Source organism: Mycobacterium sp. E3339 (genome assembly GCF_001666915.1).
GTDB lineage: Bacteria > Actinomycetota > Actinomycetes > Mycobacteriales > Mycobacteriaceae > Mycobacterium.
The window spans coordinates 1-57,229 of record NZ_LZIZ01000189.1; the positions used below are offsets into that span (position 1 = coordinate 1).

At 69.0% G+C, this 57,229-nt stretch carries 57 protein-coding genes and 1 pseudogene (1 of these 58 cut by a window edge); 39 read left to right on the plus strand and 19 right to left on the minus strand.

What is annotated here, in order from left to right:
- Positions 1–42: 42 nt before the first annotated feature.
- Genes mmsB through A5702_RS17250 form a run of 3 tightly spaced genes read right to left on the minus strand, consistent with a single transcriptional unit; the run spans position 43 to position 3,626 of the window.
- Positions 43–927: a 3-hydroxyisobutyrate dehydrogenase gene (gene mmsB / locus A5702_RS17240; protein WP_068222161.1), complete on the minus strand. Its 885-nt coding sequence runs from the start codon at positions 925–927 to the stop codon at positions 43–45.
- A gap of 12 nt (positions 928–939) precedes the next feature.
- A complete protein-coding gene (locus A5702_RS17245) occupies positions 940–2,100 on the minus strand; it encodes an isobutyryl-CoA dehydrogenase (protein ID WP_055405467.1) in 1,161 nt (386 codons plus the stop codon).
- Positions 2,101–2,105: 5 nt separating this feature from the next.
- Complete coding sequence (locus tag A5702_RS17250; protein WP_067820094.1) at positions 2,106–3,626, minus strand: CoA-acylating methylmalonate-semialdehyde dehydrogenase; 1,521 nt, start codon at positions 3,624–3,626, stop codon at positions 2,106–2,108.
- Positions 3,627–3,737: 111 nt separating this feature from the next.
- Here A5702_RS17250 and A5702_RS17255 point away from each other — a divergent pair, with 111 nt between their 5' ends.
- The 6 genes from A5702_RS17255 to A5702_RS17280 are packed head-to-tail and all read left to right on the plus strand — an operon-like array spanning position 3,738 to position 8,179.
- On the plus strand, positions 3,738–5,150 hold the full coding sequence (locus tag A5702_RS17255) for an FAD/NAD(P)-binding protein (protein WP_067820092.1): 1,413 nt from the start codon (positions 3,738–3,740) through the stop codon (positions 5,148–5,150).
- Between the two features lie 44 nt (positions 5,151–5,194).
- Positions 5,195–5,743, plus strand: coding sequence for an RNA polymerase sigma factor (locus A5702_RS17260; protein ID WP_055405464.1), 549 nt, complete (start codon positions 5,195–5,197; stop codon positions 5,741–5,743).
- A complete protein-coding gene (locus A5702_RS17265; RefSeq protein WP_055405463.1) occupies positions 5,740–6,441 on the plus strand; it encodes a Rieske (2Fe-2S) protein in 702 nt (233 codons plus the stop codon). Before A5702_RS17260 ends, A5702_RS17265 begins: the two co-directional genes overlap by 4 nt.
- A gap of 30 nt (positions 6,442–6,471) precedes the next feature.
- A complete protein-coding gene (locus tag A5702_RS17270) occupies positions 6,472–6,864 on the plus strand; it encodes a cupredoxin family copper-binding protein (RefSeq protein ID WP_082956100.1) in 393 nt (130 codons plus the stop codon).
- A complete protein-coding gene (locus A5702_RS17275; protein ID WP_055405461.1) occupies positions 6,861–7,781 on the plus strand; it encodes a metallophosphoesterase in 921 nt (306 codons plus the stop codon). The genes A5702_RS17270 and A5702_RS17275 overlap by 4 nt, the downstream gene beginning before the upstream one ends.
- A complete protein-coding gene (locus tag A5702_RS17280) occupies positions 7,778–8,179 on the plus strand; it encodes a hypothetical protein (RefSeq protein ID WP_055405765.1) in 402 nt (133 codons plus the stop codon). The genes A5702_RS17275 and A5702_RS17280 overlap by 4 nt, the downstream gene beginning before the upstream one ends.
- On the opposite strand, the gene A5702_RS17285 is transcribed toward A5702_RS17280, so the two are convergent.
- The 8 genes and pseudogenes from A5702_RS17285 to A5702_RS17320 form a co-directional block, all read right to left on the minus strand.
- On the minus strand, positions 8,139–9,278 hold the full coding sequence (locus A5702_RS17285) for an acyltransferase (protein ID WP_055403397.1): 1,140 nt from the start codon (positions 9,276–9,278) through the stop codon (positions 8,139–8,141). The genes A5702_RS17280 and A5702_RS17285 overlap by 41 nt on opposite strands.
- Before the next feature lie 90 nt (positions 9,279–9,368).
- Positions 9,369–10,495 (minus strand): annotated as a pseudogene (locus A5702_RS17290) (acyltransferase family protein).
- A gap of 156 nt (positions 10,496–10,651) precedes the next feature.
- Positions 10,652–11,272 (minus strand): dTDP-4-dehydrorhamnose 3,5-epimerase, encoded by a 621-nt coding sequence (rfbC, locus tag A5702_RS17295; RefSeq protein ID WP_055403420.1) that lies wholly within the window; start codon positions 11,270–11,272, stop codon positions 10,652–10,654.
- 1 nt (position 11,273) lies between these two features.
- The gene (gene rfbB, locus A5702_RS17300) at positions 11,274–12,269 is read right to left on the minus strand and encodes a dTDP-glucose 4,6-dehydratase (protein ID WP_055403398.1); all 996 of its coding nucleotides are present in this window, start codon (positions 12,267–12,269) and stop codon (positions 11,274–11,276) included.
- A 27-nt stretch (positions 12,270–12,296) separates the two neighbouring features.
- Positions 12,297–13,163, minus strand: a complete 867-nt coding sequence (locus A5702_RS17305; protein ID WP_055403399.1) for an LLM class F420-dependent oxidoreductase — start codon at positions 13,161–13,163, stop codon at positions 12,297–12,299.
- 11 nt (positions 13,164–13,174) lie between these two features.
- The gene (locus tag A5702_RS17310) at positions 13,175–14,020 is read right to left on the minus strand and encodes an LLM class F420-dependent oxidoreductase (RefSeq protein WP_046182367.1); all 846 of its coding nucleotides are present in this window, start codon (positions 14,018–14,020) and stop codon (positions 13,175–13,177) included.
- Positions 14,021–14,049: 29 nt separating this feature from the next.
- Positions 14,050–15,525, minus strand: coding sequence for an ATP-binding protein (locus A5702_RS17315; protein WP_055403400.1), 1,476 nt, complete (start codon positions 15,523–15,525; stop codon positions 14,050–14,052).
- Complete coding sequence (locus tag A5702_RS17320) at positions 15,522–17,207, minus strand: FAD-dependent oxidoreductase (protein ID WP_055403421.1); 1,686 nt, start codon at positions 17,205–17,207, stop codon at positions 15,522–15,524. The genes A5702_RS17315 and A5702_RS17320 overlap by 4 nt, the downstream gene beginning before the upstream one ends.
- Positions 17,208–17,479: 272 nt before the next feature.
- On the opposite strand from A5702_RS17320, the gene infA reads away from it, so the two are divergent.
- The 8 genes from infA (at position 17,480) to truA (ending at position 22,199) form a co-directional block, all read left to right on the plus strand.
- Positions 17,480–17,701 carry a translation initiation factor IF-1 gene (gene infA, locus A5702_RS17325; RefSeq protein ID WP_003418601.1) on the plus strand — a complete coding sequence of 74 codons (222 nt, stop codon included), beginning with the start codon at positions 17,480–17,482 and terminating at the stop codon, positions 17,699–17,701.
- A 38-nt stretch (positions 17,702–17,739) separates the two neighbouring features.
- Positions 17,740–17,853, plus strand: coding sequence for a 50S ribosomal protein L36 (rpmJ, locus tag A5702_RS25830; protein WP_003879483.1), 114 nt, complete (start codon positions 17,740–17,742; stop codon positions 17,851–17,853).
- A gap of 160 nt (positions 17,854–18,013) precedes the next feature.
- Positions 18,014–18,388 (plus strand): 30S ribosomal protein S13, encoded by a 375-nt coding sequence (gene rpsM / locus A5702_RS17330; RefSeq protein WP_007167900.1) that lies wholly within the window; start codon positions 18,014–18,016, stop codon positions 18,386–18,388.
- A 6-nt stretch (positions 18,389–18,394) separates the two neighbouring features.
- Complete coding sequence (rpsK, locus tag A5702_RS17335; RefSeq protein WP_046182344.1) at positions 18,395–18,811, plus strand: 30S ribosomal protein S11; 417 nt, start codon at positions 18,395–18,397, stop codon at positions 18,809–18,811.
- Between the two features lie 11 nt (positions 18,812–18,822).
- Positions 18,823–19,428: a 30S ribosomal protein S4 gene (gene rpsD / locus A5702_RS17340; RefSeq protein ID WP_055403401.1), complete on the plus strand. Its 606-nt coding sequence runs from the start codon at positions 18,823–18,825 to the stop codon at positions 19,426–19,428.
- Between the two features lie 130 nt (positions 19,429–19,558).
- Positions 19,559–20,602: a DNA-directed RNA polymerase subunit alpha gene (locus A5702_RS17345; RefSeq protein WP_055403402.1), complete on the plus strand. Its 1,044-nt coding sequence runs from the start codon at positions 19,559–19,561 to the stop codon at positions 20,600–20,602.
- 114 nt (positions 20,603–20,716) lie between these two features.
- A complete protein-coding gene (gene rplQ, locus A5702_RS17350) occupies positions 20,717–21,364 on the plus strand; it encodes a 50S ribosomal protein L17 (RefSeq protein WP_055403403.1) in 648 nt (215 codons plus the stop codon).
- Positions 21,351–22,199, plus strand: a complete 849-nt coding sequence (truA, locus tag A5702_RS17355; protein ID WP_197281252.1) for a tRNA pseudouridine(38-40) synthase TruA — start codon at positions 21,351–21,353, stop codon at positions 22,197–22,199. Before rplQ ends, truA begins: the two co-directional genes overlap by 14 nt.
- On the opposite strand, the gene A5702_RS17360 is transcribed toward truA, so the two are convergent.
- Together A5702_RS17360 and A5702_RS17365 are read right to left on the minus strand one after the other, a co-directional pair.
- Positions 22,196–22,816, minus strand: a complete 621-nt coding sequence (locus A5702_RS17360) for a cutinase family protein (protein ID WP_055403405.1) — start codon at positions 22,814–22,816, stop codon at positions 22,196–22,198. The two genes, truA and A5702_RS17360, sit on opposite strands and share 4 nt — an antisense overlap.
- Positions 22,817–22,873: 57 nt before the next feature.
- Entirely contained in the window at positions 22,874–23,713 is an 840-nt protein-coding gene (locus A5702_RS17365) for a cutinase family protein (RefSeq protein WP_068222167.1), read from the minus strand.
- Positions 23,714–23,832: 119 nt separating this feature from the next.
- On the opposite strand from A5702_RS17365, the gene eccB reads away from it, so the two are divergent.
- The 3 genes from eccB (at position 23,833) to A5702_RS17375 (ending at position 26,601) form a co-directional block, all read left to right on the plus strand.
- Positions 23,833–25,203 (plus strand): type VII secretion protein EccB, encoded by a 1,371-nt coding sequence (gene eccB, locus A5702_RS17370; protein ID WP_068222170.1) that lies wholly within the window; start codon positions 23,833–23,835, stop codon positions 25,201–25,203.
- Between the two features lie 221 nt (positions 25,204–25,424).
- Positions 25,425–25,721 (plus strand): hypothetical protein, encoded by a 297-nt coding sequence (locus A5702_RS26425; protein WP_156349556.1) that lies wholly within the window; start codon positions 25,425–25,427, stop codon positions 25,719–25,721.
- A 268-nt stretch (positions 25,722–25,989) separates the two neighbouring features.
- The gene (locus tag A5702_RS17375; RefSeq protein ID WP_156349557.1) at positions 25,990–26,601 is read left to right on the plus strand and encodes a hypothetical protein; all 612 of its coding nucleotides are present in this window, start codon (positions 25,990–25,992) and stop codon (positions 26,599–26,601) included.
- 107 nt (positions 26,602–26,708) lie between these two features.
- Here the strand turns inward: A5702_RS17375 and mycP are convergent, their stop codons facing one another.
- Together mycP and eccD are read right to left on the minus strand one after the other, a co-directional pair.
- Positions 26,709–27,995, minus strand: coding sequence for a type VII secretion-associated serine protease mycosin (gene mycP / locus A5702_RS17380; protein WP_055403409.1), 1,287 nt, complete (start codon positions 27,993–27,995; stop codon positions 26,709–26,711).
- Entirely contained in the window at positions 27,992–29,362 is a 1,371-nt protein-coding gene (gene eccD / locus A5702_RS17385; RefSeq protein WP_068222173.1) for a type VII secretion integral membrane protein EccD, read from the minus strand. Before eccD ends, mycP begins: the two co-directional genes overlap by 4 nt.
- A 126-nt stretch (positions 29,363–29,488) precedes the next feature.
- Between eccD and eccCa the strand changes: the two genes are divergently transcribed.
- From eccCa to A5702_RS17440, 11 genes are all read left to right on the plus strand, one after another.
- The gene (gene eccCa / locus A5702_RS17390) at positions 29,489–33,166 is read left to right on the plus strand and encodes a type VII secretion protein EccCa (protein WP_068222175.1); all 3,678 of its coding nucleotides are present in this window, start codon (positions 29,489–29,491) and stop codon (positions 33,164–33,166) included.
- Positions 33,163–34,377, plus strand: coding sequence for a type VII secretion-associated protein (locus A5702_RS17395; RefSeq protein WP_068222177.1), 1,215 nt, complete (start codon positions 33,163–33,165; stop codon positions 34,375–34,377). Before eccCa ends, A5702_RS17395 begins: the two co-directional genes overlap by 4 nt.
- Positions 34,378–34,426: 49 nt before the next feature.
- The gene (locus tag A5702_RS17400) at positions 34,427–34,744 is read left to right on the plus strand and encodes a WXG100 family type VII secretion target (protein WP_055403413.1); all 318 of its coding nucleotides are present in this window, start codon (positions 34,427–34,429) and stop codon (positions 34,742–34,744) included.
- A gap of 15 nt (positions 34,745–34,759) precedes the next feature.
- A complete protein-coding gene (locus A5702_RS17405) occupies positions 34,760–35,056 on the plus strand; it encodes a WXG100 family type VII secretion target (protein WP_055403414.1) in 297 nt (98 codons plus the stop codon).
- A 220-nt stretch (positions 35,057–35,276) separates the two neighbouring features.
- A complete protein-coding gene (gene rplM / locus A5702_RS17410; RefSeq protein ID WP_007172542.1) occupies positions 35,277–35,720 on the plus strand; it encodes a 50S ribosomal protein L13 in 444 nt (147 codons plus the stop codon).
- 56 nt (positions 35,721–35,776) lie between these two features.
- Positions 35,777–36,214, plus strand: a complete 438-nt coding sequence (gene rpsI / locus A5702_RS17415; protein WP_156349558.1) for a 30S ribosomal protein S9 — start codon at positions 35,777–35,779, stop codon at positions 36,212–36,214.
- 149 nt (positions 36,215–36,363) lie between these two features.
- Positions 36,364–37,701: a phosphoglucosamine mutase gene (gene glmM, locus A5702_RS17420; protein WP_055403416.1), complete on the plus strand. Its 1,338-nt coding sequence runs from the start codon at positions 36,364–36,366 to the stop codon at positions 37,699–37,701.
- Between the two features lie 111 nt (positions 37,702–37,812).
- Positions 37,813–40,161: a hypothetical protein gene (locus tag A5702_RS17425; protein ID WP_231633817.1), complete on the plus strand. Its 2,349-nt coding sequence runs from the start codon at positions 37,813–37,815 to the stop codon at positions 40,159–40,161.
- 29 nt (positions 40,162–40,190) lie between these two features.
- The gene (locus tag A5702_RS17430; RefSeq protein ID WP_231633818.1) at positions 40,191–40,988 is read left to right on the plus strand and encodes a hypothetical protein; all 798 of its coding nucleotides are present in this window, start codon (positions 40,191–40,193) and stop codon (positions 40,986–40,988) included.
- Positions 40,989–41,096: 108 nt separating this feature from the next.
- A complete protein-coding gene (locus tag A5702_RS17435) occupies positions 41,097–41,426 on the plus strand; it encodes a type VII secretion target (RefSeq protein ID WP_055403418.1) in 330 nt (109 codons plus the stop codon).
- Positions 41,427–41,428: 2 nt separating this feature from the next.
- Positions 41,429–42,772 (plus strand): hypothetical protein, encoded by a 1,344-nt coding sequence (locus A5702_RS17440; protein WP_068222180.1) that lies wholly within the window; start codon positions 41,429–41,431, stop codon positions 42,770–42,772.
- 4 nt (positions 42,773–42,776) lie between these two features.
- Here A5702_RS17440 and A5702_RS17445 read toward each other — a convergent pair whose 3' ends face one another.
- From A5702_RS17445 to A5702_RS17460, 4 genes are all read right to left on the minus strand, one after another.
- The gene (locus A5702_RS17445) at positions 42,777–43,820 is read right to left on the minus strand and encodes an LLM class F420-dependent oxidoreductase (protein WP_055404795.1); all 1,044 of its coding nucleotides are present in this window, start codon (positions 43,818–43,820) and stop codon (positions 42,777–42,779) included.
- 94 nt (positions 43,821–43,914) lie between these two features.
- Positions 43,915–44,754 carry a dienelactone hydrolase family protein gene (locus A5702_RS17450; protein WP_068222183.1) on the minus strand — a complete coding sequence of 280 codons (840 nt, stop codon included), beginning with the start codon at positions 44,752–44,754 and terminating at the stop codon, positions 43,915–43,917.
- A gap of 23 nt (positions 44,755–44,777) precedes the next feature.
- A complete protein-coding gene (locus A5702_RS17455) occupies positions 44,778–44,999 on the minus strand; it encodes an Rv1535 family protein (RefSeq protein ID WP_055404785.1) in 222 nt (73 codons plus the stop codon).
- 408 nt (positions 45,000–45,407) lie between these two features.
- The gene (locus A5702_RS17460; protein ID WP_369817929.1) at positions 45,408–45,848 is read right to left on the minus strand and encodes a DUF2510 domain-containing protein; all 441 of its coding nucleotides are present in this window, start codon (positions 45,846–45,848) and stop codon (positions 45,408–45,410) included.
- A 65-nt stretch (positions 45,849–45,913) separates the two neighbouring features.
- Between A5702_RS17460 and glmS the strand changes: the two genes are divergently transcribed.
- The 11 genes from glmS to tsaB all read left to right on the plus strand — a co-directional run.
- On the plus strand, positions 45,914–47,779 hold the full coding sequence (gene glmS / locus A5702_RS17465; RefSeq protein WP_068222188.1) for a glutamine--fructose-6-phosphate transaminase (isomerizing): 1,866 nt from the start codon (positions 45,914–45,916) through the stop codon (positions 47,777–47,779).
- Positions 47,780–47,935: 156 nt separating this feature from the next.
- Positions 47,936–48,826: a DUF4436 domain-containing protein gene (locus A5702_RS17470; protein ID WP_055404796.1), complete on the plus strand. Its 891-nt coding sequence runs from the start codon at positions 47,936–47,938 to the stop codon at positions 48,824–48,826.
- A gap of 46 nt (positions 48,827–48,872) precedes the next feature.
- The gene (locus A5702_RS17475) at positions 48,873–49,712 is read left to right on the plus strand and encodes a DUF4436 domain-containing protein (RefSeq protein ID WP_068222217.1); all 840 of its coding nucleotides are present in this window, start codon (positions 48,873–48,875) and stop codon (positions 49,710–49,712) included.
- Positions 49,709–50,554 carry a DUF4436 domain-containing protein gene (locus A5702_RS17480; protein WP_068222191.1) on the plus strand — a complete coding sequence of 282 codons (846 nt, stop codon included), beginning with the start codon at positions 49,709–49,711 and terminating at the stop codon, positions 50,552–50,554. The genes A5702_RS17475 and A5702_RS17480 overlap by 4 nt, the downstream gene beginning before the upstream one ends.
- 89 nt (positions 50,555–50,643) lie before the next feature.
- Entirely contained in the window at positions 50,644–51,321 is a 678-nt protein-coding gene (locus tag A5702_RS17485; RefSeq protein WP_068222194.1) for a rhomboid-like protein, read from the plus strand.
- A gap of 33 nt (positions 51,322–51,354) precedes the next feature.
- A complete protein-coding gene (locus tag A5702_RS17490; RefSeq protein ID WP_068222220.1) occupies positions 51,355–52,776 on the plus strand; it encodes a bifunctional ADP-dependent NAD(P)H-hydrate dehydratase/NAD(P)H-hydrate epimerase in 1,422 nt (473 codons plus the stop codon).
- A 14-nt stretch (positions 52,777–52,790) separates the two neighbouring features.
- Positions 52,791–54,173, plus strand: coding sequence for a glutamate decarboxylase (locus A5702_RS17495; protein WP_068222198.1), 1,383 nt, complete (start codon positions 52,791–52,793; stop codon positions 54,171–54,173).
- A gap of 101 nt (positions 54,174–54,274) precedes the next feature.
- On the plus strand, positions 54,275–55,441 hold the full coding sequence (alr, locus tag A5702_RS17500) for an alanine racemase (RefSeq protein WP_156669661.1): 1,167 nt from the start codon (positions 54,275–54,277) through the stop codon (positions 55,439–55,441).
- Positions 55,442–55,490: 49 nt separating this feature from the next.
- Positions 55,491–56,543, plus strand: a complete 1,053-nt coding sequence (locus A5702_RS17505) for an alpha/beta fold hydrolase (RefSeq protein ID WP_197506598.1) — start codon at positions 55,491–55,493, stop codon at positions 56,541–56,543.
- Complete coding sequence (gene tsaE, locus A5702_RS17510; RefSeq protein ID WP_068222204.1) at positions 56,536–57,000, plus strand: tRNA (adenosine(37)-N6)-threonylcarbamoyltransferase complex ATPase subunit type 1 TsaE; 465 nt, start codon at positions 56,536–56,538, stop codon at positions 56,998–57,000. The genes A5702_RS17505 and tsaE overlap by 8 nt, the downstream gene beginning before the upstream one ends.
- Positions 56,997–57,229, plus strand: the 5' end (the start) of a protein-coding gene (tsaB, locus tag A5702_RS17515) for a tRNA (adenosine(37)-N6)-threonylcarbamoyltransferase complex dimerization subunit type 1 TsaB (protein WP_068222226.1). Its footprint extends 391 nt past the window's final position; 233 of the gene's 624 nt are visible here — the first part of the coding sequence; it begins with the start codon at positions 56,997–56,999; its stop codon lies off the right edge, out of view. Before tsaE ends, tsaB begins: the two co-directional genes overlap by 4 nt.

Sequence of the window (57,229 nt, forward strand, 5' to 3'; positions counted from 1 at the left end):
GTGCGATTTTCCGCCGTCAGTTCACGCTCGGCGCGCTGAGTTTCAGCCTTCGCGCAGCATCTCGATGACCGCGCTGAAGTCCTTGTCGGCGTGGTCCGCCGCGAACTCGGCGTAGATCTCGGCGGCGTGGCGGCCCAGCGGCGCCGAGGAGCCCGTCGAGCTCACGGCGTCCATGGCCAGGCCCAGGTCCTTGTTCATCAGCGCGGTCGCGAAACCCGGCTTGAAGTCGTTGTTGGCCGGCGAGGTCGGCACCGGACCGGGCACCGGGCAGTTGGTGTGCACGGCCCAGCAGTTGCCGGTCGCGCCGGTGATGACGTCAAACAAAGACTGCGCGGACAGCCCGAGCTTCTCGGCCAGGACGAACGCCTCGCCGATTGCGATCTGCTGCACCGCCAGCACCATGTTGTTGCACACCTTGGCGGCCTGCCCGGCGCCGGCGGCGCCGCAGTGAATCACCTTGCCCGCCATGGGTTCCAGCACCGGCCGGGCGCGCTCCAGGGCCTCCGCATCGCCGCCCACCATGAACGCCAGCGTGCCGGCGACCGCGCCCTTCACCCCGCCGGAGACGGGCGCGTCCAGCTGCGCCATGGCGTGCCCGGTGGCCAGCGCGTGCACCTCGCGGGCGTCGTTGACCGAGATCGTCGAGCTGTCGATGAACAGCGCGCCCGCCCGCGCGGCGGGCAGCACCTCGGCGTAGCAGCGCTTGACGATGTCGCCGCTGGGCAGCATGGTGATCACCACGTCGGCGTCGGCCACCGCGTCGGCGGCGGTGTCGAATCCGGTGACGCCGGTCTCGACCGCCGCGGACAACGCCGCCGGAACGGGGTCGTACCCGCGCACCGCATGCTTGACCGCGACCAGGTTCGTCGCCATCGGGCCGCCCATGTGGCCCAGGCCCAGGAAGGCCACCGTCAGGTGCTCGGTCATCTGACCGCCTTTCTACGCGCTCGCGCGCACTCGCGAGGCCTCGGCGCGGCCGATGACCACCCGCATGATCTCGTTGGTCCCTTCCAGGATGCGGTGCACCCGCAGATCGCGAACGATCTTCTCGAGACCGTACTCGCGCAGGTAGCCGTAGCCGCCGTGCAGCTGCAGGGCCTTGTCGGCCACCTCGAAGCAGGTGTCGGTGACGTAGCGCTTGGCCATCGCGCACAGCTCGACCTTGTCCGGATCGTCGTTGTCCAGCGCATCCGCGGCCCGCCACAACATCATTCGCGACGTCTGAAGCCCGGTGGCCATGTCGGCCAGGGTGAACCGGACGGTGGGCTCGTCGAGCAGGGACTTGCCGAACGCCGCGCGTTCACGCACGTAGGCGCCCGCCTTGTCGAAGGCGGATTGCGCGCCGCCCAGCGAGCACGCCGCGATGTTGAGCCGGCCGCCGTTGAGGCCGTTCATCGCGATGCCGAAGCCGGCGCCCTCGCCGTCGGCGCCGCCCAGCATGGCCTCGGCCGGCACCCGCACCCCCTCGAGGATCACCTGCGCGGTCGGCTGGGCGTGCCAGCCCATCTTCTCCTCGAGCGCGCCGAAACTCAGCCCCTTGGCGCCCTTTTCGATGACGAAGGCCGAGATGCCGCGCGGGCCGTCACCGCCCGTCCTGGCCATCACCACGTAGACGTCCGATGCCCCGGCGCCGGAGATGAACTGCTTGACGCCGTCGAGGACGTAGTCGCCGCCCTCGCGGACGGCGCGGGTGCTCAACGCGCTGGCATCCGACCCGGCGCCCGGCTCGGTGAGGCAGTAGCTGGCGATGGCGTCCATCGCGGCCAGCCGCGGCACCCAGGCCTTGCGCTGTTCGGCGGTGCCGAAGCTGTCGATCATCCACGCGCACATGTTGTGGATGGACAGGAAGGCGGCGGTGACCGGGTCGGCGATGGCCAGCTGCTCGAAGATGCGGACGCCGTCGAGCCGGCGCAGCCCGCTGCCGCCGACGTCCTCGCGGCAATAGATGGCGGCCATGCCGAGCTCGGCGGACTCGCGCAGCACGTCGGTCGGAAAGTGCTTGGTCGCGTCCCAATCCAGCGCGTGCGGGGCGATTCGTTTGGCGGCGAACGCGGCAGCCGTCTCGGTGATGACCCGCTCGTCGTCGTTCAGGGTGAACATGGCGCCTAATCCATTGTCGGGATCACGAATTCGGCGCCGTCCTTGATGCCGGACGGCCACCGCGACGTGACGGTCTTGACCTTGGTGTAGAACTGGATCGACGCCGGGCCGTGCTGGTTGAGGTCGCCGAAACCGGAGCGCTTCCAGCCGCCGAAGGTGTGGTAGGCCACCGGAACCGGGATCGGGACGTTCACGCCGACCATGCCCACCTGCACCCGGGACACGAAGTCGCGGGCGGCGTCGCCGTCGCGGGTGAACACCGCCACGCCGTTGCCGTACTCGTGCTCCGACGGCAGTCGCAGCGCCTCTTCGTAATCGTGGGCGCGCACGATGCACAGCACCGGGCCGAAGATCTCGTCGGTGTAGATCGACATGTCGGGGGTGACGTGGTCGAAAAGCGTTGGGCCGATGAAGAATCCACCCTCGAGGCTGGCGTCCCCGTACGCGAGGTCGTCACTGGACCGCTCGCGGCCGTCGATCACCAGCTCGGCGCCCGCCTCCACGCCCTGGCCGATGTAGTCGCGCACCCGCGCCAGCGCGGCATCGGTGACCAGCGGGCCGTAGTCGGCCTTCGGGTCCAGGCTGTGGCCGACGCGCAGGTTGTTGATCCGGTCGATCAGCCTGGCGCGCAGCCGGTTCGCGGTCTGCTCGCCGACCGGCACCGCCACGCTGATCGCCATGCAGCGTTCGCCGGCGCTGCCATAACCGGCGCCGATCAGCGCGTCGACGGCCTGGTCGAGGTCCGCGTCGGGCATCACGATCATGTGGTTCTTGGCGCCGCCGAAACACTGCGCGCGCTTGCCGGTCGCCGCAGCGGTCGAATAGATGTACTGGGCGATGTCGGAGCTGCCGACGAAACCCACCGCCTGGATGTTGCGGTGGTGCAGGATGGCGTCGACGGCCTCCTTGTCGCCGTGGACGACCTGGAAGACGCCGGGCGGCAGGCCGGCCTCCAGGAACAGCTCGGCCAGCCGCACCGGGACCGACGGGTCGCGCTCGCTGGGCTTGAGCACGAACGCGTTGCCACAGGCCAGCGCCGGTCCGGCCTTCCACAGCGGGATCATGGCCGGGAAGTTGAACGGGGTGATGCCCGCGACCACCCCCAGCGGCTGGCGCAGCGAGTAGACGTCGATCCCGGGACCCGCGCCTTCGGTGTACTCGCCCTTGAGCAGGTGCGGGATGCCGATGGCGAACTCGATGACCTCGATCCCGCGCTGGATGTCGCCGCGCGCGTCGGCCAGCGTCTTGCCGTGCTCGAGGGACAGCATTTCGGCGAGCTCGTCCATGTGGTCGTTGACCAGCTCGATGAAGCGCATCATCACCCGGGCGCGGCGCTGCGGATTCCATGCCGCCCAACCTTTTTGGGCCTCGACGGCCGAGGCCACCGCGGCGTCGACGTCGGCTTGGCCGGCCATCGGCACCTGCGCCTGCACCTCCCCGGTGCTGGGGTTGAAGACGTCGGCGGTGCGGGCGGACTGGCCGGGGGTGCGCTGCCCGTCGATGAAGTGGGGGATCTGTGTGGTCATGGTGTCCTCGGGTTCGTGCGCGCAGGAGAGGCGGATACTTGGATATCCTAGTAACTGCCGCCGGGCGTCGCAAGAACGGGTGGCCAGGGGGCGCGCGTAGCCTTCAGGCGTATGCACACCATCGAGGCGGATTACCTGGTGGTCGGCGCGGGCGCCATGGGCATGGCGTTCGTCGACACCCTGGTGACCGAGACGGACGCCCGCGTGGTGTTGGTCGACCGCCACCACCAGCCGGGCGGCCACTGGACCATGGCCTACCCCTTCGTCCGGCTGCACCAGCCCTCGGCGTTCTACGGCGTCAACTCGCTGCCGCTGGGCGGCGACTCGATCGACCAAATCGGCTGGAACCAAGGGCTTTACGAGCTGGCGACGGCCGGCGAGGTGTGCGCCTACTACGACCACGTGCTGCGCCAGCAGCTGCTGCCCAGCGGGCGGCTCAGCTACTTCCCGATGAGCGAATACCTCGGAGCCGGCCGCTTCACCACGCTCGCCGGTGCCGAGTACACGGTCGACGCGCGCCGCACCGTCGACGCCACCTACATGCGGGTGACGGTGCCCGCCATGCGCCCGCCGCCGTATGAGGTGGCCGACGGCGTCACCTGCGTGTCGCCCAACGAGCTGCCCAGGCTGGGCCCGCATCGGCGCTACGTGATCGTCGGGGCCGGCAAGACCGGCATCGACACCTGCCTGTGGCTGCTCGGCCAGGGCGTCGCGCCGGACCGGCTGACCTGGATCATGCCCCGCGACTCGTGGCTGCTGGACCGCGCCGCCATGCAGCCCGGGGCGTTGTTCGCCGACCAAATCAAGGCCAGCTTCATCGCGCAGCTGCGCGCCATCAGCGACGCCGTGTCGGTCGACGACCTGTTCTCGCGCCTCGAGGAATCCGGCGGCCTGTTGCGGCTAGATCCCGCGGTCCGGCCGACCATGTATCGCTGCGCCACCGTCACCCGGCTCGAGCTCGAGCAACTGCAGCGCATTCGCGACGTGGTGCGGATGGGCCACCTGCTGCGCGTCGAGGCGGACCGGATGGTGCTCGACGGCGGCGTCCTGGCCCGCGACGGACGCGCGCTGTACATCGACTGCACCGCCGACGGCGCCGAAAAGCGGCCCGCCACGCCCATTTTCGATGCCGGCCGGATCACGCTGCAAAGCGTGCGCGGATGCCAACAGATCTTCAGCGCCGCGCTGACCGCCCACGTCGAGGCCGCCTACGCCGACGACGAGGTGAAAAACGAGCTGTGCGTGCCGTTGCCGCATCCCGACACCGACACCGACTACCTGCGACTGGCGCAGGCCGACTACGCCAACCAGCTGCGCTGGCTCGACGACCCGGACTTGACCGCCTGGATGTCCGGGGCGCGCCTGGACCTGTTCGGCCACCTGATCGGCCACCTGCTGCCGCCTGCGTCGGCCAAGCCGCGGGTGCGTGAGCGCCTCCTGGGCATCGCCAAGTCGGTGTTCGCGGCGACCGCCAGCAAACTCGACGAACTGCTGAGTGAACAAACCTCACTGGCCGCACCGTGATTCCGGTGTAACCCGGCTCGATATTCATCGGGTGGAGGAGGCACGTGGCGGCACAAAGCGAACCCGTCAAACGGCCGCTGCGGGCGGTGCCCGACAGCGGATTTGACGCCGGCTATCCCGACTGGGAGGCCGTTTACACCGACAACGCGTCCTGGGTGTACCGCACGCTGTACGCCCGGGTGGGCAACCGGGCCGACGCCGAGGACCTCACCGCGGAGGTCTTCCTGGCCGCGCTGCGGCCGCTGCGGCTGACCGCGAGCGTCGGCGAGGTGCGTGCGTACCTGCGCGTCACCGCGCGCACGGTGCTGGCCGCGCATTGGCGGGAGACCCTGGGTCGGGAGATAACCTCGATCGACGACATCGAGCAACCACCGGACAGCGAGGAGGCGATCAGCACGGCGCCGCAGCGTGTCGCCCAGGTTCTGGACAACCTGCCGGACCGGTACCGGCAGATCCTGGAACTGCGCTTCCTGCAAGGTCATTCGATCAAGGACTCCGCCGCGCGCCTGGGCGTCAGCGTCGCCAACGCCAAGGTGCTCCAGCACCGCGCTCTGCGCCTGGCGGCGCAGGTCAACGATGGGGGCCCGTCATGAACGCGCGAGGACTGCGCCGGTACGTCGACGACCTGCTGCGGGGCCGGCGGCCCAGGCCGTTCGCCCCCGACGATTTCGAGGCGGCGCAGCTGCGCACGGCGATCGAATTGCGCGCGGCCGGGCGCCGCGGCGAGACCCCGCGCCCGGAATTCCTCGACGACCTGCATCGCCGCCTCGCCGAGCAGCTGTCCGACGCCCCGCCGGAAGCGGCGCGCACGCACAGCAGCACGCGCCGGCAGGTCATCGTCGGCACCTCGGCCGCCGCGGCCGCCGCGGTCACCGCGGTGTCCATAGACCGGGCCGTGCTCGCCGGTGAGCCCACCGCGGTCCCCGCCGCCGACAACGCGCCGCTCACGCCCAACGCCGGAACCTGGCAGCGGGTGGCGGCCAGCTCGCAGGTGCCCGACGGGGTCATGCACCCCTTCGACCTCGGGTCGGTCAGCGGGTTCGTCCGCCGCGTCGACGGCAAGCCGCAGGCCGTGTCCGGGGTGTGCACCCACCAGGGCTGCCGGCTGTGGTTCGACGCGCCCGACGACACGTTGCGCTGCCCCTGTCATTCGACATCCTTCGCTCCCAGCGGGCAGGTGCTCACCCATCAGCTACCGATCGCCCCAAAGCCGTTGCCCCCCTTGCTGGTCCGCGAGGTCGACGGCAACATCGAGGTGTTCGCGCCCGCCCGGCCCGACCAGCCCGCCTGAGCGGTGTAACCCGCCGCCCTATTCCTGGGCATGACGCTTGCAAAACATTCGGCGGTCGCGCTGGCCGCCGAGGCGCTGCTGGCGGGTTGCTCGGCCGCGCGGCCCGCCACCGGCTCCAGCCCCACCATGTCCATGGGTTCGATGTCGGCGTCCGCGCCGGCCGCCCCGGTGAGCGGCAACCAGGTCAACATCGACGGCTTCGCGTTCGCGCCCACCACGCTGACCGTCCCGGTGGGCACCACCGTCACGTGGACCAACCGCGACGAAGAGCCGCACACGGTGGCCGCCAGCGACGGGTCGTTCCACTCGCCGGGGATGGGGACGGGGGCCACCTTCACCCACACCTTCACCGACGCCGGGACGTTCGACTACGTCTGTTCCATCCACCCGATGATGCGCGGGACGGTGGTGGTGACGCGATGAACCCGAACATGAGCCGCCGCCAGCTGATGCGGCACACGGCGTGGTTCGGGGCGGCGGTCGGGTTCGCCGTCGTCGGCGGCGAGGTGATCTCGCATGTCGCCGGCGCATCGGCCGCCGAGCACGCGCACGCGCGGCCCAGCCTGCGATTCGCACAGGTCAGTGACAGCCACATCGGGTTCACCGGCGCGCCCAACCCGGACGTCACCGGGACGTTCGGCCACGCGATCGACCAGATCAACAACCTCGGCTACACACCGGATTTCGTGGTGCACACCGGTGACCTCACACACCTGTCCAGCCCCGAGCAGTTCGACCAGGCGAAGCAGATGATGAGTGCCTTGAAGACGCCGCACGTGTTCACCGTGCCCGGGGAGCACGATTCGGTCGACGACGCGGGGCAGAAATACCGGAGCGCCTTCGGTGCGGGCTCGGTCGGCGATGGCTGGTACAGCTTCGACATCGCAGGCGTTCACGTGATCGCACTGGTCAACACGTTGAACCTGCGCAAGCTCGGGCATCTGGGCACCGATCAGCTGGAGTTCGTGCAGAAGGACGTCGCGCGGCTGTCGAGCGACACCCCGATCATCGTGTTCAGCCACATCCCGCTGTTCGCGATGTACCCCGACTGGGGGTGGGGCACCGACGACGCGACCCAGGCCCTGTCCTACCTGCGCCGGTTCTCCTCGGTCACCTGCCTCAACGGGCATGTGCACCAACTGTTTTCCAAGACCGAGGGCAACGTGACGTTCTACAGCGGGACCACGACCGCGTACCCGCTGCCGCGACCCGGCGACGGCCCGGCGCCCAAGCCGGTCACCCTGCCCGCCGGCAAGCTTCGCGACGCGCTCGGCGTCCGCGAGGTGAGCTACACCCAGGGCGAAACCACCCTGGCGCTGAAAGAACGGACGTTGCAATGACTCTGCTGATCCGCATCGGCCTGGCCGCGTCACTGGCGGTCGGCGGCGCCTGCCACGCCTATCTGTATGTCCATGGCTACCGCCACATCCCGGACATCGGCGCCGCCTTCCTGGTCCAGGCCAGCGCGTCGTTCGCCATCGCGCTGCTGGTGCTGGTCGGCGGGCCCGCGTGGCTGCGCTGGGCCGGCGCGGCCCTGGCGGGCGGCTCGCTGGTCGCGTTCGCGTTATCGAGAACCGTTGGGCTGAACGGCTTTTTGGAGCGGGGCTGGGAACCCGCGCCGTACGCCGCGCTCAGCGTGGGAGCGGAGGCGCTGACCGTGCTGCTGTGGGCGTTGTCGGTGAAGTGGCGGCCGCTGGCTAGGCGGTATCCGGAACCTCCGGAGTTGGCTTCGGCGTAGCCCGGTCCGCCGCGACGGCATCGGGGGGCGCCTCGGCCTCGGAGAGCTCGGCGTTGGCGCCGGACCACTTCCGCTTGAGGCGCGATTTGAGCCGCTGCGCCGGCTTCTCCACCAGGAACCAGCTTCCCGCGGCCAGCGGCAGGGTGGCGGCCGTCGAAATCACGAAGTAGATCAACGGATTCAGCCAGATCAACCCGCAGATGGCCAGCAGCTGCTGGGTGGGGAACGCGTAGATGTACACGCCGTAGGACAGGTCGGTGCGCAGCCGCAGCCGCCGGTGCTTGAGCAGGATGCCGGAGACCACCACCGCGTACGCCAGCGGCAGGGCGCCGACCACGCGGTAGTCGGGCAGCTGGCTGGACGCCAGCACGATCACCACGCTGACCGCGACGAGCGACCAACGGGCCGGAATCACGTCCTTCCATTGGTACAGCAGGGCGCCGGCCGAAAACGTAAGGGCGGAGCGGACAGCGAGCTGGGGGATGGTCCACACCCCGGGGTAGGTGAGCGGCGGCAACACCAGCGCGCCCAGCGTCGCCAGTATCAGGATCGCGGGCGACACCCAGCGGCGGTTGGCCAGGCCGACCAGGCCGATGATGGCAACGATGATGTAGCACATGAATTCCCAGATGAGGGACCACAGCGAAGCGTTCCATCCGCCCGCGTCGGGGATCCCCTTCGGGGTGTCGCCGACGAAGTGATGCAGGTAGATCAAGGCGCTGTTTTTCCAGATGTACTCGAGCGGCGCGCTGGAGAACAGCAGTTTCGTGGGCGACCCACCCTGGATCGCCACGCTGATCGGGGCGAAGGCTAACGCGGTGACGAGCAGGCAGACGTAGAAGCCGGGAAAAATGCGCAGGGCGCGGGCCGTGAAATAGTCACGGGCCCGCGGGTCGTTGAGCCAGCTCGCCGTGATCAGGAAGCCCGAGATCGCGAAGAAGCCGTCGACGCCCACGGAGAACAACAGCTGGAGCGTCGGCGCCGGTGGCATGCGGCCCGTCACCGGGAAGGAGTGCCACAAGATGACCTCGGCCGCCAGGCCTAGCCGAAAAGCGTTCAGCGCGTTCCTTCGCGGATCGAACACCTGCCCGAGGTTCATCGGTCTCCACCCCTCGTCCGCCGCCAAAGCTGTCCGCGGCATCCTATGCCACGCCGCCCAGGGGCGTTCGGCTTTTCGGCCGTTCGGCGACTAGTGCGCCATACCTCGGAAGTCCGGCGGCAGCACGACCAGCGGCTGCTTCCCCGCGCCGGACCGCTTCGGTGCGAAGCGGTGTTTGAGCGATCGCGCGGGCTTTTCGACCAGGAACCAGCTCGCGAAGGCGAGCGGCACGGTGGCGACCGACACCACGCTGAAGATCAGCAGTCTGTTCGTGTTGAAAAGCCCGGAAACGGCCAGCAACTGCTGAACCGGATACGCGTAGATGTACATGCCGTACGAGATGTCCGTCCGCAGCCGCAGGCGCCGGTGTTGCAGTAGCGTGCCCGAGACCACGATGGCGTAGGCCAGCGGAACGGCGGCGATCACCCGGTAATCCGGCAACCGGCCCGCCAGGATGACGACGACAACGCTGACCGCGACGAGCGACCAGCGGGCGGGAATGGCGTCTCGCCATTGGTACAGCAGCGCCCCGGCCGAAAACATGATCGCGGTGCGGCAGGCCAGGAAGATCAGCGCGGTGCGCGCGTCGCCGCCGGGGTGATGCAAGACCTCGGGAAAGGTGATGGCCGGCATCAGCAGCGCACCGACGGTCGCCAGCGCCAGTATCGCGGGGGAGACCCATCGGCGGCTGGCCAGTCCCACCACGCCGATCACCCCGACGATCAGGTAACACATCACCTCCCAGATGAGCGACCACAGGGAGGCGTCCCAGTCGCCGGCATCGGGAATTCCGGTCGGTGTGCCGCCGACATCGAATTTCACGAACGCCACCGCCGCGTTCTTGAGGACGTATTCGAGCGGCGCGCCGGAAAGGATGAGTTGAACGGGCGAACCGCCCCGGATCGCCACGCCGACGGGGGCGATGAGGAACGCGGTGACGAGCAGGCAGACGTAAAACCCGGGCAGGATACGCAGGGCCCGGGCCACGAAATAGTCGCGGACGTTTGGGTTGTTCAACCAGCTCGCGGTGATGAGGAAGCCGGAGATCGCGAAGAAGCCGTCAACCCCTATCGAAAAAAAAGTTGGAGGAACGTCCTGTTTGACGGGATGGGGCCGTTGAGCGAAAAGACGTGCCAAAAGATGACTTCGCCCGCCAGCGCCAGCCGCCACGCGTTTAGTGCATTGTTTCGCGGATCGAACACTTGCCCGAGTTTCATCCGCCTGCCTTTCGTCGGCACACGTTGTAACGGCGCCATCCTAACCAGACAGAACAGCAGAAAGGTAGGCCTAATGTGCCCCGAACAAACCCGGCGTAGCGAACGGCCGGCAGATCCATACCCCGCGAAATCTTCCGCCGTCGAGGCGCGCCCGCGTTATTGGGCGTCGAATTTGCGGCGCAAACCCTCGACGAACGCCTGGGTATCGGCCCAACCAGGCAATAGGCCGGCGGCGCGCACCTCTTCGAAAGTCGGGGCCGCGGCGTCGCGGGCGGAAAGCGTCGGTGGTGCGCCGTCGACCAGCGGCCATTCGATGCCCAGCGCCGGATCGGTCGGGCAAATGGTGTGCTCGCGCCCGGGGCTGTATTCGGCCGAGCACAGATACATCACCGTGGAATTGTCCTGCAGGGCGAGAAAGCCGTGCGCCAGGCCTTCGGAGATATAGATCGATTTGTGCTCCAGGTCGTCGAGCAACACGGAGTCCCACTGGCCGAAGGTGGGCGAGCCTTCGCGGATGTCGACCACCACATCGAATACCGAACCCGACACGCAGGTCACGTACTTGGCCTGGCTCGGCGGAAGTTGGGCGAAATGCAGGCCCCGCAGCACGCCGGCCGACGACACCGAGCAATTGGCTTGCGCGACGTCGAAGCGGTGACCCGCGAATGCGGTGAAGTCGTGATCGGTCAGCCACTCGAACAACAGGCCGCGAGAGTCGCCGTGCAGGGTCGGGGTGATCTCCCACGTCCCCGGTATGTCGAGCTCACGAACTTTCATCTCACTGACCACGTCCTTCGTAGCGGGCTTCCGCGGCGTCCTTCAAAGGGCGCCACCAGGATTCGTTGGCACGATACCAATCGATGGTTGAGCTCAACCCCTCCTCGAAATCGGTATGCTTTGGCGCCCAACAGAGTTCGTCGTACAACGTCGAGGGGTCGATCGCGTAGCGCAGGTCGTGGCCGACCCGGTCGGTCACGTGGTCGAAGTCGTCGGGGTCGCGGCCCATCATCTTCAGCAGTGTGCGCAGCACGGTCAGGTTGTCGCGCTCGCCCTCGGAGCTGATCAGGTACGTCCGGCCGATCTCGCCCTGTTCCAGGATGCGCCGCACGGCGCTGTTGTGGTCGTCGACGTGGATCCAGTCGCGGACGTTGGCGCCGCTGCCGTACAGCTTGGGCCGCCGGCCGGTGAGGATGTTGGTGATCTGTCGCGGGATGAACTTCTCCACGTGCTGATACGGCCCGTAATTGTTGGAGCAGTTCGAGATCGTGGCCCGCACGCCATACGAGCGTACCCACGCCCGCACCAGCATGTCGGCGCCGGCCTTGGTCGCCGAGTACGGGCTCGAGGGGTTGTAGGGCGTCGACTCGGTGAACCGGTGGGGGTCGTCGAGCTCCAGGTCGCCGTAGACCTCGTCGGTCGAAATGTGGTGCAGCCGCACGCCGTGGCGCCGCACCGCCTCCAGGATGGTGAACGTGCCGACCACGTTGGTGTGCAGGAAGGGCCCCGGGTCGTCCAGCGCGTTGTCCACGTGGCTCTCCGCGGCGAAGTGCACCACCGCGTCGGACTCGGCGACCAGCTTCGAGACCAGCTCGGCGTCGCAGATGTCGCCCACCACCAGGCGGATGGCGTCCTCGACGTCGGCCAGCGACTCGCGCCGGCCGGCGTAGGTCATGGCGTCGAGCACGGTCACCGAGTCCTCGGGGTGCTCGCGCACGGTGCTGTGCACGAAATTCGCGCCGATGAACCCAGCGCCGCCGGTGACCAGTAACCGCATGGTGCAAACCCTAACCGAGCGGCTCGATCAGCTTGTGCGAGTCAGCCCCAGCGGTCCGGCCAATTCGCTCAGCGCCGAAATCACCGCGTCGTCGCCGGCGGCGTCCAGCACCTGGACGGCGACGTGGTCGGCCCCGGCGTCGCAGTGTTCGCGCAGCCGTTGCGCGATGGCCTCCGGGGTGCCGTAGGCGACCACCGCGTCGATCAGCTTGTCGCTGCCCGGCTTGCGGACGTCGGCCTCGCTGAAGCCGAGCCGCAGCCAGTTGTTCACGTAGTTGCTCAGGTCCAGGTAGAAGTCGGCGTACCGGCGGCCGACCGCGCGGGCCTCCTCCGGGTCGGTGGTGAGCACCACCTTGTGTTCCGGCGCCAGGAACACGGAGTTGCCGACCAGTTCGCGGGCCTTCGCGGTGTGTTCCGGGGTGGTCAGGTAAGGGTGCGCGCCGGCGCTGCGCCGCGCGGCCAACTGCAACACGCGCGGCCCGAGCGCCGCGAGCACCCGGCGGCTGGTCGGCACCATCGCCGCGTCGAGCTCGTCGAGGTAGGAGACCAGCGCGTCGTACGGCTTGACGTACTCCTGGGTGTGCTCGGGATGCCCGACGCCCACCCCCAGCAAAAACCTTCCGGGATAAGCGCTTTCGATGCGCTTGAAGGACTCGGCGACGGCCTGCGCGGGCGCGGTCCAGATGTTGACGATCCCGGTGGCCAGTTGCAGCGACGTCGTCCGCTCCAGGGCCGGTTCGACCCAGGACAGGTCGGCGTCCGGGGAACCGCCGACCCAGGCGGCGCCGTAGCCCAGCGACTCGATCCGCTCGGCCAGTTCGGGGGTGATGGAGCGCCCCGGCAGCCATACGCCGAATTGGCCCAGGTCGGGTTTCAGTGCTGCGGCGCCGGTCATCTACGTCCCCCTTATGCGTTCAATCCGAGCGGCCCCGCCAATTCGGCCAGCGCCGAGACAAGGTTGTCATCCTTCGTCAGCACCTGCACGGGCACGTGGTCGGCGCCGGCGTCGAGGTGCTCCTTCAGCCGGGCCGCGATGGCCTCGGGGGTGCCGTAGGCCACCACCGCGTCCACCAGGCGGTCGCTGCCCGGTTTGGTGACTTCCTCGTCGGTGAAGCCGAGCCGCTTCCAGCTGTTGCGGTAGTTGGCGAGCTGGAAATAGATGTCGAGCGCCCGCCGGCCGACCGCGCGCGCCTTCTCGGCGTCGGTGGTCAGCACCGCCTTGTGCTCGGGCGCCAGGAACGCCGACGGGCCGATCAGCTCGCGGGCGTGCGCGGTGTGCTCGGGGGTGGTGAGGTACGGGTGGGCCCCGGCGGCGCGCTCGGCCGACAGCTTGAGGACGCGCGGGCCCAGCGCGGCCACCACGCGGCGGTTGGCGGGCACCCCGTAGTCGTCGAGCTGCTGCAGGTACTCCGTCAGCGCGTCGTAGGGCTTGCGGTACTCGGTGTGCGCCTCGGGATGGCCGACGCCGATGCCGAGCAGGAACCGGCCCGGATAGGCCTTGTCGATGCGGTGGAACGATTCGGCCACCGGCTTGGCGGGTGCGGTCCAGATGTTGACGATGCCCGTGGCCACCTGCAGGGTGGTCGTCGCCTCGAGGATGGGCTCGACCCAGGCCAGCTCGGCCGGCGGTGAACCGCCCACCCAGACGGCCCCGTAGCCCAGGGCTTCGATGTCTTTGGCTTGTTGGGGCGTGACGCCGCGTCCGAACGATCCGAACCGGCCAAGATTGGGCTTGCTCGCTGCATCGGTCATGGTCGTTCCCAACCCGCCGGCGCAGGCCGCTATTCCGGGTCCAGCGAACTCGCGTCGGGGGGCGGCGGCTCCAGCGGCAGCAGCACGATGAACCGGGTGTCGCCGGGGACCGATTCCACCCGCAGGTCGCCGCGATGTTTCTTCACGACGATGTTGAACGCCAGATCGAGCCCCAGGCCGGTGCCCTGGCCGAAGGGCTTGGTGGTGAAGAACGGCTCGAAGATGTGCTCGCGGACGTCCTCGGGCACCCCCGGACCGGTGTCGCAGATCTCGACGCGGACCATGCTCTCGCCTTCGCGGCAGGTGCGGATGGTCAGCGTGCCGCCCGCATCACCCATCGCGGCGATCGCGTTGTCGATGATGTTGGTCCACACCTGATTGAGATCGCCTGGGTAGCAAGGGATTTCGGGAATCGATTTGTCGAAGTCCTTGGCCACCTGCACGGCGGCGTCGCGGCCCAGCCGGTCGGCGAACATCACCAGCGTGCTGCGCAGCAGATCGTGGATGTCGGCCACCTGGAAGGGGGCCCGGTCCATCTGCGAATACTGCTTGGCGTCGGCGACCAGGGCCGAAATCCGTTTGCTCGCTTCCAGGATCTGGTTCAGCAGCAGCTCGCCCTCGACGGTGTAGGTCAGCCAGCGGATGGCTTTCTCCAGCGACGTCGACGCGCCGAGCTCCTCGGTGGCCGCGGCGATGCGTTCCAGCCAATCGGTGTCGATGCCGCCCTCGACGAAGGTCGGGGCGATGTCCCAGCCGCCCTCGATGTCGTGTTCCTCGAGCCATTCGCCGACGGCGTCCTCCAGGTCGGCCGTCTCGATCGCGGTCAGGTTCGTCGACGCCGACTTGGCGACCTGGGCCGCGACCTCCTCCTGCAGGCGCACCAGCGCGCGCAGCGCCTCCGGGCTGACGGTGCCGTCGGCGAGCATCGCGAGCTTCTGGCGCATGCCGGCGACTCGCTGCCGCAGCTCCGACGCGGCGCGCACGGTGGCCGCGGCCGGATTGTTCAGCTGGTGGGTCAGCCCGGCCGACAGCCGGCCCAGCGCCAGCAGCTTCTCCCGGTTGTCGATGATCCGGCGGGTGCGGTCGGTGCCGACGGCGATGCCGTCGAGCAGGTGCACCGCCATTGGGAACTGGTCCTTCATGAACTGGGCGAACACCGGCGCGTCCATCACGAAGAACCGGGAGGGCTTGGTCACGTGCACCGAGGCGTCGTAGCTCTTCTGTTTGCCGCCGGTGAACGCCCGCCAGGCCCCGCAGTAGACGCCGCGCTGCGAGGTGCGGTTGGTTTCGATGTCCTGGCCGCCGGACAGCTTCGACATGGTCAGCTCGCCCTCGATCAGGACGTAGAAGCAGGTCGCCGGCTCACCCTCGACGCAGATGGGTCCCGGCTCGTAGTTCTCGATGTGCCCGTTGCTGCACAGCACCGCCAGCTGCTCGTCGCTGAGCGCCTCGAAGAGGAACAGGCTGCGCAGCTCGTCGGGCTCGCACGGGGTCTTGGCGGTCACGATTCGGCCAGGTAGCGGTGCACCAGCATGACGGCCATCGACCCCTCGCCGACCGCGGCCGCGACGCGCTTGGCGGACTCGGCGCGCACGTCGCCGGTGGCGAACACCCCCGGCACGCTGGTCTCGAGGTGGTGCGGCGGGCGGTCCAGCGTCCAGCCGCACACGTTGCGCAGGTCCGGTCCGGTGAGCACGAAGCCGTGGTCGTCGCGGGCGAGCACCCCGTCCAGCCACTCGGTGCGCGGGGCGGCGCCGATGAAGATGAACATCCGCGCGCAGGTGACGTCCTCGGTCTCCCCGGTCCGGTTGTCGACCAGGGTCAGCCGCTCCAGGTGGTCCGCTCCGACGGCGCGGCGCACCTCGGTGCAGGTGCGCACGGTGATGTTGGGCCGCTGCTCGATCTGCTGGATCAGGTAGTAGGACATCGAGGCGTCCAGCGACGGCGCGCGCACCACGATGGTCACCGACTTGGCCTCGCGGGACAGGTACATCGCGGCCTGGCCGGCGGAGTTGGCCCCGCCGACGACGTAGACCTCCTCGCCCGCGCATTCCGACGCGATGGAGACCGCCGCGCCGTAGTAGACGCCCTTGCCGGTCAGCTCGCCACAGCCTTCCGCCGGGAGCTGGCGGTAGGCGACGCCGGTGGCCAGGATGACGGCGTGCGCGTCGATGGAGCCGCCGTCGGCGAACCGCACGGTGCGCTTGGGGCCGTTGACCTCCAGCGCGGTGGCGGTGCGGGCGGTGATCAGCTCGGCGCCGAACTTCTCGGCCTGCCGGCGGGCGCGGTCGGCCAGCTGGCCGCCGGACACCCCGTCGGGGAAGCCGAGGTAGTTCTCGATCCGCGAGCTCTGGCCCGCCTGGCCGCCGGTCGCGGTGCGCTCGATGAGCACCGTGCGCAGCCCCTCGGACGCGCCGTAGACCGCGGCGGCCAGGCCGGCCGGGCCGCCGCCGATGACGATCAGGTCGTAGAACTCCTGCGACGGCGTGGTGGTCAGGCCCAGGGTGTCGGCCAGCTGCGCGTCGGTGGGCTCGACCAGGGTGTCGCCGCGCTCGGTGACGACGACGGGCAGACGCAGGCCGTCCTCGCCGGCGGCCGTGAGCAGCCGCTCGCCGTCGGGCTCGTCCGCCATGAACCAGGAGTAGTGCAGGCCGTTGCGGGCCAGGAAGTCGCGCACCTGCCAGGACCGCTCCGACCAGCGGTGCCCGATCACCTTGGTGTGCGGGATCGGGTGCTCGGGGGACGCCCGCCAGGCGTCCAGCAGCCCGTCGATGACGGGGTAGAACTTCTCCTGCGGCGGATCCCACGGCTTGAGCAGGTAGTGGTCGAGGTCGACGACGTTGATCGCGTCGATGGCGGCGTGGGTGTCGGCGTAGGCGGTGAGCAGCACGCGGCGCGCCGCCGGGTACAGGTCCATCGCCCGCTCGAGGAATTCGATGCCGCTCATCTGCGGCATCCGGTAGTCGGCGATCAGCACCGCGACCGTCTCACCGCGCAGCTTGAGCTCCTTGAGCGTCTCCAGCGCGTCGGGGCCCGACTCGGCGCGCACGATCCGGTGCCGGTCGCCGTACTGGCGGCGCAGATCGCGGGCGACCGCGCGGGAGACCGAGGGATCGTCGTCGACGGTCAGCAGGACCGGCTTGCGAGGCTGGGTGGATGGTTCTGCGGGACTCGCGGGACTCGTCATCGGATTCAAGTATGCCCTCGTCAGGGCCCTGACGGCAGGTCGAGGCGGCGCTTTGCCGGCCCGGCGGATTACGCTGCTGGCGATTTTGGGTCAGGCGCCTGACCAGGTATCGTGGGACAACGGTGCGTCATCCGCGCCGACTTTTTGCGTGCCCTGTCCTAGGAATTCCTGGAATTTCCTGCCCTTGGCTCACGTTTCTAGTCGGGCGAATGCTGCGCCGATATGGGCGCACTCAAGGATACGAAACCAAAGACGAGGATTGCTGAAGATATATGGCCAAGAAGGACGGTGCCATAGAGGTCGAGGGCCGCGTGGTCGAGCCCCTGCCCAATGCGATGTTCCGCATTGAGCTGGAGAACGGACACAAGGTGCTCGCCCACATCAGCGGCAAGATGCGGCAGCACTACATCCGCATCCTGCCCGAGGACCGGGTGGTGGTGGAGCTGTCTCCGTACGACCTGTCCCGGGGCCGCATCGTGTACCGGTACAAGTAAGCCCGACCAGACAACGAGAAGAACAGGATCGAACAGCCGTGAAGGTGAACCCGAGCGTCAAGCCAATCTGTGACAAGTGCAGGGTGATCCGTCGGCATGGGCGGGTCATGGTGATCTGCTCCGATCCGCGCCACAAGCAGCGTCAGGGCTGACCCGAAGCGCTTGCCACACAACTGAATGCAGACCTCCCAGCACCACTGAGCGGATAGGCCGTTCATCACGCCCGGAACGGAGGCCGGGCCCCGCCCCAAACTTTGGAGCGGGAACGGGCTGGGATCAGACCTCCGCATAGAAAAAGAGGAAACGCCACCTATGGCTCGACTAGTAGGCGTCGATCTCCCGCGCGACAAGCGGATGGAGATCGCGCTGACGTACATCTTCGGCGTCGGCCGCACCCGGTCGAACGAGATCCTGGCAGCGACGGGGATCGACAAGGACCTGCGCACCAGGGACCTGACCGACGACCAGCTGACCCACTTGCGTGACTACATCGAAGCGAACCTCAAGGTTGAGGGCGACCTGCGCCGCGAGGTGCAGGCCGACATTCGCCGCAAGATCGAGATCGGCTGCTACCAGGGCCTGCGGCACCGCCGCGGCCTGCCGGTGCGCGGCCAGCGGACCAAGACCAATGCGCGCACCCGCAAGGGCCCGAAGCGCACCATCGCCGGCAAGAAGAAGGCCAGGTAATCGCCCATGCCACCAGCCAAGAAGGCAGCCTCTGCGCCCAAGAAGGGGCAGAAGACCCGCAAGCGGGAAAAGAAGAACATCCCGCACGGCGCCGCCCACATCAAGAGCACGTTCAACAACACGATCGTGAGCATCACCGACCCCCAGGGCAACGTCATCGCCTGGGCGTCGTCGGGTCACGTCGGCTTCAAGGGTTCGAGGAAGTCGACCCCGTTCGCCGCGCAGCTCGCCGCCGAGAACGCCGCGCGCAAGGCGCAGGAGCACGGTGTGCGCAAGGTCGACGTGTTCGTGAAGGGCCCGGGTTCGGGCCGGGAGACGGCGATCCGCTCGCTGCAGGCCGCGGGCCTCGAGGTCGGCGCGATCTCCGACGTCACCCCGCAGCCCCACAACGGCTGCCGTCCGCCGAAGCGCAGAAGGGTCTAGGAACAAGGATCATGGCTCGTTACACCGGACCCATCACCCGCAAGTCGCGCCGGCTGCGCACCGACCTCGTCGGTGGCGACCAGGCGTTCGAGAAGCGCCCCTACCCGCCCGGCCAGCACGGCCGCGCGCGGATCAAGGAGAGCGAATACCTGCTGCAGCTGCAGGAGAAGCAGAAGGCCCGTTTCACCTACGGCGTCATGGAAAAGCAGTTCCGCCGCTACTACGAAGAGGCCAACCGCGTCTCCGGCAAGACCGGTGAGAACCTGCTGCGCATCCTGGAAAGCCGGCTGGACAACGTCATCTACCGCGCCGGGCTCGCCCGCACGCGCCGGATGGCCCGCCAGCTGGTCAGCCACGGCCACTTCAGCGTCAACGGCGTGCACGTCAACGTGCCCAGCTACCGGGTGTCGCAGTACGACATCATCGACGTGCGCGAGGGCTCGCTGAACACCGTGCCGTTCCAGATCGCGCGGGAGACGGCGGGCGACCGCCCGATCCCGAGCTGGCTGCAGGTGGTCGGGGAGCGCCAGCGCATCCTGATCCACCAGCTGCCCGAGCGGGCGCAGATCGACGTGCCGCTCACCGAGCAGCTGATCGTCGAGTTCTACTCGAAGTAAGACTCCCCGCGCTGAACCCGGCGCAGGGCTGCGACGATCGCAAGCGCGGTGAAGCCGGGCGCGGCGGGTCGGAGCGGACAACACAGTCGGCATCAAATAGCGGGTGCCGAGAAGGAGAAGAAGAAACACCATGCTGATCTCTCAGCGACCCACCCTGTCGGAGGAAGTCCTCACCGACAACCGCTCGCAGTTCGTCATCGAGCCCCTGGAGCCCGGATTCGGTTACACCCTGGGCAATTCGCTGCGGCGCACGCTGCTGTCGTCGATTCCCGGCGCGGCCGTCACCAGCATCCGCATCGACGGCGTGCTGCACGAGTTCACCACCGTCGCCGGGGTGAAGGAAGACGTCACCGCGATCATCCTGAACCTCAAGGGCCTGGTGGTGTCCTCGGAGGAGGACGAGCCGGTCACCATGTACCTGCGCAAGCAGGGCCCGGGCGCGGTCACCGCGGGTGACATCGTGCCGCCCGCCGGTGTGACGGTGCACAACCCCGACATGCACATCGCCACGCTGAACGACAAGGGCAAGCTCGAGGTCGAGCTGGTCGTCGAGCGGGGCCGCGGCTACGTGCCGGCGGTGCAGAACCGCGCCTCGGGTGCCGAAATCGGCCGCATCCCGGTCGATTCCATCTACTCGCCGGTGCTCAAGGTCACCTACAAGGTCGACGCGACCCGTGTCGAGCAGCGCACCGACTTCGACAAGCTGATCCTGGACGTCGAGACCAAGAGCTCCATCACCCCGCGCGACGCGCTGGCGTCGGCCGGTAAGACCCTGGTCGAATTGTTCGGTCTGGCACGCGAACTCAACGTCGAGGCCGAGGGCATCGAGATCGGGCCGTCGCCGGCTGAGGCCGACCACATCGCCTCGTTCGCGCTGCCCATCGACGACCTGGACCTGACGGTGCGGTCGTACAACTGCCTCAAGCGCGAGGGTGTGCACACCGTCGGCGAGCTGGTCAGCCGCACCGAGTCCGACCTGCTGGACATCCGCAACTTCGGTCAGAAGTCCATCGACGAGGTGAAGGTCAAGCTGCACCAGCTGGGTCTGTCGCTCAAGGACAGCCCGCCGAGCTTCGACCCGTCGCAGGTGGCCGGGTACGACGTGGCCACCGGCACCTGGTCCACCGAGGGCGCCTACGACGACCAGGACTACGCGGAAACCGAACAGCTTTAATCAGTCCGGTGACGATGCGGCCGTGCAGCGGCCGCTGAGGAACCGGACACAACTAAAGACGTCCGTCCCGGCCCTACCTGATACGGGGGTCGGCCCCACTTAGGAGATAGTGCAATGCCCAAGCCCACCAAGGGTCCTCGCCTCGGCGGGTCGTCTTCGCACCAGAAGGCGCTGCTGGCCAACCTGGCCACGTCGCTGTTCGAGCACAACCAGATCAAGACGACCGAACCGAAGGCGCGCGCGTTGCGGCCGTATGCCGAAAAGCTGATCACGCACGCGAAAAAGGGCACGCTGCACAATCGTCGTGAGGTTCTCAAGAAGATCCGCGACAAGGACGTCGTGCACAAGCTGTTCGAGGAGATCGGGCCGTTCTTCGCCGACCGCAACGGCGGCTACACCCGCATCATCAAGGTGGAGCCGCGCAAGGGCGACAACGCCCCGATGGCGGTGATCCAGCTGGTGCTGGAGAAGACGGTGACCTCGGAGGCCGAACGGGCGCGCCGGACCAAGACGCCCAAGAAGGCGCCGGTTGCGGCGGCGGCGGCACCTCAGGCGGCGGTCGAGCCTTCCGAAGCCGTCGGCCCGACGGCCGAGGAGGCGACCGAGACCGAGGCCAAGGAGACGCCGGAGGCTTCGGAGTCCACCGAGGCTTCGGAGGCGACCGAGGCCGAGGCCGCCGCCGAGGAAAAGCACGACGAGGCCATCGAGGCACGCGCCGAGGCGGAGAAGGCCGAAGAGGCCGACGAGGCTGACGAGAGTTAACGATCACGTCCGTCTGCGGCTCGACATCGCCTATGACGGAACGGAATTCGCGGGCTGGGCCGCTCAGGCCGGCCAGCGCACCGTGGCCGGGATTCTCGACGAGGCGCTGACCACCCTGTTCCGCACGCCGGTTCGGCTGCGCGCCGCCGGGCGCACCGACACCGGTGTGCACGCCACCGGGCAGGTGGCCCACCTCGACGTGCCGCTGGACGCGCTGCCGAACGCCTATCCGCGCTCGCCGCTCGGCGAGCCGGAGTTCCGGCCGCTGGTGCGCCGGCTCGGCCGGTTCCTGCCTACCGACGTCCGAGTGCTCGATATCGCCCGCGCCCCAGCGGGTTTCGACGCCCGGTTCTCGGCGCTGCGGCGCCACTACGTGTACCGGCTCTCCACGGCGCCCTACGGGGCGCAGCCGCAGCAGGCGCGCTACGTCACCGCGTGGCCGCGCCCGCTGGACGTCGACGCGATGGCCGCGGCGTCGCGAGAGCTGGTGGGGCTGCACGACTTCGCCGGGTTCTGCCGGCACCGACCCAACGCCACCACCATCCGCGACCTGCAGCGCTTCGACTGGGCGCGCGACGGCGACCTGATCACCGCGCACGTCACCGCCGACGCGTTCTGCTGGTCGATGGTGCGCTCACTGGTCGGGGCGCTGCTGGCCGTCGGCGAACACCGCCGACCGGCGTCGTGGTGTCGCGAATTGCTCAGCGCCACAAGCCGTTCCAGCGACTACGCGGCCGCGCCGGCGCACGGGCTGACGCTGGTGCGCGTCGACTATCCGCCGGACGACCAGCTGGAGGCGCGCAACCTGATCACCCGGGACCTGCGCACCCGCTAAACCTTGGCGGCGACGAAACGCGCGGCCTGGTTCGTCAGGCCCGGCACGTAGCTCAGGTGCGCCGCCCACTGGGTGCCGCCCGAGCAGATCGGATCGCCGGGGTTGCACAGGTCGATGGTCTTGCCGCCGAATTCCGGTGTCAGTGCGCTCATCAGCTGGCCGGCGCGGCCGGACGGATTGCCGAACAGCGCGACGGCGGCCACGTGATCGGCGGCCGCGGCCGGCAAAGGCTGGCGAAATCCCAGCCCGGACACCGGTGCGGCCGTGACGATGTCGACCACCGCGGCGCCCTGCGAGTAGCCGCCGAGCACCAGCTTGGTGTTGGGGCAGTTGCCGGCCATCTGCTGGATGTGATTGCTCGCGTCGTTGGCGCCGTCGGCGGCGGCCAGGAAGTCCTTGTTGGCCGGGTAGTTCACCCCATAGGAGCCAACGCTTTTGGAAGTCTGCTGGCGCAGCGCGTTGACGAACGCCCCGCCGACCTTGCCGACACCCGGCGGTTCGTCGGTGCCGCGGGCGAATACCACCTCAACGCCGGGGCACGAGGCGAACGCTTGCGGAAGCAGTTGCGGAGCAACCACTATCGCGCCTCCCGCGAGCAGTCCGGCGCCCAGCGTCAACGGAATAAGCCTCACCCCACGATGTTAGGGGCGCGATGATCGCGGGCCGGTAACGATTCAGACGAGAGGAGCTTGCGGAGTCACCGTGTCGGGCGCGGCCGGAGCCGGAGCGGTCCCGCCGTGGATCGACGGCGGGGAGCCGGGCGGGGTCTGCCCGTTCACCGGCGACGGCGTGCTGCCCGGAACCGGACCCAGCGGCGGTCCGAAGCCGGGAACCGACTGGCCGGTGCCGGCCAGCAGCTTGGAGGCGACGAACGCGGCGGCCTGCGTGGTGTACACCGGAACGTAACCCTCGGTGTGCCCGCTCCACTCGTTGCCCGGGCCGGCGTGGCAGATCGGGTCGTTGGGATTGCACAGGTCGATCGCCTTGGAGCCCAGCAGCGCGCTCTGGCTGGGCAGCGTGCCGCCGGCGCGGTCGGCCACGTCGCCGAAGGTGGCGACGGCCGCGATGTTGGGGGCGTACTGCGCCGGCAGCGAGTTGCCCCAGTTGATGCCGCCGATCGGCACGCCGGCCACGATGTCCATCACCGACGCGCCCTGCGAGTAGCCGCCCAGCACGATCTTGGTGTTCGGGCAGGTCTCGACGCTCTTCTTGACGCGGTCGATGGTGTCGTTGGCGCCGTCACCGCCGTGCAGCTGCAGCTTGCTGGCCGCGTAGTTCACCCCGTAGGGGAGGATGTTCAGGTGGGTCTGCTCGCGCAGCGAGTCCACGAAGGCGTCGCCCACCCGGCCCAGGCCGGGCGGCTCGTTGGTGCCGCGGGCAAAGATGACCTCGACGTCCGGGCAGTCAAATGCGGAGGCCGTCGGCGTCGCAGCGGGGGATACGAGCAGGCCGGCGGCGGTGACCACTGCAGAAACCCCCGGGCCCACCCAGCGACCTAAGCGGTGGGAAAACACGCCGTAACTTTACCTACCCTAAGCACGGTTCGAAAGTTCGCTGGCCTGTGGATCAATTAAGCGGCCGCGCGGCCGGCCGCTTTACCGTGTGCCCAGGAAGTACGGGGGTTGGGGGATCAGTGCCGGGTCGGCCGACCACGTGGCTGCACGTCAGCGGTCACCGATTTCTGCTGCGTCGTGCCGAGTGCGCGTTGCTGGGTGGGGATATCCACACGCTCAGCGCACGCTCGCCCTCGTCAGGGGCGGCGCTGACGGCCGGGTGCGCGCTGGCGGCTATCGCCGTCGCGGTGGCTGGGCTCGCTGGTTTGCTGCGGCCACGGGTGGCGCTGGACGAGGCCCAACTGGTGATGGGGCGGGAATCCGGTGCGCTTTACGTGCGGGTGGGCGATACCTGGCACCCGGTGCCGAACCTGGCATCCGCGCGGCTGGTCGTGGGGACGGCGGCCAGCCCCCGATCGGCACCCGAGGCCGACCTGGCGCGGGCCAAACGCGGCCCGCTGCTGGGCATCCCGGGCGCGCCGCAGCTCATCGGCGAACCGTTGCCGGCGGCCGACTCGGGCTGGACGATCTGCGATACGGAAGGCCCCGGCGCGACGACGGTGATCGCGGGGCGCACTGACGAAACGCCGGTCCGCCGCCTGGGCGCTGGGCAAGCCACCCTGGTCGCGGCCGGCCCGGGTTCGCCGACTTACTTGCTCTACGACGGGCAGCGGGCCCTGGTGGACGTCACCGACGCCGCGGTGGTGCGCGCGCTCCGGCTCGACGGGCGCGCACCGCGCCGCGTCTCGCCCGCGTTGCTGGATGCGATCCCGGAGGCGGCGCCGATCAGGACGCCGAGGGTGCGCGGCGCCGGCGGAAGGGCGGCTGCGTTGCCCGGATTTGCGGTGGGCAGTGTGGTGCGCGTCACACAAGCGGGCGGTGACGAGTATTACGCGGTGCTTGCCGACGGCGTCCAGCGCATCGGGCAGGTGGCCGCCGACCTCCTGCGCTTCGGCAACTCCCAGGGCACGGCCACCGTCGTGGCGGTGGCGCCCGACGCGATCCGCTCCGCCCCGATCAACGACGCGCTGCCGGTGGCCGGCTTCCCCGAGCGGGCGCCGACGCTTTCGGACGACGTCAGCGCGTTGTGTGTCTCCTGGCCGGTTGTGCCGCCCGGCGAACCCGGCGTCACGTTATCGGTCGGCAGTGGGCTGCCGCTCCCGCCGGGTCGGCCGCCGATGTCTTTGGCGCAGGCCGACGGCCCCGGGCCCGCCCTGGACGCCGTGTACGTGCCGCCCGGGCGGAGCGCCTACGTGCGGGCCGGCGCGCGCTATTTGGTCACCGACTCCGGGGTGCGCTTCGCGATTCACGACGACGACGCCGCACACGACCTCGGACTGCCGGCGGCGATCCCGGCGCCGTGGCCGGTCCTGGCCCTGCTCCCCGCTGGGCCGGAGCTGAGCAGAGAGAAGGCGTCAATCCCCCGCGACTCCGTCACGGGCTCCCCGTAGTGAGTCACCACCCTTGCCGTGTAGACGCCTGTGCCCCATCATTCGGCCGGCCAACGCTTTCAGCATGGCGGGTCGGAAACGTGGCCCACGCCATCGCGCCGCATTTCATGCACAGCCGTGCGTCGCTGACTACATCAACCTGTCGGCGTGGGCCGTACACTTTCCACATACTTGCCGATTCACTCGACGTAGCGGGTCGAGGTTTGAGAGAGGCGGACGCTATGGGTGTTCAGTCAAGTGCGCACTTCGGGGTAGAGGGACAGAGCCGCGAGGACGCATTGGCCGAGATGCGCGCCTGCCTCGAAGGATTCGAGAAGGAACGGTATGGGGTGTCACAGTTGCGGGTTGAAATCGGTGACGGTGACAGCGTTTTGATCAATCTGGTGATGGTCAGCGACGACGTTGTGGATGCGGATGCGGATGCTGCCGCTGCAGCTGCGGCGATCATCGAGGTTCTCCGTGGTTCTCCACACAGTTCACATTGGCGAGAGCGGCAGCGGGAATTGACGCTCGCCTAGTCGAAGCGCTGGGTCAGTACCTGTCTGCATAATGGCGTCGTCGAGCCAGAGTCTTTTGACCCGGCGGCAGCGATGCCGTATGTGGTTGCGCGAATGCACCTCGGACGTGCTCACGGCGCTGAGCGCCGGTGTCCTCGGGATGGCCGGGATAGGCGCATCGTGGCTTTGGGTCCGCCCGATCGTCTTGACTCTGCTACTGGTGGGCCTAGCAATCGCGGTTGCGTCCATCGCTTATGAACGGACCAGGCATCGCCCTACGCTCACCCAATTGACCATTCAGAACACCCATCTGATTCGGCAAGTCGAGGACCTTAGCAACCGCGTCACCGCGCACACCGTTCGCTTAATCGACATCGTCAACATTCTTCTGCGCGAACTTGCCACTTCGGTGAACATCTACTCGAACGACACCCGCTTGTCGGTCTACCGGCACCGGGATAATTCCCTTTATCTTGTTGGGCGGGTATCACCGAACGTCGACTACGCGCGGGTCGGCCGGGACTCATATCCCGACACACAGGGTTTCATCGGCCGATTGTGGCGCGGAGTAGGTACCCCGACGGTTGTGACCATGCCCGCTAGCCGTGCTGACTGGGAAGAAACACAGGTCCGGTCGTATGGCTTCACCGACGTAGACGCCCGCGGCCTTCGAATGCAAACTCGCGCAATGACCGGCATCAAACTGCAACTGCACGACCACGGTGAAGCCTTCGGGGTTCTCTGCATCGAGTGCGATAGGCCGCGCTCGACCGTTCGGGCGGGCACGATCAATTCGGTCGTAGAAGCGACCGAGTTCAAGACCCTGACTTCCATCCTCCACTTCGCGGTAATGGGTATGACCGAAGCGGAAGCTCGGGAAGGCTTGACGCAGGGACGTTGATGACGTGCCGGTTACCTAGTGCCGAAACCGAGCGCTAGGGGTCCTAACGGGGCCTTGGTTCAGTTACGAAGATCACTGCCTGACGCGAGGCGCAACCATCGACCCGTTCAACCTGACCGACTCCCGGTACCCCGTCGTCGGCCCCCCGCCACGCCGGCGACCAGCGCGATCGCCAACGCGGCAAGGCAGATTGCGGCGCCGCGCAAAGCCGTGTTCCGCGGCCGCGTGTCCTGGGGCGCGGCCGGTGGCCGCGTGGTGATCGGCGCGGGCGCCGGTGCCGAGGTGGGCGGGGACGGGCCAACATCCGTGCTGACCGCCGCCAACGCGTCGATCGTGCCGCTGCCGACGACCGGGTCCCACCCGGCGGCCGGGTGATGCGCCGTCGATTCGATGCGCTGCATCACCTGCCGCGCGGTCAACGTGGGGAAGCGGGCCCGAATCAACGCTGCCAGCCCACTGACCACCGGGGCGGCAAAACTGGTGCCGGACACCGGTTCCGAACCGAGCGGGGTGACTGCCTCGCCGGGGGCCGCGACATCGACCCACGGGCCGGCAAGGGTGAATGCCGACGGCGACCCTTCGGGACTCACGGAACCGACGGTCAGCACGTAGTCGTCGTACCAGGCCGGACTGACCGCGACCGTGACGGTCTCCCAGGTGGCATCCGGGCGCTGAGGGGGGCACTGCGCGGCCCCGCCGGTGTTGCCCGCGGCGGCCACGACGACGGCGTTCTTGATGTCGACGGCGTAGGCCAGGGCGGCGCCCAGCGCGCGGTCATCCAGCGCCGATGCGACCGGAACGCAAGCAACCGAGGAGATGTTGATCACCGAAGCCCCGAGATCGGCGGCGGTGCGGACGGCTTTCGCCATGGTGTCGACGTCGCCAACGCCCCCGCGGGATCGATCGGTCGCCGGGGAGAACTTAGCGCTGGATTGACGAATGCTGATCAAAGTCGCTTCGGGCGCCATTCCGCTGACGCCGGAATCCGGTTTCGCGGCAACGATTCCCGCCACCAGCGTGCCGTGCGCGTCGCAATCCTGGGTGCCGTCGCCGTTGGAGACAAAGTCTCCGCCCGCCACCACGTCCGGCAGCAGGCGGTGCCGCGACACACCGGTGTCGATGACGGCCACCCGTTGCCCGGCGCCGCGGCTCAGCTGCAGGACCCGCGACAGGTCGGGCAGGCCGGCCAGCCGATTCGGTGCGGATCCCGTCGTCATCGTCGCACAAACCTCGCGTTGCACCGTCGGCCACGGTGGTGCGGGGCGCGCGGGATTCGGCAGCCATTTGTCATCCACCTGCGGCGGCGAAACCGCTTGCGCCGGAGCGGGTCCGGCCAACGGCGCCCAAACCAACGTCGATACCGCCAGCAGGCGCGCGACGCCGGACGCCCTCACCTGAGATTCAGTCCCCGCGCGAAGCCGTAAAGTCCGCAGAGCCAGCATGTCAGGGGCACCAACGCGACGAGCGAAAGCCACTCCAGCGCATCGATGGCTCGGCGCACCAGGAGCGGAGGCGTCACTGCCGGTGCGACGAAGCCGAGATACATCGCCGCGCCGGCCAGCATCGCCGTGGCCACGGCGACCCACGGCCCCTGCCCCGGCGCGCCGAAAGCGGCGACACCGAAAGTGACTCCCACGACGGCGATCCCGGCGGCGATGAACGTCACCATCCGGCCGCCGTCAGCGCAACGCGCGCGCAGCAGCAACAGGGCGCCGGTGATGCCGCCGAACGCCATGCACGACAGGCGCGGGGCACCGGCCAGCACGGTGACGATGGCGCCGACCGCCGCCGCAGAGGAAAACCCGGCAAGCAGGCTCGACAACCAGGCGTCGGCACGCCGCGCCCGTTCCCGCAGGCGCCACTCATCCGCATCCGTTTCGTCCATGGCCGGTGTCCAGAGCAGCCGAGTTGACAGCCCCGCCAACACGATCGACACCCGCGCCGCCGCCGCGACCATGCCGAGCGATGCCAGCCCGGCTGCGGCGCCGATGGCGTGCGGCGGTGCGGCGGTCACCACCCCCACCAACGCGGCGACGGCGACGACCGTCGCCGCGCATGACACGGCGGTCAATGTGACCGCGCCGCAGCCCGATACGCGCATAGCCACGACACAGGTGGCGGCCGCCGCCGTCGCGGCCAGCAGCACATTGCAGATGCCCGGCGGCCCCGGCACCACGAGCAAGCCGGCCACCGCGGCGAACGCGGCGGCCATCGCGCCAAGCGTCAGCCCCGCAACCGCGTCGCGATACGCCCGGTGGGCAACCACCGCCGACAGCAGCGCGACCAGACCCGCGCATGCCAGCACCCCCACGGCGGTGCGCGGCGCGTTGGCCACCAGGGCATTTCGTGCCAGCGCCAGCGCACCGACAGCGATCACACAGCCCGCCGCCACCGCCCCGGCGAGGCGGGCGGGGAATCCGGACGGTTCTGAAGCCGCTGCCAGCGCCTCGGCCATGGCCTCCGCGGTGTCGTGGTGACGAGGGGCGGGTGGCTCGGCCGGCGGCTGGCTCAGCAGCAGCACGGTGCCGTCCCCGATACCGCTCTGCGCCAGCGACTTCGACGGATCCAGGGGGGAGGAGCCGGGGAGCGACAGGTGGTAGCGCTTCGCGGTCAGACGGTTGTGGGCATGGCTTACCTCCAAGATGTCGACGATGGTAGGGGTGAGGACGGCGAGGGGTATCTCGGCCGGCAGGACCAGGTCGGCGGCGGCGCTGCCGGCATGGATCGATACGCGGCGGAGCCCTGAATCGGTTGCAGGCAACGACGAAACCCCTTCGGTCGGATTGCCCGAACGTAGCCAGGTTTCCGTCGCCCGGTCTACGGCTGTCCACAACCGACTTGCCGTGCATGTCGGTGCTACCTACCGTCGCCCAACGGGAGGGACGAGATGACCCAGAGTTTCGTGCCCGCAGCGCGGCGGCAGCCACCGACGGTGGCGACCGGCGATCTCGTCGTCGAGGCGCCGCCGGAGCCGCCTTCGCCGGCTACGGCCGGCTTGCTATTCCGCTTGCTGCCGGCCGTGCTGGCCGTCGCGGGATGCGGCGTCGTGGCGGCGACGTTGGCGTTGGGGTCGGGCGGCAGCCGCACGCCGATTTTCCTGGCCTTCCCGATCATGATGCTGGCCTCGACGGTGATGACCGCGGTCTCAGCGCGCGCCCGCCAACGGGGCGGCGGCATCGACGCCGATCGCCTCCGTTACCTCGGATACCTCAGTCGGCTGCGCGTCACGGCCACCGAAACGGCTGCGGCACAGTGCTACTCGCTGACGTGGGCTCACCCGGACCCCGACACCCTGTGGACGTTGATCGGGGGACCCCGGATGTGGGAGCGGCGGGCGACCGACGCCGATTTCTGCCGCGTCCGAATCGGCGTCGGGGCCCAGCCGCTGGCCACCCGGTTGGTAGCCCCGCCGACGGCGGAGCCTGCCGACCCGGTCACCGCCGCCGCTTTGGACCGGTTCATGCGTGCGCATTCGACGGTCATCGCGCCCATCACGGCCGCCCTGCGGGAAAGCCCGTGCGTCAGGCTCGAAGGCGACACGTCCGCGACGCGGGGGCTGCTACGCGCGATGATCTGCCAACTCGCCGTTCTGCACCCGCCCGATCAATTGCGGATCGTCGCCGCGATCCCGGACCGGGGCCATAGGCACTGGGAGTGGCTCAAATGGTTGCCGCACAACCAACATCCGATCGCGGCCGACGAAGCGGGTCAGGCGCGGCTGATGTATCGGAGTGTGGCCGAGGCACGAGCGGCGGTCGGCGAAATCCGCTGCGAGCACACGGTGGTGATCGCCGAGGTCGACGAGACCATCGACAAGATCACGGGCGCTACCGTCGTCCAACTCGGCGGCGGCCGCGACGACGCGCCGGTGACGATCAGCCGCTCCGGCGAAACCCAAACGGTGCCGCACCCCGACCGGATGAGCACGTTGGAGGCACTGGTATGCGCGCGCCGATTGGCGATGTACCGGGCCGACGCCGCCTCCCGCCGCGCCGCCACCGATTGGGCGGCCCTGGTGGGAATCGGCGACATGACATTATTCGACCCGATCCCGTTGTGGCGCAGCCGCGATCGGCTCCGCATCCCGATCGGGGTCAGCGCGGACGGAACACCGGTGGAACTGGACATCAAGGAGGCCGCGGAAAACGGCATGGGCCCGCATGGGCTCTGCGTCGGGGCTACCGGTTCGGGCAAGTCGGAACTCTTGCGGACGATCGCGCTCGGCATGATGGCACGCAACTCTCCCGCGGTGCTCAATCTGCTGCTCATCGACTTCAAAGGCGGCGCGACCTTTCTCGATTTCGCGTCCGCTCCGCATGTCGCCGCCGTCATCACGAATCTCGCCGACGAGGCACCGCTGGTGGCCCGCATGCGCGACGCCCTGGCAGGTGAAATGAATCGCCGACAACAGCTGCTGCGCGCGGCGGGCTGCGTCAGCGCCGCGGCGTACGGACGTGGGCGCCCGGCGGGCGCCACATCGCCCGCCCTGCCCACGCTGTTCATCATCGTCGACGAGTTCTCCGAGCTGCTCAGCCAACACCCGGACTTCGCCGACATGTTCATGGCGATCGGGCGGCTTGGCCGGTCGTTGGGCATGCACCTGTTGCTGGCCAGCCAACGACTCGACGAGGGCAGGCTGCGCGGTCTTGACGCCCATCTCTCCTATCGGATCTGCTTGAAGACACTGTCGGCCAACGAATCACGGGCGGTGCTGGGAACGCTCGACGCGCACGAATTACCGAACACCCCCGGAGCGGGTTATCTGCGGACAAGCGGCGGAGACTTGATCCGCTTCTCCGCGGCATACGTTTCCGGCCCGGCACCGTCGCGCGCGCCGGCCGTTGTTTCCGTGGGCAATCCCGCCGTACGGCGGTTCGAGTCTTGGACTGTCGGAGCGATCACCCGCCCCGGCGGCACCAGTGCGCCGTCCGAACCGACGACCCTGCGAGCCGTCCTGGACCTGCTCTGCGGACACGGGCCGCCCGCGCACCGGGTGTGGCTGCCCCCGCTGGACCGGGCACCCAGCCTGCACACGCTGCTTCTCGACGCTGCGCCCGCGCCGGATGCCCTGACGGTTCCCGTCGGCATCATCGACCGTCCCTTCGAGCAGCTGCGGACGCCGCTGATGGTCGATCTGCGTGGGGCAGCAGGCAATGTCGCGGTCATCGGGGCGCCCCAGTCGGGAAAGTCGATGGCGCTGCGCACACTGATTACGGCCTTGGCGGCCACTCACGATCCGGGGCAGGTGCAGTTCTACTGCATGGACTTCGGCGGTGGGTCGCTGACATCGACTCGGGCCGTCCCGCATGTCGGCGCGGTTGCAGGAAGGGCCGAGCCGCGACTCGTCGCGCGGATGGTTGCCGAATGCGAGTCGCTAATCCAGCTGCGCGAGAACATCTTCAGCGATCACGGGATCACGTCGATCGCCGAGTACCGTACGCTCCGCGCGCGGTGCAAGGCGCCGCACGGCGATGCGTTCGGGGACGTCTTCCTGGTAATCGACGGCTGGGCGCGACTAGGGCAGGAATTCGATGAGCTGAAAGCTTCGATCACGGCCGTTGCCACACAGGGCCTTTCGTTCGGGGTGCACGTAGTGTTGTCGGCAACGCGATGGGCCGAGATCAGGCCGGCATTGCGGGACCAGATCGGCACGCGCATCGAGCTGCGGCTGGGGGATCCCGCCGATTCCGAACTCGACCGCAAAGCGGCGCAACACGTGCCCCGGGACAAGCCGGGCCGCGGGCTTTGCAGCGACGGGTCGCACATGATGATCGCCTTGCCCCTGGCCGAGATCCCTCCCGCCGAATCGGTGGCGCCGCCAATAGCGGTGCTGCCCAGATTGGTCGAGCGCGACACCGTTGTGGAGCGGGCGGGTGACCGCGTCCTGCTGGGCGTCGAGGAGCGTCGACTGGCACCGGTGACGTGCGAGTTCGACCAACACGCACATCTTCTCGTGCTCGGCGACAAGGAATGTGGCAAGACGGCGACGCTGCGGACACTATGCCGCGAGATCGTCCGGACGAAGACCAGCGCGCAGGCCCATCTCGCGATCGTCGATTTCCGGCGTTCGCTGCTCGGCGTCGTCGCGCCGGAGCGCCTCGGCGGCTATGCCATGTCGGCAGGCGCGTTGTCCGGATTGCTGCCGGATCTTCTTGATTTGTTGCGGCGGCGAATGCCGCCTGCCAATGCGAGTCCGGCGCAGTTGCGAGCCGGGGGTTGGCGTTCGGGGCCGGAAATCTTCCTCGTCGTCGACGACTACGAGCTGGTGGCCGGCTCGGGCGGAAACCCGCTTGCGCCGATCGCCGAATTTTTGCCTTACGCACAGGATTTGGGTTTACATCTGGTCATAGCACGGCGCAGCGGCGGCGCGGAGCGCGCGCTTTTCGAGCCTCTGCTGGCGGGGATGCGTGACCTCGGCTGCACGACCCTGATGATGAACGGCTGCCCACGCGAGGACGGGCCGTTCGGCTCCCGTCGCGCGGCGCGGTTGCCGGCCGGCCGCGGTGTTCTACTCACCCGATCGGGCGACGAGCAACTCGTCCAGGTGGCCTGGAGCGCGCCGTGAGTGCGCATCGCACCATCATCGAAACCGGTCCGGGCACGATCCGCCGATTATGTTGCGGGACAAGCATCGTCACTCAAGACGGAAATTCCGAGATCGTCGAGGCGGCGCTGCGCGCGATAGACGATCGGGTGGCATTGGTGGGCGATCGCCCGGTCGACGTTGCTTCCCTGTGGGCTGACGCGCTGCGGTCCGTGGCCTGCCCGCGCGGCGGGGGCGTGGTCGTGGTGCATCCGTCTTGGTGGTCGGCGTCGCGCGTGGGAGTGGTAAGCGGGGCGGCGAAGACCGCTTTCGGCGACGTGCGGGCGAGGCCCCGTTCGGGGTTGTTGGCGCGGGCCGCGGGCGCCGACGCAAAGGCGGCGATCGTGGTGGAGATCGCCGACCGGATGGTGGTGATCGGTGGGCCCGACATCGTTGCGGTACCGCGCAGGCCGGAACCACATCCCGTCGCCGACGAGGTGGTGACCGCCATCGTGAGCACCACCGCCGCCGTCGTGTTGATCGACGCCCCCGGCACGGTCGCTGGGGCGTCGACCCTGGGCAAGTCCGTCGCCGAAGCGGTGCGCGGCAACGGGCGGACGGTGGTGGAAATCGACGACGCCCGGCTGGCCCGGCTGGCGGGTTCCGAGCTCGACGAGCCGCGCCGGCCGGGTGGCCATCGTGTGCGATTCGGCGCGCGCACACTCAGCGCCGTCGGCGCGGCCACCGTGGCGCTGGTGGTGGCCCCCGCCCTGATCAGCCCGGACCGGCACGGCACGGTCACCCCGCCGGCGGTGGAAGCCCCGCCCACCACCTTTTTGGTGGAAGGCCGGGTGGCGGTGACGGTGCCCGCGGGCTGGTCCACGCAGCGGGTGGTGGCCGGGCCGGGGTCGGCCCGGGTGCAGGTCACCTCGCCATCCGATCCCGAGGTGGCGTTGCACGTCACGCAGTCGCCGGTCGCAGGCGACACGCTGAACACCACCGCCGAGCGGTTGAAACGCGCGATCGACGCGGAGCCGGCCGGGGTGTTCGTCGACTTCAACCCCTTCGCGACAAGCGTCGGCAGGCCGGCGGTGACGTACCGCGAAGTCCGCGCCGCCCATGACGTGCGGTGGACGGTGCTGCTCGACGGGTCGGTGCGGATCAGCCTTGGGTGCCAGAGCCGGTCCGGCAAGGAAGAGGCCGTGCGTGGCCCCTGCGAGCTGGCGGTGCGGTCCGCGCATGCGATCGAATGAACCGAAAATCGGGTGGAACCAAATCAACGGCGCCCGAGTCGAACTTGGTATGACTGCACCGAACTCCCTGAGCACCGATTTCGACCTGATGCGGTCGGTCGCGGCCACGACGGACGCCCGCAACGAGGAGATCCGGGCCATGCTGCAAGGGTTCATCGGCCGCATGGGCGCGGTGCCGCCGTCGGTCTGGGGTGGGGTCGCGGCCGCGCGGTTCAAAGAGGTGGTGGATCGCTGGAACGCGGAGTCGACGCGGCTCTATCACGTCCTGCACTCGATCGGCGAGACCATTCGGCACAACGCGATCACCCTGCAGGAGGCCGGCCACGCCCACGCAACCCATATCGCCGCCGCCGGCGGAGACCTGTGATCGGAAGGATGATCCGTGGAATCGGTGCTTTCCTATGACTTCGGCGAAATCGAGTTCTCGGTGCGCCAGGAGATCCACAGCACGTCGGCTCGCTTCAATGCGGCGCTGGACGAACTGAGGTCGCAGATCGCCCCGTTGCAGCAGCTCTGGACACGCGAGGCGGCGGCCGCCTACCAGGTTGAACAGCAGAAGTGGCACCAGGCGGCGACGGCGCTCAACGAAATACTGGTCGATCTCGGCAACGCGGTGCGCGACGGCGCGGACGAGGTGGCCGACGCCGATCGGCGGGCGGCCGGCGTCTGGGGACGGTAGCCGCGCCCATAGTCGTCTGTGTGGTCCCGGCGGGGGAGAGCCGCTGGGACCACGCAGTCGTTTTGACCTGCGGGGACGCGCATCGGTAAGCTGCTCGGTTGGCGTGCGGTACGCCGGGGCCTCGGGTCAACGTCGGTCGCCGAGACCAGCCCCACCGCAACCGCCTGACCGGCACCCGGCTCGACCCGGGATCCACCTCGAGAAAGAAAAGGTAAGCGCTGTGCCCACCTACGCGCCAAAGGCGGGTGACACCACGCGGTCGTGGTACGTCATCGACGCCACGGACGTGGTGCTTGGCCGCCTTGCCGTCGCGGCAGCCACCCTGCTGCGCGGCAAGCACAAGCCGACGTTCGCCCCCAACGTCGACGGCGGTGACTTCGTCATCGTCATCAACGCCGACAAGGTCGCCCTGTCCGGCGACAAACTGCAGAGCAAGCTGGCTTACCGCCACTCGGGGTATCCCGGCGGCCTGCACTCGCGCACCACCGGCGAGCTGATGGAAAAGCACCCCGACCGCGTCGTCGAGAAGGCGATCGTCGGCATGCTGCCCAAGAACAAGCTCAGCCGTCAGATCCAGCGCAAACTCCACGTCTACGCCGGCCCGGAGCACCCCCACGCCGCTCAGAAGCCGGTTCCGTACGAGATCAAGCAGGTGGCCCAGTGACCGAAACGACCGAGGCCTTGGAAACCCCCGACCCCACGGCCACCGAAACCCCGGACGTGCCGGCCGAGGCCGCCGCGCCCGCGCCCGCCCCGGAGCCGTTCGTCTTCGACCGGCCCATTCAGACCGTCGGCCGCCGCAAGGAGGCCGTCGTGCGGGTGCGCCTGGTGCCCGGCACCGGCAAGTTCGACCTGAACGGCCGCAGCCTGGAGGACTACTTCCCCAACAAGGTGCACCAGCAGCTCATCAAGGCCCCGCTGGTCACGGTGGACCGGGTGGAGAGCTTCGACATCTTCGCCCTGCTGCACGGCGGCGGCCCGTCGGGCCAGGCCGGGGCGCTGCGCCTGGGCATCGCCCGGGCGCTGATCCTGGCGCAGCCCGAGGACCGTCCGGCGCTGAAGAAGGCCGGCTTCCTCACCCGTGACCCGCGTGCCACCGAGCGCAAGAAGTACGGCCTGAAGAAGGCCCGCAAGGCGCCTCAGTACAGCAAGCGCTGATCAACCATCACTTTCTGGCCGCAACGGGGCCTCAAACTGGGTCGTTCCGCGCTTGCATCGGCGTGTCTGCGCCCAAACGCGCCCCGTTTCGGTCAGAAAAGAACGGGCACGTTAGGTGAACGGCCGCCAACTGTGAGAGGTTTTTCCGCATGGGTCGACTATTCGGCACCGACGGTGTCCGCGGGGTCGCCAACCGGGAGTTGACCGCCGAGTTGGCGCTCGAGCTGGGCGCCGCCGCCGCGCGGCACCTGGCCAGCGCGGGCGGACCGGGCCGGCGCGTCGCCGTGATCGGGCGCGACCCCCGGGCCAGCGGCGAGATGCTGGAGGCCGCGGTGATCGCCGGGCTGACCAGCCAGGGCGTTGACGCGCTGCGCGTCGGGGTGCTCCCCACCCCGGCGGTGGCCTACCTGACCGGCGCCTATGACGCCGACTTCGGCGTGATGATCTCGGCGTCGCACAACCCGATGCCCGACAACGGCATCAAGATCTTCGGCCCCGGCGGCCGCAAGCTCGACGACGACACCGAGGACCGGATCGAGGCGCTGGTCACCGCGGAAGCCGGGGCGCGCCCCGTCGGCGCCGGGATCGGCCGCGTCATCGACGCCGAGGACGCCGACGACCGCTACCTGCGGCACCTGAGCAAGGCCAGCACGCTGCGCCTCGACGGCCTGACCGTGGTGGTCGACTGCGCGCACGGCGCGGCCTCGTCGGTGGCGCCGCGCGCCTACCGGGCGGCCGGTGCGCGGGTGATCGCGATCAACGCCGACCCCAACGGGCTGAACATCAACGACAACTGCGGCTCCACCCACCTGGACTCGCTGCGCGCCGCGGTCATCGCCCACCGCGCCGACCTCGGCCTGGCCCACGACGGCGACGCCGACCGCTGCCTGGCCATCGACGCCAACGGCGAGCTCGTCGACGGCGACGCCATCATGGTCGTGCTGGCGCTGGCGATGCGCGAGGCCGGCGAGCTGGCCTCGGACACGCTGGTGGCCACCGTGATGAGCAACCTCGGGCTGCACCTGGCCATGCGCGCCGCGGGCATTACCGTGCGCACCACCGGCGTCGGCGACCGCTACGTGCTCGAGGAACTGCGGGCCGGCGAGTACAGCCTGGGCGGCGAGCAGTCGGGCCACATCGTGATGCCCGCGCTGGGCTCCACCGGCGACGGCATCGTCACCGGGCTGCGGCTGATGAACCGCATGGTGCAGACCGGCTCGTCGCTGACCGAGCTCGCCGCGCCGATGCAGACGTTGCCCCAGGTGCTGATCAACGTCCGCGTCACCGACAAGGACACCGCCGCCGCCGCGCCCTCGGTGCGCACCGCGGTCGGCGACGCCGAGGCCGAACTCGGCGACACCGGCCGAATCCTGTTGCGCCCGTCTGGAACCGAGCCCGTCATCCGGGTCATGGTGGAAGCCCCCGAGGCCGACGTCGCCCAGCGCGTCGCGAACCGGGTCGCCGAGGCGGTCAGCTCCGCGCGCTGAATCGGAACCCGGCCGTCGCACCACACTGAATTGACGGGATAGCGTGCGGCAGTAGTGTGATGACGTTCGATGGCGGGTGGCGGCGAGCGTCGGGCGGGGAGGAGCTTCGGGTTGGTTCAGCTGGCTAACCTGAGTGTCGGTGAGCTGGTGGCCGGGGCCGGCGGTGATCCGTGGGCAGTGAACCAGACTCTGCAAGCGGGGCAGCCCGCACAGATCTCCAACCTGGCCAACGCCTTTCACGCGGCGGGGCGTTCCACTGCCGAGTCCGATCATGCCTTTGAGCAGGCCCGCAAGCGCTTCGACGCCGCCTGGAATCACCAAAATGGGGATCACCCGATCAACGGCTCCGCTGAAGTGCAACGCACGGCCCAGGCGCTGGGAGCGCAGTCCGAGCAGTTGCCCAAGATCGGCGCGGATTTGGAAAACATCGCCGCCGCGTTGGCCGAGGCGCAGAAGGCCGGTGCCGCAGACATCGCCACCCTGGATGGCCGGCTGCAGGTTCTCGACAGAATCATCGGCGCGGCCAAGGAGGAGCTTCGGCATTCCGACCTGAGTGCGCAAGATCGCCAGGCACTGGAGACCTTGATCAAGGACGCGAAAGCCGACGCGGTCGAGGACACCAAAGATGCGCTCGACCAGCTGCACGCCATCCGCGACAACTATTCGAACTCGCTGCACCAGGCCCAGACCAATCTGGCCAACGACGGGTACGACCCGGGCCGTGTCCTGGGTGTCGACGGTCACGAGGCCGAGACACCCGAGCAAGCCGAGCAAGACGTCAAGGGCGCGCTGGGCGGCGACAAGGGCGCCGCCGCCCGCGTGAACGGGGTGCTCAACTCGATCACGCCCGATCAGCGGGCGGGGAAGGTGCCGTTGACCGCCGAGCAGGCGTCGGTGTTGAGCCAGCTGCAAGCTCAAGAACACGGCATGTCGATCGATGCCCTCAAGACCGCCGAACAACGGCTCGGCGACGAGAAGGGCATGATCGGCAACTCGTGGCAGCTGATGAGCAATCCCAACCTCACGTTTCCCAAGACGCCGCTGCAGGTCGGTGCGAAGCAGGGCACCGACACGGTGAAGGGCGGCGCGGCGCAGCTGCCCGAAAGTGTTCAGCAGGCACTGAATTCGTCCGGCCTGGAATACATGCGCCAAACCAACGACATCGCCAACATCGTCAAGGACGGCGACAAATCGTTCCAGACGAACACCGATCTGGATCGGGCGATGATCCGCAAGGCGGGGGCCATGATGGACACCCCGCTGTGGCAGCACGACCCGGCGAGCCAGGGCCAAAACGTCGAGCGCGATCCCGCCATGGACCCCGCGGTGTCCAACGTGCTGTCCGCGATGTCGCCGGATCACCAGGTCGTCCACGACACCATGACCGGCGGCGATCACGACAAGTTCCTGCGGAACCTCACCCATCACGCGTGGAAGGACAACGGGCAGGCGGTCGGTTCGCTGTTCTCCTGGACCGGCGACGCCGCGCAGGGACCGGAAGCCAAGATCGCCGGTGAAACCGCCCGCGCCTACGCCGATTACGTCGGCCACCACGCGTCCACGGACTTGCTCCATCTCCCGGGCAACCACACCTTGGGGCAAGTGAACCCCGACCTTGTCCAAGCGATGGGCCACGGCCTCGACCCGTACGTCAACAACATCGCCGGAACATCGGGCGGGCTGCCGGAATTCGGCAGACCGCTCGACACCAACGGCGACGTCCATTCCGGCGCACTGCCTCTCGCCAAGGGCATATTCTCGGTGATCGACAGCGACCCCACCGCCGCGCGGGACTTCAACAAGAATGCGTACACCCAGGCGTTGCTGCACGACTCGTCATTCGCGTTGAACCCGAATCACGACGGTTACAGCGACCAGCTCTACGACGCCGCCACGTTGCGAGGACTGGTCGACGTGGGAACCCACAATGCCTACGAAGCGAACGAACAAAACGGTTACCACCAACAGCTTTCGGAATACGACTCGAAGAAGCTGGCCTACGAAGACGGCGTCCAGGCCGCCAGCACGGTCGGTGGTTGGGTCCCGGGGGTGGGCAAAGTCAGCGGGCCCGCGATTGGCATGCTTGGGCATAACCTCGAAAACGACATGTTGGGGCCGGCGCCCACCGCACCGGGCCAGACGCCGATCCAGCCCATGGACATCGGAAACGCCGACGAACACATGCTCGATGCGTTGCTCGGCGCAAACCAGCACATCTCGGGACTGCCACCCGAATATGTTGTCTACGACCACGATCACCCCAATGGGCGAATCGCGACCCTGGACGAGATGCAAGCCAAACATCCCGATCTCACCGCCGGCCAGTACAACAATGTCCTTGGCCCGGTGTTGTCCCAGTCGCTGAACCTGCCGCCGAATGAGAAGATGTCGCCGGACCAGTACATGGTCGACCGCTACAACAACGTCATCGGCGTACCGGAACCCCCGGGGAAGAAATGACTTACATTCGGCGCGCAAGACGCTTTTTGATGACGCTGTCGACCATCACGGTTTCGCTGGTCGGCTGCGCTTCAGGCAGTCACTCCGGCCAGTCGGCGTCGCCCACCTCCACGACGCCTGCGGGGTGGCCGCCGACACTTAACGATTTCAGCGTGGTGTGGAGCGCGGAACCCGATATCGCCGTCACCACCTGGCCCGCCGTTGCGGTTCGGGCCTACGCCGAGTCCTACTTGCTGGCCTCCATCACCGGTGAGGACAAATTCCTGTACCCGGGATTCAAGCAGGCGGTAGACGCCGACAAGCCGATCGACAACCCGACGGGCACCCGGTTCCTGTGGCCGAAGACCGACCGCAGGACCGAAAATCCCTGGGTAGGAACCGAATACGACCACATCCTGTCGATCGCGACCTCTGGCCGTGACGTGACGGTGGTGGTCTGTGAATATATGTTCGGCACCGCGCAAGCGCGGGGTCACGGGTACACCCCGAACATCGGCCAGCCTCCCCCCGATTCGGGGATCGAGCCGATGCGAATCACGATGACGGCTCCCGCCACCACCGGCCCGCAACTGCCCGCCCAACAGGGACCGGCGCGCGCGCCGTCGGCCGACGTGTTCGGCGGCTGGAGGATCACCGGTCATCAGGGTGGGTACTTCGCCGAATACGGGCTCGCGGCGGAATGGCCTGATCTCGCCCGGGACACCGACGCCTGCCGCGCCAAAGCGCCCCCACACCCCGATCTCGTTCGCGGCGGTGAGTATCCACGCTCGAACTTTCCCACCCAGCCACCGGCCCCGGGCTGGCCGGCACCAAGCCCAGCATCCTAGCTACCAATAGCGTTCGCCCGCAACGGGTTTCACTGTTCTTGGATGTGCCACACCGGCCGCGCCGAATCTGCGAGGAACCCGGACGCGTCCCCGGGCGTCGGATTAGGCATGAGATTCGACAGGGGAACACGGCCCGTCACCGTGGCCCGCACCGAGATCGACGTCGCGGCCACGCACCGCATCGCCGGCCAATTCCGCGCCGCCGCGGACATTCTCGACCGCGCGTTGAGCGATCAGTTGGGCCGGCTTTCGTTCGGCGGGGCCGGCGCCGGGCGCGCCCACGCCGCCCGCGGCGACGCGTTGCGCGCCGAGCTGGAGCGGCTGACCGCCCAGGTCGAGCAGTGGTCGCGGGCGTCCGTCGAGATCGCCGCCGCGCTGCGGGCCAGCGCCGACCGCTACGCCGACGCCGAGCTGTACGCCGCGGCGCGGATCGCCTGACCGTGGCCGACCGGTTGGACGTCGCCGGGCGCCTCGCCGAGGGGCTGCCCGCCGTCGAGCACACTCAGACTTACGTGCGGGCGTGCCACGCCCTGGGCTATCAACATCCCGACCTTACGGCGCAGCCCTCGCAGATCCGCGACTGGTACGACACCGAAGACGGCCTCGACCTGCGCGCCCTCGACCGGGACTGCGCGGAACTGCGCGCGGCGGCCGACGCGGTCTCCGAAGCGCTGCGCATGCAGCGGGCGCAGGTGGCCGAGTTGGCCGCGGCGTGGACGGGGCCGGCCGGGGATGCCGCGGTGCAATTCGTGGAGCACCACTGCGACACCGCCGGCGTGGTGGCCACCGAACTGCGCGCGGCGGCGCAACGGTGCGAATCGCTGCGCGACAACCTGTGGTACCTGGTCGACTCGAAGGTCGCGACCGCCATCGCCATCGACGACCGCACACAGGCGCAGCGGCCCGCATGGCTGGGCGCCGCCGCCGCGCTCACGACGGGTACGGGGGATCGGCTAGGGGCCGAAGAGGCGGTGCGCGAGCAGGTAATGCCATACGTGGACAACGAGATTCGCGATGACTGGCTGACCACGATGCGCTCGACGCGCGATGGCGTCGCCACGTCCTACGACATGGTCACCGACCGGATGGCCGCCGCGCCGACCGCCCGCTTCGAATCCCCGGGCGATCTCGGGCCCGGATACCAGCCGCCGCGGCCGGCCCCGCCCAGCGCATCGCCCGTGGCGGTCGCGCCCGCCGCCGCGGTCCCGGGCCCGCCGGTGGATCCCGCGCCGACCGCGACGACCCTAGCGCCCGCCCCGATTCCCGCCCCGCCGCAACAGGATTGGGGAAGCGCGCTCGGTGACGCCGCCGGCATGCCGGGGGGAGGCCTGGGCGGCGGGCTCGGCGGTGGCGGGGACGGCCTGCTCGGGCTGGCCGGCAGGATCGTCGATGCGGTCGGTGGGCTGATCGGCTCGACGGGCGACGGGTCGGGGGTTACCGATGCCCTCGACGACGGGGATGCCCTCGACGACGGGGATGCCTTCGACGAGGACCCCTTTCAGCCCGACGACGCGGACGACGAGCCCGCGGAGAAAGGAGAGGCCACACCCGACGGGGCGGTGCAGCCGGTCGAAGCGGCGACGCCGGAGGGTGCACCAATGCCCGAGGAGGTGCCGGTGCCCGAGAACGCGCCCATGCCGGCGGACGCGCCGGTGCCGGAGGCCCCGCCGCCGGGGGCGCCCGCGCCGGATGCGGCGCCGGCGGGCGAACCGCCTCCGCCGGGGACCGATGGCAAGACGCCCTGCGAGATCGCCGCCGACCAGCTGCCGCAGGCGGGGCAGTGACCGCTCAGGAGGGGCGCAGCTGCAGGATTTCCTCGATAAAACGCAGGGATTCGGCGCGGTCGTTGCCCAGCGGGCTGAGCAACATGGTCGTCACGCCGGCCTCGGCGAAGGCGGCCAGGCGTTCGGCGACGTATCCGCGCGGGCCGACCAGCGACATGCCGCGCACCAGTTCGTCCGGCACCGCGTCGATCGCCTCCTTCTTGCGGCCCGACAGGTACAGCTCCTGGATACGGTCGGCCACGTCGCCGAACCCGTAGCGGGTGGCCAGGGCGTGGTAGAAGTTGCGGCCCTTGGCGCCCATCCCGCCGAGGTACAGCCCCAGCTGCGGCTTGACCCACGCCAGCCGGTCGTCGACGTCGTCGCCGATGGCCACCGACGCGTGCACCATCACGTCCAGCGGCCCCAGCGCGGGATCCCGCTTGGCCGCGCCGGCCGCCAGCGCGTCGCCCCAGACCGACGCGGCCTTGTCCGGCAGGTAGAACACGGGCTGCCAGCCCTCGGCGATCTCGGCGGTGAGCTCGACATTCTTCGGGCCCAGCGCGGCGATCGTGATCGGAATGCGTTCGCGCACGGGGTGATTGATGAGCTGCAGGGACTTGCCCAGACCTGTCCCGCGGTCGGCGGGCAGCGGGATTTGGTATTGCTTGCCGTTGTGCTGCAGCCTTTCCCGCCGCCACACCTTGCGGCAGATCTCCACGATCTCGCGGGTGCGGCCCAGCGGGGCGTCGAACTCCACGCCGTGGAAGCCCTCGATCACCTGCGGCCCGGAGGTGCCGATGCCGAGCCGAAATCGCCCGTCGGACACGAAGTCCAGGCCCGCGGCGGTCATCGCCAGCAGCGACGGCGTGCGGATGTAGATGGGAAACACCCCCGAGGCCAACTCGACGGTGTTCGTCTTGGCGGCCAGATAGCCGAGCTGGCTCACGGCGTCGAACGCGTACGCCTCGGCAACCACGGCGATGTCGATGCCGGCCTTCTCGAGTTCCACCACGCGGTCCACGGCCTGATGAAAGCCGCCCGAATAATCCAGAGCGATCCCGATTCGCATCAACGACAGATACCACGACCGCACCGACGGGCGGCGTTTCGGGTTTCCTCGACGATCCGGTTCGGCACAGTTGGGCAATTACCCAGATGCCGCGTCACTTCAACAGCGCGACGATCTTCTCTTCCAACGCGACCGGCGGCGCCTCGGGATCCAGCGCGTCGGTCTTGGGCAGCTGCACATCGGGATCGGCGAAGTCGCGGTAGGTCTTGTCGCCACCCAGCGTGTAGAGCAGGTAACCGGTCAGCAGGGCGCGCACGGTCCGCTGCGTGCGCCGGTGCGGGCTAGCCAGGCCGAACACCTTCGTCAGCCGCCGGCCCTCGACCAGTCCGCCGGGCTGGGCCTTGCTGACGATGCGCAACGTGGCCGCGTCCCACGCGCGCGACAGCGACAGGGCGTTGGAGGTCAGCGAGTGCGGATCGCCCGGCGCGGTCAGGATCAGCCCCGGCAGCTTGAGCGTCCGGGCCGGATCTTCGGCCGGGGGGCTGGTGACGGCGGGAAACAGGGCCGCCGCCGCGGCCAGCTTGTTCGGCATGCCGGCCGCGGCGAACACGGCGGCTGACCCGCCGAAACCGTGCCCGACGGCGCCGAGCTTGGCCGGATGCACGCTGATCTTGCCCGGGCCCAGGCGCACGCCCGACACGATGTCCAGCGCGGTGCCGAGGTCGTAGGCGAAATTCAACACGGACGGGGCCAGGCCGCGTTCGGTGTCGGGTGCGCCGGCGACGATGCCCCACGACGCCAGGTGTTCGAGCAGACCGGCATAGCGGGCGGCCTTGGTGAGCCAGTCGTGGCCGAACGCGATCCCGGGCAGATTCAGCCCCGCCTCCGGCGTGTACACCACCCCCGGCAGCCCGGCGAACGCCAGGTCACCGCGCAAAACGCGATGCGGGCCACGGCGTTGCAGGGCTGCGAAGAGCTTGCGGGTGCGGGCCACGCGTCGACGTTAGCGCATCGCGGCTAGGCCCTGACTTCGATCACACCCACCCGCCACAGCGCCGCGTACATGTGGCGCAACGGGATGCTCAGCACCCGGGCCGCGGCGTCCACCATCGGGTCGCCGCTGCTGAGCGGCGCACGGTGACGGCGCCGGGGCGCGGGCGTGGTCGTGGGCGCGGGAGCCAGCGTCAGGGCGGGCGCGGGCGAGCTGGTTACCACGTCGTCGAACAGGACAGCAGTCATGATTCTCCCCTTGAAGGAATACAGAATTTCGGATTAACAGTTATGAACAAGCGGTTTACGCGTAGTTTGAATTTTCTGGCCAAGCCGAATTAACGGCGAGGCGTTAAACGCGATTACCGGGTAGCTAGACAATCGGCATTGATGTCTGTATTAAACGGTTATTGTGGAAGAAGATATGGTTGCGCTGCGCGCGTTCTCACCGGTGGATCTGCGATTCCCCCAGGTGGTGATCATCTTGCGGGCGTCAACGAGCCGTCCTTTCTGCTGACTTCGGTGGGAGCCAGTCCTAGCCGATAAGCAGAATTCTAAGTAGCTGAATTGCTAGAGCGATGACGCATGCGAAAACGCCACAAATACATCAGGTGAAAAACGTTTCTGCCGTTTATGAAGACGGTGTGAAGCGGAAGCTCAGCGTCCTTGCGCCGGAAAACCGGGCGGATGCGTCCACGACGTCCACCGGGCCCCGTCCCAGTAGCGCTGTCCGGGCCCCGACGGGTCCTGGTACCACCCCGGCGGCGGGCCGGCGGCGGGCGGGGCCGGGATGTAGCCGGCGGCGGGCCCGGCGCCGTAGCCGGCGGGGGCGGGCTGCGCGGCCAGCCTGCGCACCTCCCGGATCGCGTTCCAATTCGAGATCAGCGCGATCCAGTTCATGACCAGCACCGACAGCAGGCTCCACCAACCCGCCAGCAAGTTGAGGGTCTGCGCCGAGCGGTATGCGCGTTCGCACTGTTCGAGTGTGCCGGTGAAGGTGTAGCGACGGTTGTACCAGAGCACGAGGGCGCCGATGTGCTCGGTGAGCCGGACGGAGAACTGGCGGTACGGGTCGCTCAAATCGGGCCTTTCGCGCAGGTGGGCGGCCTAACCCTACCCGCGGAGTGCGGGCTGGGGGTGCGGCCTGCACTACCCTGGTTCAAATGTGCGGAATTGTCGGCTACGTCGGGCAGCAGCCTGCCTGCCAGGTCGTCATGGATGCGCTGCGCCGGATGGAGTACCGCGGCTACGACTCGTCGGGCATCGCACTGGTCAACGGCGCCGGGACGCTGACCGTGTGCCGCCGGGCCGGCCGGCTGGCCAACCTGGAGGACGCGGTCGCCCAGATGCCGGCCGAATCGCTCGGCGGAACCACCGGTTTGGGCCACACCCGGTGGGCCACCCACGGGCGCCCGACGGACCGCAACGCGCACCCGCACCGCGACGCCGCCGGCAAGATCGCCGTCGTCCACAACGGCATCATCGAGAACTACCCCAGCCTGCGGCACGAGTTGGAGGCCGAGGGCGTCGAATTCGTCAGCGACACCGACACCGAGGTCGCCGTGCACCTGGTGGCGCACGCCTACCGGCACGGCGAGACCGCCGGCGACTTCCCCGCCTCGGTGCTGGCCGTGCTGCGCCGGCTGGAGGGCCACTTCACCCTGGTGTTCACCAATGCCGACGACCCCGGCACCATCGTGGCCGCCCGGCGCTCCACCCCGCTGGTGCTCGGGATCGGCGACGGGGAGATGTTCGTCGGCTCCGACGTCGCGGCGTTCATCCCGCACACCCGCGACGCCATCGAACTCGGCCAGGACCAGGCCGTGGTGCTCACCGCCGACGGCTACCGGATCACCGACTTCCACGGCAACGCCGATGTCGAGTACCGCGAGTTCCACATCGACTGGGACCTGGCCGCCGCGGAAAAGGGCGGCTACGAGTACTTCATGCTCAAGGAGATCGCCGAGCAGCCCGCCGCGGTGGCCGACACCCTGCTGGGGCACTTCGTCGACGGCCGGATCGTGCTGGACGAACAGCGGCTCTCCGATCAGGAGCTGCGCGAGATCGACAAGGTGTTCGTGGTGGCCTGCGGCACCGCGTATCACTCCGGGCTGCTCGCGAAGTACGCGATCGAGCACTGGACCCGGCTGCCGGTCGAAGTGGAACTGGCCAGCGAATTCCGCTACCGCGACCCGGTGCTGGACCGCAGCACCCTGGTGGTCGCCATCTCCCAGTCCGGGGAGACCGCTGACACCCTGGAGGCCGTCCGGCACGCCAAGGAGCAGAAGGCCAAGGTGCTGGCGATCTGCAACACCAACGGCTCGCAGATCCCGCGCGAGTGTGACGCCGTGCTCTACACCCGCGCCGGCCCCGAGATCGGCGTGGCTTCCACGAAAACGTTCCTGGCCCAGATCACCGCCAATTATTTGGTGGGGCTGGCGCTGGCCCAAGCCCGCGGCACCAAATACCCCGACGAGGTCGAGCGGGAGTACCAGGAGCTGGAGTCGATGCCGGACCTGGTCGCGCGGGTGCTCGCGATGATCGAGCCGGTGGCCGCGCTGGCATATCGGTTCGCCCAGTCCTCGACCGTGTTGTTCCTGGGACGCCACGTCGGTTACCCGGTGGCGCTCGAGGGCGCGCTGAAACTCAAGGAACTGGCCTACATGCACGCCGAGGGGTTCGCCGCCGGCGAGCTCAAGCACGGCCCGATCGCGCTGATCGAGGACGACCTGCCGGTGATCGTCGTCATGCCCTCACCCAAGGGGCAGGCCACGCTGCACGCCAAGCTGCTATCCAACATTCGCGAGATCCAGGCGCGCGGCGCGATCACCATCGTCATCGCCGAAGAGGGCGACGACACCGTGCGGCCCTACGCCGACCACCTGATCGAAATTCCAGCGGTGTCAACGCTTCTGCAGCCGTTGCTGTCGACCATCCCGCTGCAGGTGTTCGCCGCCTCGGTGGCCCAGGCCCGCGGCTACGACGTCGACAAGCCGCGCAACCTGGCCAAGTCCGTTACCGTCGAGTGACGATGCGTCGCGCTTGCGCGGCGAGGAGGAACGAGACAATCGGGGCCGTCGAATAGGCGCCGACAAACGAACGGCTTCGGCCGTATCGCCGCGAGATGCGCGGCCATTCCATTAGATTGCCCTCTGGAACAGCAACTCCATGGGGTGAGGAGCAGCATGCGACCGGCGGTCAGAAGGCTCGCCACGGTGGGAATCATCGTGCTCGTTCTCGGAACATACATCGCGCTGATCGGCCTCTACAAGGACACCGTCGAAGGGTCCGCCCCCGGCACCCTGAGCGACAACGCGGAGACCGCCAGCCAGAGCATGGCGACCCTGACCGTGGAGGAGATGCAGTCCAACTACAGCGCCGTCGTCGCCAATGTGGCTGTCGCACCGGGGCCCTCGCTGCTGGATCCGGTCACCCACCGCCTCAAGGAAGATCTGGTGCTGCGAATCAGATCGTCGGCCCAGCCCAGTCGCAAGGACTATTCGCCGGGCATGCTTCCCGGCGTCTTCCCGCTGCCGCTGACCATCGCCGGTCACCTGGAACGCTGGCCCTTCGACAACTACGAGTCGGGGCCGATCGAGGTGCAACTCTTTCCCGGTGGAGATACGACTAAGCCCCCCATACTCATTCCGGTCAGACTCATCGACCACCTGTCGGGCTTCAAGGTCACCATGTCCAAGATCCCGGGCCATGAGGCGTACCGCATGCACGTGCGGCGCGCGCTGAGCACCGCGGTGTTCGGCATGGTCATCTGCGGCGTGCTCATCGCGATCGCCGGCCTCGCCGTCGTCGTCGCCGTCCAGACGCTGCGCAACCGGCGGAAGTTCCAGCCGCCGATGACGACGTGGTACGCGGCGATGCTGTTCGCCGTGGTGCCCCTGCGCAACGCGCTGCCCGGCCTGCCACCCTTCGGGGCGTGGATCGACGTGACGATCGTGCTCTGGGTGATCGTCGCGTTGGTGACCGCGATGCTGATTTACATCGTCTGCTGGTGGCGGCACCTGAAGCCCGAGGTTCCCGCCCCGCCGCCCGACCCCGTCCCGGCGCCTTCGGGCTGAAATCCCATTTGCTGCAACGCTTTTCGATATCGAGTAGGGGGTGGCCGTGAAGTTCGGCGTCGTGGCTCTGATCGTGGGGGTCGTCGGGGCGTACGTCGCCTCGGTCGCGTTGTATGCCAACAGCGGGGGACACCATCACCACCAGGACACCGCCGCGGCGGGTGACCGAAGCACGGCCACGCTGGTGATCGAGGACATTCAATCGAACTACAGCGTGCTGATGGCCAACCTGTCCATCTCGCCCGCGTCGGGCCTGCTGGATCCGGAGACCCAGCACCTCAACCAAGACCTCAGTCTGCGAGTGCGATCCGTGGCGACGCCGACCCGCCGCACCTGGACCAAGGGCATGCTGCCCGGGGTTTTTCCCGTCCCGCTGACCATCGCGGGGGAGATCGAGAATTGGCCGTTCGACCGCTACGGGTCGGGGCCGGTCGAGATCGAGCTCATGCGCGGCGGCAGCGAAACCGTCGCCGAACGGCTGCCGGTGACCTTCGTCAACCACCTTTCCGGTTGGCAGGTGTCCACCGAGGGGGCCGGCCCTTACCGGGTGAGCGTGCACCGCTCGCTGAGCGCCGCGGCGTTCGGCCTCGTCATCTGCGGCGTGCTCGTCGCCATCGCCGGGCTGGGCCTGTTCGTCGCGGTTCAGACGGCGCGCAACCGCCGGAAGTTTCAGCCCCCGATGACGACGTGGTACGCGGCGATGCTTTTCGCGGTGGTGCCGCTGCGCAACGCGCTTCCCGGCTCGCCGCCGTTCGGCGGCTGGATCGACATCACCCTGGTGCTCTGGGTGCTCGTCGTCCTGGTGTTGTCCATGCTGCTCTACATCTCCTGCTGGTGGCGCCATCTGCGACCCGAGGTGACCGCGGCGCCGGCGAACCCAGCATGAGGTTCGCCGTCGTAGGTCTCATCGTCTCGTTCGTCGCGGCATACGTCGCGTCGGTTGCGCTGTACGCGCACAGCCGGACGGCGCATCACCGGGCCGAAGTCCCGGCGGTGGGCAGCACCAGTACCGCAACGTTTTCGGTCGAAGACGTGCAATCGAACTACAGCGTGCTGGTGCTCAACCTGTCCATCTCGCCCGGATCGTCCCTGCTGGACCCGCAGACGCAGCACCTCAACGAAGACCTCAGCCTGTGGGTCCGGTCCGCGGCGACGCCGGTCCGGCGCAGCTGGACCAAGGGCATGCTGCCCGGGGTGTTTCCGGTCCCGGTGACCATCGCCGGGGAGATCGAGCGCTGGCCCTTCGACCGCTACGAGTCGGGGCCGATCGAGGTCGAGCTGTTGCACGGCGGCGAGGGGGGCGTCCCCGAGCGCTTGCCCGCGACGTTCGTCAACCACCTTCCCGGCTGGCAGGTCCACGCCAGCAACGGCGGCGGGCTCGGCCCGTACCGGGTGAGCCTGAAACGATCCCTGAGCGCTGCGGCGTTCGGCGTCGTGATCTGCGGCGTGCTGATCGCCATTGCCGCACTGGGCCTGTTCGTCGCGGTTCAGACGGCGCGCAACCGGCGAAAGTTTCAGCCCCCGATGACGACGTGGTACGCGGCGATGCTCTTCGCGGTGGTGCCGCTGCGCAACGCGCTTCCCGGCTCGCCGCCGTTCGGCGGCTGGATCGACATCACGATCGTGCTCTGGGTGCTCGTCGTGTTGGTGATCTCGATGCTGCTCTACATCACCTGCTGGTGGCGGCATCTGCGTCCCGACGCCGAACCACCGGCGAAGTCGGCCTGACGCGTTTGCCGTCTAACCGGGACGGCGCGTCGCGAGCGTGCGAAGGTGATGACGTGACGGATGCACCGGTGCGGTCCCGACTGCGCAGCATGGGCCTCGCGGTCTGGCACTACGTCAGCGGCGCGCCCCTGACCTACGGGTGGCTCATCGTCCTGCTGATCACGACGCTCCTGCAGCACTGGCTGCCCCAGCGGCAACTGCACAAGATGCTGATGCACCATTCCACCAACATCCACGGGCTGGCGCGCGATCCGCTCGACGTGCTGTTCTCCAGCCTGTTGTGGATCGACGGGTACAACCTGACCCCCTACCTGCTGCTGTTCACGCTGTTCCTGGCGCCGGCCGAACACTGGCTCGGTCAATTGCGTTGGCTCACAGTGGGATTGAGTGCCCACATCCTGTCCACCTATTTCAGCGAGGGTCTGCTGTATCTGGCGATCGAGCAACGCGACGCGTCGGAGCGGCTGGTGAACGCCCGCGACATCGGCGTGAGCTACTTCCTGGTCGGGGTGATGGCGGTGCTGGCCTATCACATCGCGCCGCCGTGGCGGTGGGGCTATCTGGCCGTGCTGTTCATCATTTTCGGCTTCCCGTTGATCACGATGGACCGTATTGAGCTGAACTTCACCGCAATCGGGCATTTCACCTCGATCCTCGTCGGGCTCTGCTTCTACCCGATGACGCGGCACAAGGACCCCCGGCAGCTCAGCCCGGCCCGGCTGCGGGCCGCGGTGCGGCGGCGCCGCTCGCCCGAGGCATCGGCCTGATCCGCGCGGCCGCCGACCCGTAATGTGGCAATGGTGCGGCACTACTACTCCGTAGACGCGATCCGCCAGGCCGAGGCGCCGCTGCTGGCCAGCCTGCCCGACGGGGCCCTGATGAGGCGCGCGGCCTTCGGCCTGGCCGCCGAGATCGTCGCCGAACTGCGGGCCCGCGCCGGCGGGGTGTCCGGCCGCCGGGTGTGCGCGGTCGTCGGCTCGGGTGACAACGGTGGCGACGCGCTGTGGGCCGCCACCTTCGTGCGCCGGCGCGGCGCCGCCGCCGACGCGGTGCTGCTCAATCCGGAACGCACCCACGCCAAGGGGCTGGCTGCATTCACCAAGGCCGGCGGCCGTGTCGTCGAAAGCGTCTCGCCCACAACCGATCTCGTCATCGACGGGGTGGTCGGCATCTCCGGCTCCGGGGCGCTGCGGCCGGCCGCGGCGCAGGTGTTCGCCGCGGTCGACGCCGCGGGTATCCCGGTGGTCGCGGTCGACATCCCCAGCGGCGTCGACGCGGCGACCGGGGCGATCCCCGGCCCGGCGGTGCGGGCGGTCCTGACCGTCACCTTCGGCGGGCTCAAACCCGTGCACGCGCTCGCCGACTGCGGGCGGGTGAAGCTGATCGACATCGGGCTCGATCTGCCGGACACCGACTTGGTGGGCTTGGAGGCGGCCGACGTGGCCGCGCGCTGGCCGGTGCCCGGCCCCCACGACGACAAGTACACCCAGGGCGTGACCGGCGTGATGGCCGGCTCGTCGACCTATCCCGGCGCCGCCGTGCTGTGCACCGGCGCCGCCGTCGCGGCCACCTCCGGCATGGTCCGCTACGCCGGCAGTGCGCACCGGGAGGTGCTCGCGCACTGGCCGGAGGTGATCGCGTCACCCACCCCGGCGTCGGCCGGGCGGGTCCAATCCTGGGTCGTGGGACCGGGATTGGGCACCGACGACACCGGGGCCGCCGCGCTGTGGTTCGCGCTGGAGACCGACCTGCCGGTGATCGTCGACGCCGACGCGCTGACCATTCTGGCCGCGCACCCCGACCTGGTCGCGGGCCGCCAGGCGCCCACCGTGCTGACCCCGCACGCGGGTGAATTCGCCCGCCTGGCCGGCAATCCGCCCGGTGACGATCGGGTGGGCGCGTGCCGGAAGCTGGCCGACGCCCTCGGCGTCACGGTGTTGCTCAAGGGCAACGTCACCGTGATCGCCGATCCGGGCGGCCCGGTGTACCTCAACCCGGCCGGCCAATCCTGGGCGGCCACCGCCGGTTCCGGCGACGTGCTGTCCGGCATGATCGGCGCGCTGCTCGCGGCCGGCCTGCCGGCCGCGGAGGCCGCGGCCGCGGCCGCGTTCGTCCACGCGCGGGCCGCGGCGCTGTCGGCCGCCGACCCGGGCCCCGGTGACGCGCCCACGTCGGCGTCCCGGATCGTGCCGCACATCAGGGCCGCGCTGGCCGCCCTATAACGAGAGGATCCCAAGTGCCCCAACATCCTTCATTGCCCGCGCACGCCATCGCCCCCGCCTACACCGGCCGGCTGTTCACCGCGCCGGTGCCCGCGCTGCGGATGCCCGACGAATCGATGGACCCGGAGGCCGCCTACCGCTTCATCCACGACGAGCTGATGCTCGACGGCAGTTCGCGGCTGAACCTGGCCACCTTCGTGACCACCTGGATGGACCCCGAGGCCGGGCGGCTGATGGCGGAGACGTTCGACAAGAACATGATCGACAAGGACGAGTACCCGGCGACCGCGGCCATCGAGCAGCGCTGCGTGTGCATGGTGGCCGACCTGTTCCACGCCGACGGCCTGAACGATGCCGACCCCTACAGCGCCTGCGGGGTGTCCACGATCGGCTCCAGCGAGGCGGTCATGCTGGGCGGGCTGGCCATGAAGTGGCGGTGGCGGCAGAGGGCCGGCAAGGACTGGAAGGGCCGCACCCCCAACCTGGTGATGGGATCCAACGTCCAGGTGGTCTGGGAGAAGTTCTGCCGCTACTTCGACGTCGAGCCGCGCTACCTGCCGATGGAGGAGGGGCGCTACGTCATCACCCCCGAGCAGGTCGTCGACGCCGTCGACGAGGACACCATCGGCGTGGTGGCCATCCTGGGCACCACCTACACCGGCGAGCTGGAACCCGTCGCCGAGATCTGCGGCGCGCTGGACAAGCTGGCGGCCGACGGCGGCGTGGACGTGCCGGTGCACGTGGACGCCGCCAGCGGCGGGTTCGTGGTGCCGTTCCTGCATCCGGAGCTCAAGTGGGACTTCCGGCTGCCCCGGGTGGTGTCCATCAACGTCAGCGGGCACAAGTACGGGCTGACCTACCCCGGCGTCGGGTTCGTGGTGTGGCGCAGCAAGGAGCACCTGCCCGAGGAGCTGGTGTTCCGGGTCAACTACCTCGGCGGCGACATGCCGACGTTCACGCTGAACTTCTCCCGCCCGGGCAACCAGGTGGTCGGCCAGTACTACAACTTCCTGCGGCTGGGCCGCGACGGCTACACCAAGGTGATGCAGGCGCTGTCCGGGACGGCCCGCTGGCTGGGCGAGCAACTGCGGGTCAGCGATCACTGCGACCTGATCTCGGACGGCTCGGCGATCCCCGTGGTCGCCTTCCGGCTGGCCAAGGACCGCGGCTACACCGAGTTCGACGTCTCCCACGAGCTGCGCACCTACGGCTGGCAGGTGCCCGCCTACACGATGCCCGACAACGCCACGAACGTGTCGGTGCTGCGCATCGTGGTGCGCGAGGGGCTGTCCGCCGACCTGGCCCGGGCGCTGCACGACGACGCCACCTCGGCGCTCGCGTCGCTGGACAAGGTCAAGCCGGGCGGGCACTACGACGCGCAGCACTTCGCGCACTAGGTTGCGCGCCCAACGTCGACTTGTTGGGCTGACCAGGCCGGATGTTCGCCAACAAGTCGACGCTCGACGGGCGGTTCGGCACTTCTGGGACAATGGCCGCCGTGGCCGTTACCCCGATATCCCTGACCCCGGGCGTCCTCGCCGAGGCCCTGGTGGACCTGGGCGCCATTGAGCACAACACGCGGGTGTTGTGCGAGCACGCGGGGCGCGCGCAGGTGATGGCGGTCGTCAAGGCCGACGGGTATGGCCACGGCGCCAGCCAGTCCGCCCGCGCGGGGCTCGCCGGCGGGGCGGCCGAGCTGGGCGTCGCCACCGTCGCCGAGGCGCTGGCGCTGCGCGCCGACGGCATCACCGCGCCGGTGCTGGCCTGGCTGCACCCGCCCGGCATCGACTTCGGGCCCGCGCTGCTTTCCGACGTGGAGATCGCGGTGTCGTCCGAGCGCCAGTTGGGCGAGCTGCTGGACGCCGCGCGCCGGACGGGCCGCACCGCGACCGTGACCCTCAAGGTCGACACCGGGCTGAACCGCAACGGCGTTCACCCCGCGCGGTACCCGTCGATGCTGACCGCCCTGCGCCGGGCGGTCGCCGAGGAGGCCATCCGGCTGCGTGGGCTGATGTCCCACATGGTGTTCGCCGATCAACCGGCCAACCCCGTCAATGACCTTCAGGCCCAACGCTTCAGCGACATGCTGGCGCAGGCGGGCGAGCAGGGGGTGCGGTTCGAGGTCGCCCACCTGGCCAACTCGTCGGCCACCATGTCGCGCCCCGATCTGGCCTTCGACCTGGTGCGGCCCGGCGTCGCCGTGTACGGCCTGAGCCCGGTCCCCGAGCTCGGCGACATGGGGCTGGTCCCGGCGATGACGGTGAAATGCCCTGTGGCGCTTGTTAAGTCGATCAGCGCCGGCGAGAGCGTGTCGTACGGGCACACCTGGACCGCGGAGCGTGACACGAATCTGGCGCTGCTGCCGGTGGGCTACGCGGACGGCGTCTTCCGCTCGCTGGGGGGACGGCTGGAGGTGTTGATCAACGGCAAGCGACGGCCCGGGGTGGGGCGAATCTGCATGGACCAGTTCGTCGTCGACCTCGGCCCCGGCCGGCCCGACGTGGCCGAGGGCGACGAGGCCATCCTGTTCGGCCCGGGCAGCGGCGGGGAACCCACCGCGCAGGACTGGGCCGACCTGCTCGGCACCATCCATTACGAAGTGGTGACCAGCCCGCGCGGGCGCATCACCCGGACCTACCGCGAGGCGCGAACCATTGAGCCGTGAGAGAGCCCGCAGGCGCCAGAAGGGGGCATGGCTTGCGGGAGGGGCGGGGGTGACTGCCCTCGCCACCATCGTCGGAGCCTCCGCCCGCCGTTCGATGATCCAGCGCACCCACGGCGCCGAAGACCCGTACGCCGACGAGGATTTCGACCGGATCGACGACGACCGCCGCTCGGTGGTCACCACCCCCGACGGCGTGTCGCTCGCCATCCGCGAGGCCGGCCCGGCGGACGCCCCGTTGACCATGGTCTTCGTCCACGGCTTCTGTCTTCGGATGGGCGCCTTCCACTTTCAGCGGACGCGGCTGCCACACCACCTGGGCCCCGGCGTCCGGATGGTGTTCTACGACCAGCGCGGGCACGGCAAATCCGACGAGGCCACGCCCGAGAGCTACACGCTGACCCAGCTCGGAAAAGACCTGGAAAGCGTGCTGCAGGTGGTCGCACCGCGCGGCTTGGTGGTGCTGGTGGGCCACTCGATGGGCGGCATGACGGTGCTGTCGCACGCGCGCCAATTCCCCGACCAGTACGGGCGGCGGATCGTGGGGGCCGCGCTGATCAGCTCGGCGGCCGAGGGGGTCGCCCGGTCGCCGCTGGGCGAGATCCTGAAAAACCCTGCGCTGGAAGCGTTTCGGTTCACCGCGCGGTCCGCGCCGAAGCTGATGCACCGCGGCCGCAACGTGTCGCGGTCGCTGATCGGCCCGATCCTGCGGGCCGCCTCCTACAGCGACCTGCACGTGAGCCGGAGCCTGGACGCCTTTTCGCAGCGGATGATGAACGGCACCCCGATCCCGACCATGGTCGAGTTCCTGGACGCCCTGGAGGCCCACGACGAGACCGCCGGGCTGTGGACCCTGCTGCGCATCCCCACCCTGATCGCCTGCGGTGACCACGACCTGCTGACACCGGACGAATACTCCCGCAAGATGGCGGCGTCACTGCCGCAGTCCGAGCTGGTCATCGTGCGCGGGGCCAGCCACCTCGCGCTGCTGGACAAGCCGGAGGCGATCAATCACGGGTTGGTCCGGCTGGTCAAGCGGGCCACCCCGGGCCGCACCGCGCTGGCGGCCCGGTGGCTTCGGGAGAGGCTGCGCCGTCGTGGCTGAGTCGGGCGGCACGGCCACCCTCGAACGCGTCGAGGACACCATCGCGTTCGGGTCGCGGCTCGGCGCGCAGCTGTGCGCGGGCGACGTCGTGGTGCTCACCGGTCCGCTGGGAGCGGGAAAAACGGTGCTGGCCAAGGGGATTGCCGCGGCGATGGACGTCGAAGGCCCGGTCACCTCGCCCTCCTATGTGCTGGCGCGGGTGCACCCGCCGCGGCGCCCGGGCGCACCGGCGATGATTCACGTCGACATGTACCGGCTGTTGGACACCGCCGGCGCCGACCTGCTGGGTGAGCTCGACTCGCTGGACCTCGACACCGAGCTCGACGACGCGGTCGTGGTGGTCGAGTGGGGTGAGGGTCTCGTCGAGCGCCTCGCCGAGTGGCACCTCGACATTCGCCTGGAGCGCCTCAGCGGATCCGACGTGCGGATCGCGTCGTGGCAGTGGAGCCGGTCGTGAATCGCATTCTGGCCCTGGACACCTCCACCCCGGCCGTCACCGCGGGGATCGTGCGCCGCGCCGACCTCACGGTGCTGGCCGAACGCATCACCGTCGACGCCCGGGCGCACGCCGAACGCCTGACCCCGAATGTGCTTGCCGCCCTTGAGGATGCGGGCTTGTCCATGACCGACCTGGACGCCGTCGTGGTGGGCTGCGGACCCGGGCCGTTCACCGGCCTGCGGGCCGG

What these genes read in the sequence shown, in the direction of transcription:
- mmsB (WP_068222161.1), bottom strand. Translation starts at nt 927, where the DNA reads ATGACCGAGCACCTGACGGTGGCCTTCCTGGGCCTGGGCCACATGGGC.
- A5702_RS17245 (WP_055405467.1), bottom strand. Translation starts at nt 2,100, where the DNA reads ATGTTCACCCTGAACGACGACGAGCGGGTCATCACCGAGACGGCTGCC.
- A5702_RS17250 (WP_067820094.1), bottom strand. Translation starts at nt 3,626, where the DNA reads ATGACCACACAGATCCCCCACTTCATCGACGGGCAGCGCACCCCCGGC.
- A5702_RS17255 (WP_067820092.1), top strand. Translation starts at nt 3,738, where the DNA reads ATGCACACCATCGAGGCGGATTACCTGGTGGTCGGCGCGGGCGCCATG.
- A5702_RS17265 (WP_055405463.1), top strand. Translation starts at nt 5,740, where the DNA reads ATGAACGCGCGAGGACTGCGCCGGTACGTCGACGACCTGCTGCGGGGC.
- A5702_RS17270 (WP_082956100.1), top strand. Translation starts at nt 6,472, where the DNA reads ATGACGCTTGCAAAACATTCGGCGGTCGCGCTGGCCGCCGAGGCGCTG.
- A5702_RS17275 (WP_055405461.1), top strand. Translation starts at nt 6,861, where the DNA reads ATGAACCCGAACATGAGCCGCCGCCAGCTGATGCGGCACACGGCGTGG.
- A5702_RS17280 (WP_055405765.1), top strand. Translation starts at nt 7,778, where the DNA reads ATGACTCTGCTGATCCGCATCGGCCTGGCCGCGTCACTGGCGGTCGGC.
- A5702_RS17285 (WP_055403397.1), bottom strand. Translation starts at nt 9,278, where the DNA reads ATGAACCTCGGGCAGGTGTTCGATCCGCGAAGGAACGCGCTGAACGCT.
- rfbC (WP_055403420.1), bottom strand. Translation starts at nt 11,272, where the DNA reads ATGAAAGTTCGTGAGCTCGACATACCGGGGACGTGGGAGATCACCCCG.
- rfbB (WP_055403398.1), bottom strand. Translation starts at nt 12,269, where the DNA reads ATGCGGTTACTGGTCACCGGCGGCGCTGGGTTCATCGGCGCGAATTTC.
- A5702_RS17305 (WP_055403399.1), bottom strand. Translation starts at nt 13,163, where the DNA reads ATGACCGGCGCCGCAGCACTGAAACCCGACCTGGGCCAATTCGGCGTA.
- A5702_RS17310 (WP_046182367.1), bottom strand. Translation starts at nt 14,020, where the DNA reads ATGACCGATGCAGCGAGCAAGCCCAATCTTGGCCGGTTCGGATCGTTC.
- A5702_RS17320 (WP_055403421.1), bottom strand. Translation starts at nt 17,207, where the DNA reads ATGACGAGTCCCGCGAGTCCCGCAGAACCATCCACCCAGCCTCGCAAG.
- infA (WP_003418601.1), top strand. Translation starts at nt 17,480, where the DNA reads ATGGCCAAGAAGGACGGTGCCATAGAGGTCGAGGGCCGCGTGGTCGAG.
- rpsM (WP_007167900.1), top strand. Translation starts at nt 18,014, where the DNA reads ATGGCTCGACTAGTAGGCGTCGATCTCCCGCGCGACAAGCGGATGGAG.
- rpsK (WP_046182344.1), top strand. Translation starts at nt 18,395, where the DNA reads ATGCCACCAGCCAAGAAGGCAGCCTCTGCGCCCAAGAAGGGGCAGAAG.
- rpsD (WP_055403401.1), top strand. Translation starts at nt 18,823, where the DNA reads ATGGCTCGTTACACCGGACCCATCACCCGCAAGTCGCGCCGGCTGCGC.
- A5702_RS17345 (WP_055403402.1), top strand. Translation starts at nt 19,559, where the DNA reads ATGCTGATCTCTCAGCGACCCACCCTGTCGGAGGAAGTCCTCACCGAC.
- rplQ (WP_055403403.1), top strand. Translation starts at nt 20,717, where the DNA reads ATGCCCAAGCCCACCAAGGGTCCTCGCCTCGGCGGGTCGTCTTCGCAC.
- A5702_RS26425 (WP_156349556.1), top strand. Translation starts at nt 25,425, where the DNA reads ATGGGTGTTCAGTCAAGTGCGCACTTCGGGGTAGAGGGACAGAGCCGC.
- eccCa (WP_068222175.1), top strand. Translation starts at nt 29,489, where the DNA reads ATGACCCAGAGTTTCGTGCCCGCAGCGCGGCGGCAGCCACCGACGGTG.
- A5702_RS17400 (WP_055403413.1), top strand. Translation starts at nt 34,427, where the DNA reads ATGACTGCACCGAACTCCCTGAGCACCGATTTCGACCTGATGCGGTCG.
- glmM (WP_055403416.1), top strand. Translation starts at nt 36,364, where the DNA reads ATGGGTCGACTATTCGGCACCGACGGTGTCCGCGGGGTCGCCAACCGG.
- A5702_RS17430 (WP_231633818.1), top strand. Translation starts at nt 40,191, where the DNA reads ATGACGCTGTCGACCATCACGGTTTCGCTGGTCGGCTGCGCTTCAGGC.
- A5702_RS17435 (WP_055403418.1), top strand. Translation starts at nt 41,097, where the DNA reads ATGAGATTCGACAGGGGAACACGGCCCGTCACCGTGGCCCGCACCGAG.
- A5702_RS17445 (WP_055404795.1), bottom strand. Translation starts at nt 43,820, where the DNA reads ATGCGAATCGGGATCGCTCTGGATTATTCGGGCGGCTTTCATCAGGCC.
- A5702_RS17455 (WP_055404785.1), bottom strand. Translation starts at nt 44,999, where the DNA reads ATGACTGCTGTCCTGTTCGACGACGTGGTAACCAGCTCGCCCGCGCCC.
- glmS (WP_068222188.1), top strand. Translation starts at nt 45,914, where the DNA reads ATGTGCGGAATTGTCGGCTACGTCGGGCAGCAGCCTGCCTGCCAGGTC.
- A5702_RS17470 (WP_055404796.1), top strand. Translation starts at nt 47,936, where the DNA reads ATGCGACCGGCGGTCAGAAGGCTCGCCACGGTGGGAATCATCGTGCTC.
- A5702_RS17480 (WP_068222191.1), top strand. Translation starts at nt 49,709, where the DNA reads ATGAGGTTCGCCGTCGTAGGTCTCATCGTCTCGTTCGTCGCGGCATAC.
- A5702_RS17485 (WP_068222194.1), top strand. Translation starts at nt 50,644, where the DNA reads ATGGGCCTCGCGGTCTGGCACTACGTCAGCGGCGCGCCCCTGACCTAC.